18 protein-coding genes and 1 pseudogene (1 of these 19 running past the window's edge) are annotated in these 57,671 nt (G+C 75.2%); 13 read left to right on the top strand and 6 right to left on the bottom strand.

What is annotated here, in order from left to right; all coding sequences use genetic code 11:
- The 9 genes and pseudogenes from ACWC9T_RS23110 to ACWC9T_RS23070 all read left to right on the top strand — a co-directional run.
- On the top strand, positions 1–2,346 hold the 3' portion of the coding sequence (locus tag ACWC9T_RS23110; protein ID WP_449822936.1) for a non-ribosomal peptide synthetase. It extends 732 nt beyond the left edge of the window; only the last 2,346 of its 3,078 coding nucleotides appear in the window; the start codon falls outside the window, past its left edge; the stop codon is at positions 2,344–2,346.
- Between the two features lie 22 nt (positions 2,347–2,368).
- Positions 2,369–2,581: pseudogene (locus ACWC9T_RS23105) on the top strand (methyltransferase family protein); the annotation flags it as partial.
- A 102-nt stretch (positions 2,582–2,683) separates the two neighbouring features.
- Positions 2,684–3,373 carry a methyltransferase gene (locus tag ACWC9T_RS23100; protein ID WP_449822941.1) on the top strand — a complete coding sequence of 230 codons (690 nt, stop codon included), beginning with the start codon at positions 2,684–2,686 and terminating at the stop codon, positions 3,371–3,373.
- Between the two features lie 2 nt (positions 3,374–3,375).
- Positions 3,376–6,675: an ACP S-malonyltransferase gene (gene fabD / locus ACWC9T_RS23095; RefSeq protein ID WP_449822935.1), complete on the top strand. Its 3,300-nt coding sequence runs from the start codon at positions 3,376–3,378 to the stop codon at positions 6,673–6,675.
- Between the two features lie 55 nt (positions 6,676–6,730).
- Entirely contained in the window at positions 6,731–8,017 is a 1,287-nt protein-coding gene (locus tag ACWC9T_RS23090) for a cytochrome P450 family protein (RefSeq protein WP_449822934.1), read from the top strand.
- Positions 8,017–9,222 (top strand): cytochrome P450, encoded by a 1,206-nt coding sequence (locus tag ACWC9T_RS23085; protein ID WP_449822933.1) that lies wholly within the window; start codon positions 8,017–8,019, stop codon positions 9,220–9,222. Before ACWC9T_RS23090 ends, ACWC9T_RS23085 begins: the two co-directional genes overlap by 1 nt.
- 14 nt (positions 9,223–9,236) lie before the next feature.
- Positions 9,237–9,653: an aspartate 1-decarboxylase gene (gene panD, locus ACWC9T_RS23080; RefSeq protein WP_449822940.1), complete on the top strand. Its 417-nt coding sequence runs from the start codon at positions 9,237–9,239 to the stop codon at positions 9,651–9,653.
- Positions 9,654–9,684: 31 nt separating this feature from the next.
- Entirely contained in the window at positions 9,685–10,644 is a 960-nt protein-coding gene (locus tag ACWC9T_RS23075; protein WP_449822932.1) for a class I SAM-dependent methyltransferase, read from the top strand.
- A gap of 59 nt (positions 10,645–10,703) precedes the next feature.
- Positions 10,704–12,038, top strand: a complete 1,335-nt coding sequence (locus ACWC9T_RS23070) for an acyltransferase domain-containing protein (protein ID WP_449822931.1) — start codon at positions 10,704–10,706, stop codon at positions 12,036–12,038.
- An 83-nt stretch (positions 12,039–12,121) separates the two neighbouring features.
- Here ACWC9T_RS23070 and ACWC9T_RS23065 read toward each other — a convergent pair whose 3' ends face one another.
- The 6 genes from ACWC9T_RS23065 to ACWC9T_RS23040 all read right to left on the bottom strand — a co-directional run bounded on the left by ACWC9T_RS23065 (position 12,122) and on the right by ACWC9T_RS23040 (position 16,914).
- On the bottom strand, positions 12,122–12,667 hold the full coding sequence (locus tag ACWC9T_RS23065; RefSeq protein WP_449822930.1) for a DUF2087 domain-containing protein: 546 nt from the start codon (positions 12,665–12,667) through the stop codon (positions 12,122–12,124).
- Between the two features lie 70 nt (positions 12,668–12,737).
- On the bottom strand, positions 12,738–13,070 hold the full coding sequence (locus ACWC9T_RS23060; protein ID WP_449822929.1) for a DUF6204 family protein: 333 nt from the start codon (positions 13,068–13,070) through the stop codon (positions 12,738–12,740).
- Between the two features lie 142 nt (positions 13,071–13,212).
- Positions 13,213–14,904 (bottom strand): MFS transporter, encoded by a 1,692-nt coding sequence (locus ACWC9T_RS23055; protein WP_449822928.1) that lies wholly within the window; start codon positions 14,902–14,904, stop codon positions 13,213–13,215.
- A complete protein-coding gene (locus ACWC9T_RS23050) occupies positions 14,901–15,644 on the bottom strand; it encodes a TetR/AcrR family transcriptional regulator (RefSeq protein WP_449822927.1) in 744 nt (247 codons plus the stop codon). Before ACWC9T_RS23050 ends, ACWC9T_RS23055 begins: the two co-directional genes overlap by 4 nt.
- A 119-nt stretch (positions 15,645–15,763) precedes the next feature.
- Positions 15,764–16,159, bottom strand: a complete 396-nt coding sequence (locus ACWC9T_RS23045; protein ID WP_449822926.1) for a DUF3037 domain-containing protein — start codon at positions 16,157–16,159, stop codon at positions 15,764–15,766.
- Positions 16,156–16,914, bottom strand: a complete 759-nt coding sequence (locus ACWC9T_RS23040) for a HipA family kinase (RefSeq protein ID WP_449822925.1) — start codon at positions 16,912–16,914, stop codon at positions 16,156–16,158. The genes ACWC9T_RS23045 and ACWC9T_RS23040 overlap by 4 nt, the downstream gene beginning before the upstream one ends.
- 766 nt (positions 16,915–17,680) lie before the next feature.
- On the opposite strand from ACWC9T_RS23040, the gene ACWC9T_RS23035 reads away from it, so the two are divergent.
- The 4 genes from ACWC9T_RS23035 to ACWC9T_RS23020 form a co-directional block, all read left to right on the top strand.
- Positions 17,681–23,605, top strand: a complete 5,925-nt coding sequence (locus ACWC9T_RS23035) for a beta-ketoacyl synthase N-terminal-like domain-containing protein (RefSeq protein ID WP_449822924.1) — start codon at positions 17,681–17,683, stop codon at positions 23,603–23,605.
- Positions 23,606–23,663: 58 nt separating this feature from the next.
- Positions 23,664–35,879 (top strand): SDR family NAD(P)-dependent oxidoreductase, encoded by a 12,216-nt coding sequence (locus ACWC9T_RS23030; protein WP_449822923.1) that lies wholly within the window; start codon positions 23,664–23,666, stop codon positions 35,877–35,879.
- Entirely contained in the window at positions 35,876–40,537 is a 4,662-nt protein-coding gene (locus ACWC9T_RS23025; RefSeq protein WP_449822922.1) for an amino acid adenylation domain-containing protein, read from the top strand. The genes ACWC9T_RS23030 and ACWC9T_RS23025 overlap by 4 nt, the downstream gene beginning before the upstream one ends.
- Positions 40,537–57,671, top strand: a 17,135-nt coding sequence (locus ACWC9T_RS23020; RefSeq protein WP_449822921.1) for an SDR family NAD(P)-dependent oxidoreductase, incomplete at its 3' end; no start/stop codon positions are given. The genes ACWC9T_RS23025 and ACWC9T_RS23020, both read left to right, overlap by 1 nt.

Below are 57,671 nucleotides of genomic sequence, written 5' to 3'. Positions count from 1 at the left end.
GCCTACGCCGTGCTCCTCGCCGCGCACGGCGCCGGCCCGGACCTGACCATCGGTTCGCCGGTGAACTCCCGCACCCGGGAGGCGATGGACGCGATCGGCTACCACAGCAACCTCGTCGCGCTGCGCCTGCTGCTCGACCGGGAGGCGAGCTTCCGGGACCTCGCCGCACGGGCCCGTCGAACCTTCCTGGAGGCGATGGCCCATCAGGACGTGTCCGCCGACGAACTGCTCGACGTCGTCGAACGGGACGGTTCCGGTTGGCGCAACGTGCTGTTCAAACACGTTTTCAACTACGTTCCCTACGTGGAGGATCAGCGGGCCTTCACGATTGCCGGAACCGAGGCCGAGCTCGTCGTCGTGGAGAACGGTTTCAGCCAGTTCGACCTCGAATTCTTCGTCTCCTCCGACAAGGACAAGGCCACCGTGCGCGCGGTGTTCTACACCGGCGTGTTGGATCGATCCGACGTCGAACTGATGGTCAGCCGCTACGACGCGCTTCTGGTCGCGGTGGGTGCCGAACCGGACGCGCCGATCGCCTCGCTGCCGACCTGGTCGGCGCAGGACCGCGCGGTCATCGACGCCGCCAACGCGACCGGACGCGCCGTCGAACCGCCGTCGGTGCTCGCTGGCTTCGCCCGGCGCGCCGCCGCCGAGCCGAAGGCCCTGGCCGTCCGCGACGGCGACAGCGCGGTGACGTACGGCGCACTGTGGTCGGCCGCCGTCGACACGGCCGCCCGGCTGACGGAGGCCGGGGTGCGGCGCGGGGACGTCGTCGCCCTGCTGCTGCCGCGCGGCGCGGCCCTCGCGGCCGCGGTGTTCGGCACCTGGCTCGCGGGCGCGGCCTACCTGCCGCTCGACCCGAACCACCCCGAGGAGCGGCTGGCCCACCAGCTCGACGACGCGGGTGCCCGTACCGTGATCGTCGGCACGGGGATCACCGCGCCGGACGGTCCCCGTCCGGTGGCCGCGCCCGACTGCGCCACGGCCCCCGAGGTGCCGGTCGACGTGGCCGCCGTGGTCGTCGAGCCCGACGACCTGGCCTACCTGATCTACACCTCCGGCTCGACCGGCCGGCCCAAGGGCATCCCCATCCGGCACCGCAGCCTGGTCAACCACATCGTCGACTACGCCGAACGGTTCGGCGTGGCCGGCTCCCCCCGGCCGACCGGCTGGCTGAGCACGTACAGCTTCGACACGTCCTCGCTCGAACTGATGATGCCGCTGCTGCACGGCGGCCACACCGTGGTGCTCCCCGACGAGGCGCGCACCGACGGCGCCCTGCTGGCGGCGGCCGTCACCGCCCACGACATCGGCTTCCTGCAGGCCACCCCGACCACCTGGCGGCTGGTCGTCCGGGAGGCCGCCGACCTGACGGCCGGCCGGACCATCCTGACCGGCGGCGAGCCGCTGCCCGCCGAGCTGGCCGACACGCTGCTCGCGGCCGGCGCCGACCTCTGGAACGTCTACGGGCCGACCGAGAGCACGATCTGGGCGACGGCCGGCCGGATGACCGCCGACCGCACCGGCCGGGTGGACGTCGGCTCGCCCGTCACCAACACCCGGATCTTCATCGCCGACCCGCACGGCCGACCGCTGCCGATCGGCCTGCGCGGCGAGCTCTGCGTGGCCGGGGTCGGCGTCGCCGAAGGCTACCACCGGCGGCCCGCGCTGACCGGCGAGCGCTTCGGCGAGAACGCCGAGTACGGCCGCTTCCACCGCTCCGGGGACGTCGCCTGCTGGCGGCCGGACGGCCGGATCGACCTGTACGGGCGGACCGACCGCCAGGTCAAGCTGCGCGGCAACCGCGTGGAGCTGGCCGAGGTGGAGGCCGTGCTGGTCGCCCACCCCGACGTCGAGGCTGCGGCCGTGGTCGTCGTCGGCGACCCCGGGGCGGACGGCTCGCTGGCGGCGTTCGTCCGGGTGCCGCACCGGCCCGAGGCCGTCGACGAACTCTGGGACCACGCGCACAAGCTGCTCCCGCGCTCGGTGATCCCGCACCGGTTCGTCGCCGTGGACGCGTTCCCGCGCACCGGCAGTGACAAGGTCGACTACCTGGCCCTCGCCGCCCTCGCGGCGCAGGACCAGGGCCCGGCCGCCGCCACCGACCGCACCGCGGCGGCGGACGACGAGCTGACCGAGACGATCACCGGCCTCTTCGCCGAGCTGCTGGAACGCCAGGACCTCCACGCCGGAGCGAACTTCTTCGCCAACGGCGGGCACTCGCTGCTGGCCGTCGTGCTCGCCCAGCGGATCCGGGACCTCACCGGCGTCCGGCTCGCACTGACCGACATGTTCGAAAACCCGACCCCCTCCGCGCTGGTCGACCGGCTGCGCCGGAGCGCCTGACCGGACCTCGAAGGAGCCACACCCCATGGAGATCCTCAAGCTGGCCGTCAGCGGCTGGTTCGCCCGCGCGCTGGCCGTCGCCGCCCGGCTGGAGATAGCGGACATCCTCGACGGCGGGTCGATGACCGCCGCCGAGCTGGCCAAGCGCACCGAGACCGACCCCGACGTGCTGTACCGCCTGCTGCAGATGCTCACCGTGCCGGGCGTCCTGGAGCGGGACGGCGAGAAGTTCAAGCTCGCCGAGACCTACGAGCCGCTCCGGGCCGACCACCCGTTCACCCAGCGCCACTTCGCGATCCTCTCCGCCGAGCTGTACGACGACGCCTTCGGCGGCCTGATGCACACCGTCAAGACCGGCCGCTCCGGGTTCCAGGAGGTGTTCGGGGAGTCGCTGTACGCGTACCTGGAGACCCACCCCGACACCGCCGAGCTGTTCGACCAGGGCATGGTGGACCTGGCCGCGCCGGTCGCCCACTTCCTGGTCCAGCAGCACGACTTCGCCGGCGCCTCGACCGTCGTCGACGTCGGCGGCGGCAGCGGCGGCCTGCTCCCGGGCATCCTCGCGGCCAACCCCGGGCTCCAGGGCGTCGTCGCCGACCGGGCCAGCGTCTGCAGCCGGGGCAAGGACGCCCTCGGCCGGGTCGGCGACCAGGAGGTGCTCGACCGGATCAGCTACGTGCCCAGCGACTTCTTCGCGTCCGTCCCCGCCGGGGCCGACCGCTACCTGCTGAAGAACGTGCTGCACGACTGGACCTACGACAACTGCGTGCGCATCCTGCGGACCATCGCCACCGCGATGGCCGAGAGCCCGGCCGGCGCCCGGCTGCTCGTGCTGGAGCCGCTGGTGGAGAACGACATCGACGGCTGGCGCGCGATGTTCCAGGCGGTGGCGTGCGACGAGGGCACCCTCGGCCTGGACGAGCCGGCGCTGCGCCGGGCCCTGGAGGAGGGCGGCTTCACCGTCGAGTCGGTGACCCAGCTGCCCACCGGCCACAAGGTCCTCGAAGCAGCCCTGCGCGCCTCCTGACCATGCTCACACCGGTCTTCCTGTTCGCGGGTCAGGGCTCCCAGTACCACGGCATGGGCAAGTGGCTCTACGGGGCCGACGCCGTGTTCCGGGACACCCTCGACTCCCTGGACGCCGTCGTCCGCGACACCCGGGGCGACTCCGTGGTCGCCGCCATCCACGGCGGCGACCACGGGCCCGAGCGGCCGATGACGCGGCTGGCGCTGACCCAGCCGGCCATCTTCATGGTCGAGTACGCCCTGGCGCGGATGCTGCGCTCGTACGGCTTCGAGCCCGGGGCGGTGCTCGGCGCCAGCCTGGGCGAGGTCGCGGCGGCCGCGGTGGCCGGCGTCCTCGCCCCCGAGGAGTGCCTGGCCTCCCTGCTGCGGCAGGTGGAACTCTTCGAGGCGGAGTGCCCCCGCGGGGGCATGCTCGCGGTGCTCGCCGACGTCGGCCTCGCCCGGCGGGACCCGGCCCTCGCCCGGGCGCACGTGGCCGCGGTGAACTCACCGGAGAACTTCGTCCTCGCCTCGACGGCCGGGGAACTGGACCGGATCGAGCGCCACCTGCAGGCCTCGGGCACGCTCTGCCAGCGGCTGCCCGTCCTCTACCCCTTCCACTCGCCGCTGATCGACCCGATGGAGGGCGCCTTCAAGGACCTGGTCGGCTCGCTGACCACCAGGCCCGCGACGACGCCGCTGATCTCCGGCACCACCGGGACGGCCGTGCAGATGATCGACCCGACCCACCTGTGGCGGGTCCTGCGCGAACCGTTCGACCTGACGACGGCGCTCGGCCCGCTGCTGGCCCGGGACGACCTGCTCTTCCTGGACCTCGGGCCGTCCGGGTCGATGGCCAACCTGGTGCGCGCGGCCCTGCCGAAGGGCAGCGCGTCCCGGGTCATGCCGCTGCTGTCCCCGTACGCCCGCGAGGAGGCGCTCCACCGGGCCGTGCTCGACGCACGCCCCGCGCTCGCCACCCCCACACGAAGAACCGAGGTGACACCCGTGACCGCTCCGGCGGCAGTGCCCGCCAGACCCTCCGTCGACCCGAAGACGCTCGACGTCTGGGTCTTCCCCGGGCAGGGAGCGCAGGCCAAGGGCATGGGCCGGGAGGTGTTCGACCGGTTCCCCGACCTGGTGGCCCGGGCCGACGCCGTGCTCGGCTACTCCGTCCGCGAACTGTGCCTGGAGGACCCGGGCCGCAACCTGCGCGACACCCGCTACACCCAGCCCGCGCTGTACGTCGTCAACGCGCTCACCTGGCTGGCGGCCGTGCAGGAGGGCGGCCGGCTGCCCGACTACGTCCTCGGCCACAGCCTCGGCGAGTTCGTCGCCCTGTTCGCCGCGGGGGTGTACGACTTCGAGACCGGGCTGCGGCTGGTCGCCGAGCGCGGCCGACTGATGGGCGAGGTGACCGGCGGCACGATGGCCGCGGTCTCCGGCGTCGATGCCGGGCTCGTCCGGCAGGTGCTCCGGGACCACGCCCTCGACGAGCTCGACCTCGCCAACGACAACGCGCCCACCCAGACGGTGATCGCCGGCCCGGTGGAGGCCGTCAACCGGGCGCTGCCGCTGCTGAAGGAGGCGGGCGCCCGCTGCGCACCGCTCAACGTCAGCGCGCCGTTCCACAGCCGCTACATGGCGCAGGCCGCTGAGGAGTTCGGACGGCTGCTCGATGCCACCACCTTCGCCGCGCCCAAGATCCCGGTGATCGGCAACGTCGAGGCCAGGCCCTACCGGGCGGGCGAGGTGGCCGCCACGCTCCGCCGGCAGATCGTCTCGCCGGTCCGCTGGACGGACAGCATCCGGCTGCTCATGGGGCTGGGGGAATTCCGGGTGCGGGAGCTCGGCCCCGGGCAGGTGCTGACGAAGCTCGTCGACCGCATCCGGACCGAGGCCGCCCCGCTCCCGGCCTCCGCGCTCCCGGCCGCGGACGACCGGGCCGCCGAGGCGGCGCGGCCCCTTGCCGCGGCCCGCCCGGAGCCCGCACCGGCCCCGACGGCGCAGGCCGTCCGAAGCCCCGGGGGGCTGGGGTCGGCAGCCTTCCGCCGTGCCTACGGGGTCCGCCTCGCCTACGCGGCGGGCGGGATGCGCCTCGGCATCGGCTCGGTGGACCTGGTCGCCCGGATGGCGAAGGCCGGCCTGCTCTCCTTCTTCGGCGCCGCCGGACTCCCCGCGGCCGAGGTGGGCACGGCGGTGGCCCGGATCCGGGACCTCACCCCGGCCGGCGCGCCGTTCGGCGTCAACGTCACGCACGACCCGTTCGACCCGGGAGCGGAGGACGAGCTGGTCGACGTGCTGATCCGGCACGACGTCCGGTTCGTGGAGGCCGCGACGCACGTCGAGGTGACGCCCGCCCTGGTGCGGCACCGCCTCACCGGCGCCCGGGTACTGCCGGACGGCACCGTCCACGTGCCCCGCAAGCTGCTGGCCAAGGTGACCCGCCCGGACGCGGCGCGCCTGTTCCTCTCGCCGCCGCCCGCCGCGCTCGCGCGGCAGCTGGTGGCCGAGGGGCTGCTCACCGCCGAGGAGGCGGCGGCCGGCGAGCGCGTCGCGCTGGCGGACGACGTCTGCGCGGTCGGCGACGCCGGTGACCACTCGGACTTGGCGGCCCTGTGGGCGCTGCTGCCCTCGCTGCGCCGACTGCGCTCGGAGCTCGGGGGGGTCGCGCAGGCCGTGCGGATCGGGGCCGGCGGCGGCATCGGCGCACCGGAGTCGGCGGCGGCGGCCTTCGTCCTCGGCGCCGACTTCGTCCTCACCGGCTCGGTCAACCTGTGCACGGCCGAGAGCGGGATCAGCCCGGCGGCCAAGGACCTGCTGCAGCAGGCCGACGTGCACGACACGGCGTTCGCGCCGTACGGCGGGCTGTTCGAACTCGGGGGCCGTGCCCGGGTGTTCCGCCGCGGCGTGCTGTTCCACGCCAGGGCGACCAAGCTCTACGACCTGTGGCGCAACCACGACTCCTGGGACGCCGTTCCCGCCGCGGTGCGGGCCAAGGTGGAGCGCGACTACCTCGGCGCCCCGTTCGACGAGGTGTACGCACGGCTCGGCCGCACCGCCGAACCCGGGACCGACCCCAAGCGGCGGATGGCGCTGGTCTTCCGCTGGTACTGCGCGCAGGCGAGCGCCTGGGCCATCGAGGGCGCACCGGACCGGGTCGCCGACTACCAGATCCCCTGCGGCCCGGCACTGGGCGCGTGCAACCGCTGGCTGGCGCACACTCCGCTGCGCGACTGGCGGGACCGCCACGCCGACGAACTGGCCGACCGCCTGATGGCCGAGGCCGCCGCCGTCGGCACCGACGCCGACCCGGCCGCATGACCCACCGCGCCGCCCCGGCCCGACCGAAACGTTGAAGGAAGAGCGAGGCTGACCCATGACCGACACCGCCGTGCCCGAGCACCCGCACGACGCCGACGAACCCGCCGGGACCCGCGGACCCGACCCGCTCGCCAGCGAGTTCGACCTGTCCGACCCGGCGTTCATCACCGACCCCGAGGCGGGCGAGCGCTGGCTCTCGGCCCCCCGCCCGGTCTGCCGCGGCAAGTTCGCCGACGGCACCGACATCTGGGTGGCCACCGGCTACCAGGACGTCAGGACCGTACTGGGCGAGCCGACCCTGCGCAGCCGCCCGCCGGGTGACTCGCACCGGGCGAGCATGCTCAGCCGGGGCATCCCCGAGGACATCGTCGACATGTTCGACTCGACCCTGCTGACCATGGACGGCGCCGACCACATGCGGGTGCGCCGGCTCGTCACCCGGGCACTGTCCGCGCGCCGGATGCAGGCGCTGTCCCCGGCGATCGCCCGCGTGGCCCAGCGCCTGCTGGACGACCTGGCGGCCGAGCCCGAGCCCGACCTGATCGCGCACTACGCCCATCCGCTGGCCATCATCGTCATCTGCGAGCTGCTCGGCGTGGACGAGGAGTACCGCGAGCAGTGGCGGGAGTGGAGCGAGACGCTGGCCCAGGCCCTGCGGCCCAACCCCGAGCAGTTCGCCCCGGCCGTGCGCGGCATGGCCGAGGTGACGCGGAAGCTGATCGACGCCCGCCGGGCCGAGCCCAGGGACGACCTGATCTCCGAGCTCGTCGAGGCGCAGGAGGACGACAGCGAGCGGCTGAACGACGACGAGCTGGTGGCGCTGGCCATGGTCCTCGTGCAGGCCGGCCACGAGACCGTCCGCAACCTCGTCGCGCTCGGCGCCCTCACCCTCCTCCAGCACCCCGACCAGCTGCGGCTGCTGAAGGAGAACCCCGAGATCGGCGACCGCGCGGTGGCCGAACTGGTGCGCCACACCGCGCCGGTGAAGCACACCTTCCGCCGCTTCGCCACCGAGCCGGTCGAGATCGGCGGGGTGACGGTGCAGCCGGGCGAGGCCATCCAGGTGGTGCTGGCGGCCGCCAACCGCGACCCGGAGGAGTTCGAGCACCCGGAACGCCTGGACCTCACCCGCGAGCACAACCCGCACCTGGGCTTCGGCCGCGGCGCCCACTACTGCCTGGGGGGCAGCCTCGCCCTGATCGAGGGTGAGATCGCCCTGACCAGCCTGTTCGACCGGTTCCCCGACCTGCGGCCGGCCGTCGACCCGGCGGAGATCGCGCCGCGCTACCTGCTGGCCATGCAACGGTTCCCGGTGCTGCTGTCACCGGAGGAAGAGAAGTGATGAGCGACGCCACCCGCATCCCCACCGTCGACGGCCTGCCGATGAGCCGAGGCCGCTGTCCCTTCGACCCGGCCGTGGGGCTCGCGGAGCTGCGCGCCGAGCACCCGGTCGCCCGGATGGTGTTCCCGGACGGGCACACCGGCTGGCTGGTCACCGGCTACGACGAGGTCCGCCGGCTGCTGACGGAGCGTCGGATGAGCTCGCGCGGGGACCTCCTGCGCACGCCCATCCCGCTGCCGATGGCCGCGGCCCGCACCGAGATCCCGCCGGGCATGTTCACCGCGATGGACCCGCCGGAGCACACCCGCTACCGGCGCCAGGTCGCCTCGTGGTTCTCGGCCCGCCGCACCCGGACGATGGAACCGTGGATGACCGAGCTGGTGGAACACCACCTCGACGAGATGGTGGCCCGCGGCGGGCCGGTCGACCTGGTCCAGGCGTTCGCCGAGCCGGTGGCCGCCGCCGCGATCTGCGAACTGCTCGGCGTGCCGACCGAGCAGCGCGAGGAGTTCGGCAAGGCCGTCCAGTCGCTGTTCACCGTGCACTCCAGCGCCGAGGAGGCGATCGCGGGCTGGCAGAACATCGGGGCCCAGCTGGTGCGGCTGGTCCAGACGAAGCGCGCCGAGCCCGCCGACGACCTGCTCGGCACGCTCGTCGCCGGGGGCGACCTCACCGACGAGGAGCTCGCCACGGTCGGCAGCGTGCTGCTCGTCGCCGGCTACGACACCAGCCTCAACATGATCGGCCTGGGGACCTTCGCGCTGCTCGAACACCCGGAGCAGTACGCCGCGCTGGCCGCCGACCCGTCGCTGGCCCCGAAGGCCGTCGAGGAACTGCTGCGCTACCTGACGGTCGTCCACGGGGGCGCGATCCGCGCGGCCGGCGAGGACCTGGAGTTCGACGGTCACCGGATGGCCGCCGGCGACGCGGTCTCGATGTCGCTCGCCGCGGCCAACCGCGACCCCGCGCTCTGCGCAGACCCGGACCGGCTCGACATCACCCGGGAGCCGGTGCCGCACCTGGCCTTCGGGTACGGCATCCACCAGTGCGTCGGGCAGCAGCTCGCCCGGCTGGAGCTGCGGATCGCCTTCGAGCGCCTGGCCGCGCGACTGCCGGAGCTGCGCCTCGCCGTCCCGGCCGAGGAGATCCGCACCCGGGCGGAGATGATCATCTACGGCGTCCACGAGCTGCCGGTGACCTGGTGAACGGGGAGACCATGCTGTACCGCGAAATGCTCAAGTCCAAGATCCACCGCGCGACGGTGCGACAGGCGGACCTGCACTACGTCGGCTCGATCACCATCGACGCCACCCTGATGAAGGCCGCGAACCTCTGGCCCGGCGAGAAGGTCGACGTCGTCGACGTCGACAACGGCGCCCGCCTGAGCACCTACGTCATCGAGGGCGAGGCCGACAGCGGGATCATCGGCATCAACGGCGCCGCCGCCCGGCTCATCAGCCCCGGCGACACGGTCATCATCATCGCCTACGCCTCCATGAGCGAGGAACACGCGCGCTCGTACGAACCCAGCATCGTGTTCGTCGACGCGGACAACCGGCCGGTCGCGACCGGCAGCGACCCGGCCGACGTGCCCGAAGGCTTCGCCCTGGTCCGCGGCGACACCGTCAGCGCGTGACCGCCCCCAACCCGCCCTCCGGAGAGCGCACATGACTGCCACCCCCGAGATCATGACCGCCTTCACCAGCGGCCTCGCGGACATCAATCTCGACGAGTCCAGCACACCCCGCCAGGGCCAGAAGGCCGCCGGGATGAAGTCGGCCAGCTCCACCATCTACGACATGGCCGCCGCCCTCTCCGCCGGGGGCGACCTCTGGAACTGGGGCATGTACGACGCCAAGCTCGTCGAGGAGATCCGGGCCCGGGTGCCCGGGTTCGGCGAGCCGTGGACCGACGGCTTCAGCGAGCAGCTGTACTTCCTCGCCCTGCGCGACCTCCCGGTCGAGCTCGACGGCCTCGCGGGCCGGGACGTCCTGGAGGTCGGCTGCGGCATCGGGGAAGGCCTGAACTTCCTCTCCAGGATCGTCCCCGAGGCCCGGATGACCGGTCTCGACCTGTCGCCCAGGGCGATCACCCGGGCCACCGCGACCCTCGCCCGGGGGAGCGGCCTGCGGTTCGTCCACGGCGACGCCGAGGACCTGCCGTTCGAAGACGCGTCGGTGGACGTGCTCGTCAACATCGAGAGCTCGCACACCTACCCCGACCTCGGCAGGTTCCTGCGCGAGGCCGCGCGGGTGCTGCGCCCGGGCGGCCACCTCAGCCACATCGACGTGTTCACCCGCCAGCGCTACACGGCCATGCGCAAGAGCGCCGCGGAGATCGACGAGCTGGAGTGGACCACCGACCACGACATCTCCGCCGAGGTCCGCGCGGCGGTGCGGCGGCGGATGGCGCAGGGCAGCCACTTCCGCAAGAAGCTGGAGCGCCAGCGGCTCAACCCGCTGATGCGCCAGATCGTGGCGCACAGCCAGATCCTCATGTTCGGCGGCATGTTCGCCGGCTACCAGCCGAACTCCACGATCAGGGCGCTCAGCCGGATCGGTGTGGTGCCGTGGATGAGCGGGCTGCCGATGGAGAGTTACCGCCACCAGATCGCCGTCCGCCGATGACACCGCCCGGCGGGGCGCCGGCCCCCGGCGCCCCGCCACCCGGACCGAGAGAGGGAGACGTGAACGCACGGCTGTTCGCCGTCGCGGCCGACACCGAGGACCGGCTCCGGGCGGCGCTGCTCGCCCACCGGGAGCGGATCCGGGCCGGGCGCGACCTGCCCCCGCTGGCCCACTACTGCCGGGACGCCGCGACCGGCTCCGAAGGCCCGCACCGGGTCGCCTTCGCCGTCGAGTCGTACGGGGAACTCGCCGAGCGGCTCGACGAGTCGAGCGCGGCGGAGGGCAGGGGAAGCCTCCCGGAGGCCCCCGCCCGGCCTCCCGGGCTGGTGTTCGTCTTCGCCGGCCAGGGCGCCCAGTGGTACGGGATGGGGCGCGAACTGCTCGCCACCGAGCCGGTGTTCCGCGACGCCCTGCACCGCTGCGACCGGGAGGTCCGGGAGTTCGCCGGCTTCTCCGTCGTGGAGCAGCTCGGCCTGGACGCCACGGCGTCCAGGCTGGGGGAGATCGACGTCCTGCAGCCGACCATGGTGTCCCTGCAGATCGCCCTGGTGGCGCTGTGGCGCAGCTGGGGCGTGACGCCGGACGCGGTGGTCGGCCACAGCATGGGGGAGATCGCCGCCGCGTACACCGCCGGCGCACTGCCCCTGCGGGACGCCCTGATGATCGCGTGCCGGCGCAGCGCGCTGCTGCGCCGGATCGTGGGCAAGGGGGCGCTGGCCACCACGGAGCTCCCGCCCGCCGAGGCCCACGTGGTGGCCGCGGCCAGCGGCGGCCGGATCAGCGTCGCCGGGGAGAACAGCCCCCGTTCGACGGTACTGGCCGGTGATGCGGACTCACTCGCCGCGCTGGTGGAGGAGTTGGAGCGGCGGGACGTCTACTGCCGGGTGATCAAGGGCACGGTCGCCTCGCACAGCCACTACGTCGACGAGCTGCAGGATGACCTGAGGGCCGCTCTGCGCTCGCTGCGGCCGGCCTCGACGCGGGTGCCGATGTACTCGACGGTGACGGCCGAGCCGGTGCCGGGGACGGAACTCGGCGCCGGCTACTGGATGCGCAACCTCCGGGAGCCCGTCCGGCTCGCCGCCGCGGTGGAGGGGCTCCACGAGGCCGGCCACGAGGTGTTCGTCGAGGTCAGCACCCACCCGGTGCTGCTCAGCCCGATCCGGCAGACGCTGGAGCACGGCGAGCGGACCGGTCGGCTGCTGCCCTCGGGCCGTCGGCGCGCCGAGCGCCGCTCGGTGCTCGACTCGCTGGGCACACTCCACCTCTGCGGGTTCCGGCCGAACTGGGCGGCGCTGTTCCCGCCCGCCGGGACCGCGTCGGCGCTGACGCCGTACCAGGAGGCCGTGCTGGACGCGGTGCGCCGACCGAGGCCGGTGCCGGCCGGGATCTGAGGGGCCGGGGCCCGTCTCGACGGGCCCCGGCAAGGAGGAGGCGGAAGGCCCCGCGTTCCGGGTGCGGGGCCTTCCGCCGGTCTTCATCCGGCGCTGCCCACCGGGGCGGCGAGCCGGTAGCGGTTGGACTCCCGGGCCAGGAGCCCGTCGTCGACGAGGGTGCGCCGCAGCGAGACGGCGTCCAGCGCGCCGCCCTCGCACCACGGCTGCAGGCGGTCGGTCACCGTCCGCTCGTCATACTCGTCGCCAGCGGTGAAGGTGCTCTCGGCGACGTGTCCGAGCACCGCGAGCCGGGCGTCGTCCTGCTCCGGCACGTTGACCAGGACGCCGCCGCGGATGTGGCCGCGCAGCTGCGGGTCGGGCTGGTCGGCTGCCGTCTCCTCCGCCACCCGCCGGGCGGCAGTCTCCGCGGCCGCGGCGAGGGCGTCGTCGTCCAGCGCCAGCGAGCCGCGCCCCTGGACGAGCAGCCCGCTGCGGACGAGCCGTCCGATGGCCTTGGCGGCCTGCGGTGCGGCGAGCCCCGAGGTGGAGAGGATCTCCGAGGAGGTCGACGCGCCGAGGGCGACCGCCGAGAACACCCGGCGCAGTACCGGATCGGCCAGTTCGATGGCGAGTTGTTCGGGTGTCATGAGAGAGAACGCATCCTTTCCGAAGCCTGCCGGCCCGTGCGCCCGGCAGGGGCCGGTTCCCAGCCGGGGTTCAGCGGCCCTTGCGCTTGACCTTGATCTTGGACAGGTCGGTGGAGACCGACCGGAGGTCGCGGTACTCGCCCCCGAGCTTGCGGATGGCGGCCGCGGCCAGTTCCTCGGCCTGGCCCAGCACGAGGTCCTCGGTGTCCTCCTCGGTCGCCGGGATGAGGACCCGGAAGGTGAAGGTGAGCAGGGCCGGCTCGTAGGTGATGGTGCCCTCCTCGGTGAACCTGGCCTTGAACAGGTCGTGGTCGCCCGCCTGGGCGACCAGGGACGCACGCTGTTCATCCGTGAGCTCGGCGAACTTGCCGTGGGTGATGACCTGGTAGGTTGTACCGCTCATAACTGTGGTTCTCCAGGTGTGGATTCGGTCGTCGGCCCGCGATCCGCGGGCGCGCGCAGCGGAGTTGACCGCACGTCAGTAGATGACAAGGCAGCAGGTCAGCCTAGCAGCCGGGGGCGAACACCCCTTCGGCTGCCGAGGCTCACTTCTGCTCCGGCCGGTGCGTCCGGTGCGGCAGGAGGAACAGCAGGCCGGTGACGAGCACCAGTCCGCCGGCCGCCCAGTACAGCGCCTCGCTGTAGGTGGCGATGAAGGTCTTGGAGCGGATCTGTCCGAGGGCGGTGCCGATCGCCTTGACGTCGGCGCCGGAGTCCTGGCTGGTGCCGGGGGCGCTCGCGAGCAGCGTGGTGCAGCTCTCGGGCACCTTGGTCAGGTCGGGCTGGCCGAGCGAGTCGGTCGCGCAGGTCCGGATCGCTCCGGCCTGGGCCGGTGCCACCGCCTGGACGGCCGGGATGACCTTGTCGGCCTGCGGGCCCGCGTTGCTCGCCAGGGCGGAGAAGAAGACACCGCCGATGATCGCCACGCCGAGGGCCGCGCCGAGCTGACCGGTCGCGTTGATGATGCCGGACGCTGCGCCCGCCTCCTGCGGCTTGACCTCGCGCAGGATCAGACCGGTCAGCGGGGCCATCAGCAGACCCATGCCGGAGCCGAGCAGGAGCATGGACGGGACGGCGTGCCAGGAGGTGATGTCGCCCCCGGCGTGGTTCGCGACCCAGGCGTAGGAGGCGATGCCGAGCACCATCATCAGGGCGCCCGCCACCAGGGTGTACCGCCCGTACCGGGGGAAGAGCGTGCGCACCGCGATCGTGCCGACGATCGGGACCCCGAGCGAGAACGGGATCGCGGTCAGACCGGTGTGCAGCGCCGACCAGCCCAGGCCGCCCTGGAGGTAGAGCGTCCAGCTGAGGAAGAAGCCCGCCGGGACGGCGCTGAAGAGCATCTGCGCCGCGACGCCGGCGCCGAACGCGCGGACCTGGAACAGCGAGAGGATCACCAGCGGGGATCCGTCCTTGCGGGTCTTGTACCGCTCGTAGAAGACGAAGCCCACGATGACGGGTGCGGCGCCGAACAGGCAGGTGATGCTCCAGGCGGGCCAGTCGAGTTCACGGCCGAGCATGAGCGGCAGCATCAGCAGGAGCAGACCGACGATCGCGAGCAGCATGCCGATCAGGTCCAGCCGCATCGCGTGCGGGGACTTCGACTCCTTCATCCACTTCGCGGCCCCGATCAGGGCGGCCGCGCCGACCGGCAGGTTGACCACGAAGATGCTCCGCCAGCCGAGGTCGAGCGGGCTCCAGTCGACCAGGGCGCCGCCGAGGATGGGGGCGGCGACGATGGCCAGGCCGATCATGCCCGCGTACAGACTGACGACGCGGCCGATCTCCTGCGGGGCGAACGTGACGTGGATGATCGCCAGGACCTGCGGGACCATGATCGCGGCGGCCACACCCTGGAGGATGCGGGAGGCAACCAGCATCTCGGAGTTCTGCGCGGCCGCGCACAGGGCGGAGGCCACGACGAACCCGGCGACACCGGTCATGAACATCCGCTTGCGGCCGAAGATGTCGCCGAGCCTGCCACCGGTGATCAGGATGGCCGCGAAGGACAGCGTGTAGCCGGCGGTCACCGCCTGGATGACGACGGCCGACGCACCGAGGTCGCCCTGGATGGTCGGGATCGCCACGGTGACGATGTTGACGTCCAGCAGGTCCATGAAGGTGGCGACCAGCAGAACGGCCAGCGCGAGCCACCGCTTCGGGTCCGGCGCGGGGGCGTCGGAGGCGACAGGCGGTTCGGCGGTCGGCTGCTCCGCCTGCCCTGCCTTGCTGCTCATGGGTTCTTCTCCGGCTTCTCGATCGATGGCGTCCGCCCCTTGGTGGTCGGACGCCCGGGGGACGGGCGGGAGGCTTCCTTGGCGGGCGCGGGGTTCCGGGCGAGCGCGCTCCACGAGCGCATCAGTAGCTCGATGGCGTTCGCGACGGTGTCGATGTCGCTGTCCTCGGGGGAGAGCACGCGCTGGATGGACAGGCCGTCGCCCAGCGCGTGCACGACGAGGGCCAGGAACTCGACCGGGGCCGGGGGAGCGACCGAGCGGGCGGCGAAGCCCTGTTCCAGCGCGTGGGCGAGCGCGGCGCGCGAACGCCGCTCGCGGTCGGCGAGCAGCGGCAGCAGCTCCGGGTCGCGCAGGCCGTAGAGCCAGAGCTCGGTGCGCAGGGCGAGCCAGCTGCCGAGGGTCTCGTCGCGCCGGCGGTACCAGGACCGCATGTGCTCCATCAGGCTGTCGAACGACCCGGCGTCGCGGCTGAGCTCCTGCATCTCCTCGAGCTCGCGCTGGGTGCGCTGCTCCAGCAGGGCCAGGACGAGCTCGTGCTTGCCCTCGAAGTTGCCGTAGAACGCGCCGCGGGTGTAGCCGGCGCGCTCGACGATCTGCTCGACCGAGGTGCCGTTGACGCCGTGCTCGGCGAAGAGTTCGGCCGCGGCCTGCAGCAGCTGCTCGCGGGTGAGTTCCCGGCTCTGCTGCCGGGTGAGCCGCCTGGTGATGGTGATCGCCTCCTGATGCGCCGTCGGATACAAGACTGTATCCCAATACGGTTCTGTATCTGAAATGGGTTTCCGTACGACGACGGGCTGCCGCCGCCTCCCGAGGGGAGGCGGCGGCAGCCCGAGGATGACCGGCGGGGCGAATCCCGAGGTCAGTGCACGTAGCGTCGCATCAGCCGGTCCAGTTCCGCGGCCGGGTCGGCGGTGATGCCGCCGTGGACCGGACTGGGCTGGACGATCGCGCTGCGCGGCGCGGTGAGCCAGCCGAAGCGGGTCCGGGCGGTGCCGCCGGCGGCGGGGCCGGCGGCCCGGTCGCCGGCGCAGATCGCGCGGATCGCGTCGAGGGCGGCCGCGACGGCCAGGACGTCGACCCCGGGGTCGAGGGCGCGCAGCCGCGCCTCGTCGAGGTGGATCGCGGCGCCGAGGTAGTCGGCCTCCCTGCAGTACAGCAGCGCGCCGACGTTGATCCGCTCGCCGCGGTCGACGCGGGGAACGGCGTACAGCAGTGCGTAGTCGAATCCGATGGACGGGGTCGTCGTAGTGCTCATGCCGGCCACCAGTCGCGCTCGCCGGCGCAACGGGCCAGGAGGTAGTCGCAGTAGCGCTCCCGCAGCACGGCGGGTTCGAGGCCGTTCGCGGAGTTCATGCCCAGGAGGAAGTGGTCGGGCACAAGCGCGACGACCTCCTCCACGGTCTCGCGGGTCACCAGGGCCGCCAGTTCGGCGTCCAGGTCCCGGAGCTTCGCGTCGGGCAGGTCGGCTACCGGCTCGCTCAGGACGTGCGAGTCCATCGGGTACTTGCGGTTGGCCCAGGCGTCCACGGCCGGCCACGAGTGCTGGAAGATCAGGGCGGCGCCGTGGTCGATCGCCCACAGCTCCCGGTGCCAGATCAGCAGGTTGGGGTTGGACCAGGTGCGGTCCACGTTGGCCGTGAGCGCGTCCAGCCAGTAGATCCGGGCGGCCTCCTCGGCCGGCGGTTGCCACTTGATGCCGTCGTAGTTCACCGAACCGGGCAGGAAGTCCATGCCCAGGTTCTGGCCGGTGCTTGCGAGCAACAGGTCCTGCACCTCCTGGTCCGGCTCGCGGCGGGCCAGTTCGGGGTCGATGTCGAGGAGCACCAGCTCGGGCACCCGGATGCCCAGGCGCCGGCCGAGCTCGCCGCACACGACCTCCGCGACCAGGGCCGCGCTGCCCTGCCCGGCGCCCTTGAACTTGACCACATAGGTGCCGTCGTTGTCGGCCTCGACGATGCCGGGGAGTGAGCCGCCCTCGCGCAGGGCGGTCACGTACTGCGTGCCTTTCACGTTCCGTAACATGCTGGGCACCCTACTCGGGGCGGTGGTGTGCTCCAAAGCGCTGGCCGAATCCGTGCCGTCGGCACGGGAGTTCACGGAATCGGCGACGGACCGGCCGAACCGGTCTCCCGGTGAATTCCGGATGTGGCGGTCGTGGCCGGATTGTCGCCCCCTGTCGACGGTTTCCGGCCGATATCCAGGCGGGCCGGGGCGGGCCACTCCGGCGGCGGCGTCCGGGTGTCCCGTTCCGACCGCCGCCGCGAGCGGTCGAAACGGGTCGCCGAGTGACTGGACGTCAGCTGTTGGACCATCAGAATCCCCTGGTGGGGGCGGTCGTGGAGAAAGTTTGCAGTGATGGGAATGAAATCCGCCGCCGCGGGGAAGGCCTTGCCCGGCCCGCGTGTCGAACGGGTGTCCGCTCGACGTGGCGTACGGGCGCATGTCCGGCGGTTCCCCGTCGTGAACGAACTGACACCCCTTGCGGGTCGTGGACATGATCGTTCATGATGATCGGCGTCGGGGGGGCGTGACCACGGGGACGTGGGAGGCGGAATCGGCCTCTTCAGCCGCCGACTGTTCTTCTTCGACGGGTTTCACGAATCGTGCGCGGGTGGCTTGCCGCGCACCTGCGGAGCCCGCGCGACGACACGTCAGGGACGGGGGATGTGGTGATCCGGCGCCGCCGAGAGATGTCATGTACATGTCCAAAAGCGGGACTCGGCCGTACGGCGCCGACCCCCTTCCTGCTGCCCGCCCCGTCCACCGGGAGGCCGGCATGCTGAGCCGGTCGGTCGTCCTGGGGCTCCCCTCGCTGTCCGTCGGCGGACTGTCGGAGAACTGGCTGCTGCGCGAGGCCGGCGATCTCCACTGGGAGCTGATCGGCAACCACTTCGGCAGCAAGGTCGCCGACCTGACGGACAGCGACGGCACCAGGCTGTTGCCCGCCTTCGTCCGCGTCCGGCTCACCGCCGCCGACTCCCTGCGGTTCTTCGCCGAGCACGACCAGGGGCTGCTCGACGGCACGCTCACCAGGCTGGACGACCAGGCCTTCGTCAGCGACGTCCGGTTCGCCACCGCGACCTCGCACGTCGAGGCCCGGCTGCTCACCGCCTTCGTCCGCAGGGGCACGGGCAACTGGCTCTCGCCCGGCACCCCGCGCAACCCGGGCTGGGCGCCGGTGGCCCGGCCGACCGCCGAACACCTGGAGTTCCAGGCCGAGTTCCGCGCCATGAGCGGGCTCGGCCCCGGTGACGGCCCCGGCCTGTTCCAGGACACCTACGAGCTCAACCCGTTCGCCGACGTCAACGCGGCCGGCCTGCTCTACTTCGCCTCGTACCCGCACATCAACGACCGGGGCGAGCGCAAGTACCTGCAGTCGCTCGCACCGGGAGGGGAGTGGGCCGTCGAGGCCTGCACCCTCAGTCGGGACATCCTCTATCTGGGCAACTGCGGCCTCGAGGACTCGGTGCGCTACCGGCTGGACGACTGCCGCTTCGAGTCGGACCACCGCGCCGTGCTCACCTCGACCCTGCTGCGGGAACGCGACGGCCGGCCGCTGGCCCGGATCGAGACCGTCAAGCGCCTCGTCCACCCCGGCGTCTTCGCCGTCCTCTGGGGCGGCGGGGCGGCCCGGGCCCAGGCCTCCGCGCCGTCCTCTGGGGCCGCGGCTCCGGCCCAGGCCCAGGCACCCGCCGCCCTCGTCCTTGACGACCTGGAGGCCGACCTCCTGCCGCTGCTGGAGGACCTGCTCGCCCGGCCCGCCGGCTCGCTGACCGCCGAGGACGACCTGCGCCCGTTCGGGCTGGACAGCCTGGCGCTGTCGGAGCTCGCCGCCCGGGTCGAGGACGAACTCGGGCTCGAACTCGACCCCAGCACCATGTTCCAGGCGTTCACGGCCGCTGCCATGGCCCGCGTGCTGCGCGGCGAGCGACCGGCGGCCGCGACCGGCCCGGTGGTCGGTGCGCCCCGCGACCCGGCGGCGCCGATCGCCGTGGTCGGGATGGCCGGCCGGTTCCCCGGTGCGGAGAGCGTCACCGAGCTGTGGGACCTGCTCGGCCGGGACGCGGACGCCGTCCGCGACATCCCGGTCGACCGGTGGGACACCGCCGCCCACCCCGACCTGGTGGGCAAGGCGGCCCTGCTCGACGACATCCGCCGCTTCGACCACGAGTTCTTCGCCGTCAGCCCGCGCGAGGCGGCGCTGATGGACCCCCAGCAGCGGCTGCTCCTGGAGGTCGCCTGGGCCACGGCCGAGGACGCCGGCTGGGACCCGACCGCGCTGGCCGGCACCCGCACCGGCGTCTACGCGGGCGTCTGCCACTCGGACTACGCCGCCGTCCTCGCCGCGCACGCCAGCCGCGACGAACCGCACCTGAGCGTCGCCGTGTCGCCGTCCCTGGTGGCCAACCGCATCTCGTACGCCCTCGGGCTGCGCGGCCCCAGCGTCGCCGTGGACACCCTCTGTTCCTCCTCCCTGGTCGCCGTCGCCCAGGCCGTCGCCGCGCTGCGCGCCGGCGAGTGCGACCAGGCCTTCGCCGGCGGCGTCAACGTGCTGTGCGACCCGGGTCGGCAGAACGCCTACCAGCGCACCGGCGTGCTGAGCCCGCGCGGCCGCTGCCACACCTTCGACGACGACGCGGACGGCTACGTCCGGGGCGAGGGCGTGTGCGCCCTGCTACTCAAGCCGCTGGACCGGGCCCTGGCCGACGGGGACCGCGTGCACGCGGTGATCCGCGGCGTGGCCGTCAACCACGGCGGGCAGGCCCAGTCCTTCACCGCGCCCAACCCGGAGGCCCAGGCCGACCTGCTGGTCGCCGCCTACACCGAGGCTGGCGTCGACCCGGCGACGGTCGGCTACCTGGAGGCGCACGGCACCGGTACGCGCCTCGGCGACCCGATCGAGGTCTCCGGGATGGTCGCCGCGTTCGAGCGCCTCTACGACCGCTGGGGGCACCCGCGCCCGGAGCGGCCGCACTGCGGCGTCGGCTCGCTCAAGACCAACATCGGCCACCTGGAGGCCGCCGCCGGGATCGCGGGCATGATCAAGGTGATCCTGGCCATGCGCCACCGTACGATCCCGGCCACCCGCAACATCACCCGGCCGAACCGGATGATCAAGGTCGAGGGCTCCCCGCTGCGGCTCCAACGGGAGCGCGGCCCCTGGGAGGTGCCGACCGGCGGCGGCCCCCGCCGGGCCGGTGTCAGCTCCTTCGGCATGGGCGGCACCAACGCGCACGTCGTGCTGGAGGAGGCACCCGCGGCGGCGGCCGATCGGCCGCTCGACCGCCCGGTGGTCGTCCCCGTCTCGGCCCGCACCCCGCAGGCGCTGCGCGCCGCGGTGGCCGCGCTGCTCGCCGTGGTGCGCTCGCCGGATGCCCCGCCGCTCGCCTCCATCGCCCGGACGATGCGCACCGGACGGGCGGCCCTGGCACACCGCGTCGCCGTGGAGGCCACCGACCTCGCCGGGCTCGCCGAGGGGCTCGCCACCGTCTTCGACCGCGAGCCCGCCGTGGAGCGGGAGTCGACGACCCCGGACGCCCCGCCGGTCTCGCTGCCGACCTACCCGTTCAGCCGCGACCGGCACTGGGCGGCGCCCACGGCCGGTGCCGAGTTCCTCACCACCACCTGGGAGGACGCGCCCGCCCCGCCGACCGCCCCCGGCGGCCGGTTCCTGGCGGTGACCGCCGACCGGGAACTCGCCCGCCTGGTGCTCGGCGAGCAGGCCGTCGTGCACGTCCCGGGAGACCCGCTGACCGACCCGGCAGGCCTGACCGGGATCGTCGACCTGGTCGACTGGACCGAGCCCGGCACCCGGGTGACCGAACGGATCGCGCTGCTCCAACAGGTGCTCGCCGCCAACACCCGGGCCGGACTGCGCTGCGTCCACGTGAGCGGCGCAGAGCGGTCCGTCCTCGCCGGGTTCTACCGAGCCCTCTCCGGTGAGTTCCCGGCCGTCCACGCGCGGACCGTCCGGGTGGACGGCGGTGCCGACGACCTCGCCGCCGCCGTCGCCACCGAGGCGGCGGCGGTCGACCGGGAGACCGAACTGCGCCACACCGGCGGTCGCCGCCGCCGCCCGGTGGCCGGGTTCGCCCCGGCCGCCGCCGGGGCCGACCCGCTCACCGGCCTGGACCGCGGCGCGACGGTGATCACCGGCGGCCTCGGCGGCATCGGCCTGCGCCTGGCGGCCCACCTGGCCGACCGGGGCGCCCGGCACCTCGTCCTGGTCGGCCGCTCCCGGATGCCCGCCCGCAACCAGTGGGCGTCCCTCCTCGCGGACCCGTCCACCGACCCGGTGCTGCGTGCCCGGCTCACCGCGCTGACCGCGTTGGTCGAGCGCGGGGTGACCCTGACCGTGCGCACCGACGCGCTGGACGACACGGCCCGGCTGCGGCGACTGTTCGGCCAGGTCAGGAAGCAGTCCGGGGAGATCGTCGCCGCCTTCCACTGCGCCGGTGTGATGGACCGCCCGACGTCCTTCCTGGCCCGCGGCGCCGAGGAGATCGCCCGGGTGCTGCAGCCCAAGACCGAGGGGCTGCGGGTGCTCCGGTCGGCCTTCGGCGGGCAGCCGCCGAAGCTCCTGGTGCTGTTCTCCTCGGTAGCGGCGGCCTCGCCCCGGCTGGCTGCGGGCTACCTGGACTACGCGGCGGCGAACACCGCGCTCGACGACTTCGCCGAGGCCCGGGCCGACGAGCCCGGCTGCGTGGTGCGCTCGCTGCGCTGGCCGCTGTGGCGCGAGGTGGGGATGGGGGCCGACCGCACCAGTGCCAGTGCCGCGCTCGGCGTCCCCGACGTGGACGGGACGGACGCGCTGCGGCTGTTCGACCTCGCCCTGCGGGTGCCCGACCGGCCGGTGTTGCTGCCGTGCCTCGTGGAGCGCTCGTCGGTCGCCGCGGAGGAGCTGTACCTGGCGCCGCAGCCGGCCGCTCCGGCGCAGCCGGCGCCCGCGTCGGCCACCCCCGCGGACCCGGCGGCCGCGCCGGACCTCGGCTGGCTGGTCGCCGTCGTGGCCCGCACGACCAGGGTCGACCCCGCGTTGCTGGGACCCGACACGGCGCTCGGCGACGTCGGCGTGGACTCGCTACTGATGGCCGAACTGGTGCGGGCGCTCGAAGCCGAGCTCGGCGACGTGGTCGACCCGAGCCTGCTGCAGGAGCACCCGACCCTCGGCGGGCTCGCCGCCGCCCTCGACGCCCCTGCCGCACCGTCCGCACCCACGGCTGTGCCACCGGTCCCCGCCACCCCGGTCGCCCCGGCCGCCCCGGCGGTGCTCCCGGCCCCGGCCGTGGCCCCCGCCGCCGCGCCCGTCGGCCGGCCGACGCCCGTCGCCGTGATCGGCATGGCCTGCCGCCTGCCCGGTGCGAGCGACCCGGACCGGCTCTGGCAGGCCCTGCTGGCCGGCCGCGACCTCGTCACCGACGTTCCGGCCGATCGCTGGGACACCGCCGCGCTCTACCACCCCGACGGCGGCCACGGGCGCAGCCAGAGCAAGTGGGGCGGGTTCCTCGACGACGCCGCCCTGTTCGACCCCGGCTACTTCGGCTTCGACGACGAGACCGCACGGCACCTGGACCCGCTGGTGCGCAAGACCCTGGAGGTCTCGGTGGAGGCCGTCCGGGACGCCGGGTACACCGACGCCGAGCTACGCGGGCGTCCGGTGGGGGTGTTCGTGGGCGCCCGCACCGGCAACCACCGCGTCCACCTCCAGCCGCCGAAGCGCGAGTACGTCGTCGGCGTGAACCAGAACTTCGTGGCTGCGCACGTCTCGCACTTCCTCGACCTCACCGGCCCCAACCTCGTGGTCGACAGCGCCTGTTCGTCCTCGCTGGTGAGCATCCACCTGGCGGCCCAGAGCCTCGCCTCGGGCGAGTCGTCGATGGCCCTGGCCGGCGGGGTGGACCTCCTCTTCGACGAGGAGCCGTACCTCATGCTCAGCGCCGGCAAGGCGCTGTCCCCCAGCGGCCGCTGCCGCACCTTCGACGAGTCCGCCGACGGGCTGGTGCCCGGCGAGGGCGCCGGGATGGTGCTGCTGAAGCGGCTGGACGACGCGGTGCGCGACGGCGACCGGGTGCTCGCGGTGCTCGAATCGTCGGGCGTCAACAACGACGGCCGGACGATGGGGCACACCACGCCCAACGGCCGCGCCCAGCGCGCCCTGGTCTCCGAGGTGCTCACCCGCGGCGGGATCGACGCCCGGACGATCGGGTACGTCGAGGCCCACGGCACCGGCACGATGATCGGTGACCCGATCGAGCTCCAGGCGCTCACCGCCGTCCACCGCGCCCACACGCAGGACCGCGGCTACTGCGGGATCGGCAGCATCAAGAGCTCGATGGGCCACCTGCTCAGCGCCGCCGGCGTCGCCGGATTCATCAAGGCCGTGCAGATCCTGCGGCACGGCACGCTCGTTCCCACCCTGCACTGCCGCCGCCCGAACCCGCGCTTCGCCTTCGCCGAGTCGCCGTTCTTCCCGGTGACGGAGGTCGTGGACCTGCCCGCCGGCAGCCGGGTCGCGGTGAGCGCCTTCGGCTTCGGTGGGACCAACGCCCACGCCGTCCTCGGCGCCGGCACGCCCGGCGAGCCCGGACGCCCCCCGCTGCCGCCCCCCACCTACCGGCGTCGCCGGTTCTGGCACCGGCCCGCCGCCGTGCCCGCCCCGGCCCCGCGCCGGTCGGCCCGGCTCGACCTGACCCTCACGTAAACCGGCGCACCCGCCCGCCGCCCGCCGAGCCGAACCGCCCATCACCAGGAGAGAACACGTGGACCGACGGTCCGTACGCTGTGCCTTACACCTGAACAGGGACAACCCGATCGTCGACGACCACCGTGTGCACGGGGTGCGCACCCTGCCGGGCGTGACGTTCCTCGACATCGTCCAACGGCTGCTCGCGGCACACGACTTCCCGCTGGAGCAGACCGGCCTGAGCGACGTGCTGTTCGTCGAGCCCGTGGTGACCACCGAGGCCTTCGACCGGGAGCTGACCGTCGAGGCCGAACCCGACGGCGACGTCCACCGGGTGACGGCGACCAGCCGGCGCACCCACGACGGCAGCCCGGTCGACGACACGGTGACCACCCACCTGCGGGCGACCCTGCACACCGACCTGCCGCCGCTCACCGGCGCGCCCGACCCGGCGCCGGCCAGCGCCGCGCGCGACGTCGCCGAGGTGTACGCGACCGGGCGTTCGGCGGGCATCGAGCACCGGGCGTTCATGCGGGTCACCGGCACCCTGCGGGCCTCGGCCGACCGGGTCTGGTCCGAGCTCGCCCTCGGCGAGGAAGCACGCGCCACGGCCGAGGACTTCCTGCTCCACCCCGCCCTGCTCGACGGCTCCACCATGCAGGCGTACGCCCTCGCCTTCGCGGGCGAGGACGCCGACGGGCGCCCGCTGATCCCGTTGCACATCGGTGCGTTCCGGGCGGTCCGACCGCTCGGCGAGGCCTGCACGGTGGACCTGCGGTTCACCCGGGTGGCGGCCGGTGCCGACGTGGTGAAGGCCGACATCGACCTGTACGACGGCTCGGGCGCGCCCGCCGCCCGGTTCACCGGCCTCACCTTCAAGCGGATCCGCTCCACGGCGTCGATCACCCGGCTCACCACGGCGGCCGCGGAGCCGGACCCCGCCGTGCCGGAAGCCCTGTCGGTCCCGTCCGCCCCGGCGGCCGCCGGTGACGGGCTGGACGACCTCCGGGCGGAGGTCGCCGGGCTGGTCCGCCACGCCGTCGGGGATCCCGGCCTGGTGGTCGACGGCGACCTCGGCTTCTACGACCTCGGGCTGGACTCGACCCACCTGCTCTCGCTGGTCCGCGCCTTCGAGGAGCGGTGGGACATCTCCCTCTACCCGACCCTGCTGTTCGAGTACCCCACGGTCGACGCGGTCGCCGCCCACCTGCTCGACCTGCTGCCCGCCGACCGGCGCGCCCCGGCGGCCCCCGCGGTGGACGAGCCGCAGCCCGACACCCCGGCCCGCACGCACTGCCTGACCGGAGTCTGGCAGTCGGCGCCCCGCCCGGCCGCACCGGAGCCGGGCCCGCTGCTGGTGATCGGCGACCTCCCGGTGCGCCCCGGGCAGATCACCGTCCGGCGCGGCGAGGCCTTCCGCCGACTGGGGCCCGACGCGTACGAGCTCCGCGCCGACGACGCCGGCGACCTCCGGCTGCTCCTGGCCGAGCTCGGCACCGAACCCGAGCGGGTGCTGCACCTGGCCGCACCCGCCGGCGACCTCCCCGAGGCCGTCGAGTCGGCCTGTCGTGAGCTGCTCGCCCTCGTGCAGGCCCTCGCACCGTGTCCGGTGCCCGTCGTGCACGCCGGGCCGGGGCCGGTCGCGGCCGCGGTGGCGGGGCTGGCCCGGACGGTCCGCCTGGAGCAGCCCAAGCTCACCGTGACCGCCGTCGAGTGCGACGGCGACGCCGACCCGCAGGCGTTGCTCGCGGAGTTCGGCGACGGAGCCGAGACGTGGGTGAGGCACACGCGGGGGCGCCGCGAGGTGCGCCGCTACCGCGACGCGCGGCTCGACGCCGGGCAGCGGATCCGCCCCGGCGGCGTCTACCTGGTCACCGGCGGTGCGGGCGGCATCGGCCGGGAGCTCGCCGCGCTGATGGCCGAGCGGGGTGCCACGGCCGTGCTGGCCGGGCGGACGCCCCCGTCGGAGCCGATCGCCGGCCGGTTCGTCCGCGCCGACGTGACGGTGCCCGCCGACGTGGCGGCCCTGGTCGCCGACGTCCTCGACCGGCACGGCCGGCTGGACGGCGTCGTGCACGCGGCCGGATCGCTGCGGGACGGCATGCTGCCCGGAAAGTCCGCCGCGGACCTCTCCGCGGTGCTGGCGCCCAAGGTGCGCGGCACGGTGCTGCTCCACCGGGCGACCCGTCACCTGAGCCTCGACTTCTTCGCGCTGTTCTCCTCGGTGACGGGCGTCGCCGGAAACGTCGGGCAGGCTGACTACGCCGCGGCCAGCGCCTTCCAGGACGCCTACGCACGCGAGCACGGCCTCACCTCCTTCGGCTGGCCGCTGTGGGCCGAGGGAGGGATGCGCACCGACGACGCGGCGCGGGCGCTGTTCCGCCGTCAGGGGCAGGTCCCGCTGCCGACCGCGGAGGGCCTGGCGGTGTTCGAGCGGGCGCTGTCGCTCACCGGTGCGGAGGTCGTGGTGCTGCACGGCGACCCTGAGCGCGCCCGCGAGGCGCTGGCCCTGGTCCCCGCCGCCGCGGTGACCGAGCCGGCCTGGGTCGAGGAGGGTGCGCCCGACCCGACCGGGGACATCGCGGTGATCGGCGTCGCCGGCCGCTACCCCATGGCCGAGGACCTCGACCAGTTCTGGACCAACCTGCGGACCGGACGCGACTGCGTCACCGAGATCCCCGAGGACCGCTGGGAGCCGGGCGGCTTCTACGAGCCGCAGCGCACCCCCGGGCGCTCGACCAGCAAGTGGGGCGGCTTCCTCGACGGCATCGACGAGTTCGACCCCGGCTTCTTCCGGATCACGCCGCGTGAGGCCGAGGGCATGGACCCGCAGGAGCGGTTGTTCCTGCAGACCTCCTGGCACGCCCTGGAGGACGCCGGCCTCACCCGCGCCGACGTCGCCGGGCGCCAGGTGGGCGTCTTCGCCGGGGTGATGTTCACCCAGTACCAGATGCTCGGCCTGGGGGCGGAGGACCGGCTGCCGGTACTGCCGACATCCTTCGCCTCAGCCGTCGCCAACCGGGTCTCCTACTTCCTCGACCTGCGCGGTCCCAGCCTCGCGCTCGACACCATGTGCTCGTCATCCCTGACGGCGCTGCACCTGGCGTGCGAGAGCCTGCGCTCCGGCGACTGCGAACTGGCGCTCGCCGGCGGCGTGAACACGATCGTCCACCCGTACAAGTACCTGCACCTGAGCCAGGTCGGCTTCGTCTCCTCCGACGGCCGCTGCAGGGCCTTCGGCGAGGGCGGGGACGGCTACGTGCCCGGCGAGGGCGTCGGCGTCGTCGTGCTCAAGCCGCTGGCCCGCGCGCTGGAGGACGGCGACCGCGTCCTCGGCGTGATCAAGGGCAGCGCCGTCAACCACGGCGGGCGGGCGGGCGGCTTCTTCGTGCCCAACCCGGCCGCCCAGGCCGACGTGGTGCGCCGGGCGCTCGGGCGGGCGAACGTCGACCCGGCCTCGATCGGCTACGTCGAGGCGCACGGCACCGGGACCGCGCTCGGCGACCCGATCGAGATCTCCGCCCTGACCCAGGTCTTCGGGGGGACGACGGCGCGGATCGGGTCCGTGAAGTCGTCGATCGGCCACCTGGAGTCCGCGGCCGGGATCGCCGGCCTGACCAAGATCCTTCTGCAACTGCGCCACCGCACCCTCGCGCCGTCCCTGCACGCCGACCCGGCGAACCCCGCCATCGACTGGGACGCCGTCGGGCTGCACGTGCAGCGCCGGGCCGAACCGTGGCCGGCCGGGGTCGGCACCCCGCGCCGGGCCGGCCTGAGCGCGTTCGGTGCGGGCGGGGCCAACGCCCACGTCGTCGTCGAGGAGTTCCCGGAGCCGCCCGGACCGGACACCGACCTCTGCGGGCCGCAGGCCGTCCTGCTCTCCGCCCGCACGGAGGAGGCGCTGCGCGAACTGGCGCTCCGCTACACCGACCTGCCAGCCGCCGACCGGACCGCCGAGGTGGCGGAACTGGCCGGGCTGGCGGGCGCGGACCCGGACACCGCCCTCGACGAGCTCGGCCTGGACGCGGAGGACCTGCGCCGCCTGGCGCTGACGTTCGGCGAGCGCTTCCCCGGCCTGGCCCCGCACGTCGACGCCCGTTCGACGCTGGCCGACCTCGCCGCGGCGGTGCCGGCTGGCACCGGATCCGGCGTCTCGCTGGCGGACTTCGCCTACACCACGCAGATCGGGCGGGAAGCCATGGCCGAGCGGCTCGCCGCGGTCGTCTCCGGGCCGGACGAACTCCGCTCCGCCCTGCAGGCCTACCTGAACGGCTCGGCGCCGGCCGGCTGCTACCGGGGCACCGCCACCGGGCCGGGCGGCGTCACCGCCCCGGACTCCCTAGACCCGCACGAGCTGGCCCGGGCCTGGGTGGCCGGCGCCGCCCCCGACTGGCGGGCGCTGCACCGGGACCGCAAGCCGCGCAAGGTGCAGCTGCCCGGCTACCCGTTCGCGCGGATCCGCTGCTGGGTCGACAACGCGTCGGCCGCCCCGGTACCCGTCCCGGCGGCGGCCACGGCGGACGTCCTCGCGGACGTCCTCGCGGACGTCCTCGCGGACGTCCCGATGGACCTCCCGGTCTGGGAGCCGTGCCCGGCCCCCGCCGGGCGCCCGGCCCCCGACGGCCCGGTCGTGGTGCTGCACGCCCCCTCACGGGCCCGCCTGGCCTGTGACCTGGCGGCCCGCCACGAGGGCGCCCTCGTAGTCGAGTTGGGCGAATCGGTGGCGGTGAAGCCGCGCCTGGTCTACGTCCTGACCGGCGCGACGGACCCCGGCCCGGAGGAGGCGGACCGGGTCGCACGGGCCGAGGCGTCCGGCGTCCGGGCCCTGGCCCGGTACGCGCGGCAGTGGGCCCGGATCCCGGAGCTCGACTGGGTGGTCGTCACCGCCGGTGCCGCCGCCGCCCCCGGGCGCGGCGTCACCGACCCGTACGTCGCCGGGGTCATCGGTTTCGCCCGGGTGCTGGAGAACGAGCACCGCGGCTGGTCGGTCGCGACCGTCGACCTCGACCCGGCCCACCAATCCGCCGCCCTGGTGGCACCGGCCCCCAGGGGCACCCGTCTCGCCTTCACCGGCACGGTCTGTCATACCCAGGTGCTGCGCCCAGCCCCGGCGGGCGACGGCCCGGTCCCGCTGCGGCGCGGCGGCCGGTACCTGGTCGTCGGCGGCGCGCAGGGGATCGGCCTGGCGCTCGCCCGCCGGCTCGTCGCGGAGTGGGACGCGGAGGTCGTGCTCGTCGGCCGCAGCGAACGGCCGGCCGCCGAGCTCGGGGACGGGATCCGCTACATCCGGGCCGATGCGACCGACGGCCGCCGGGTGACGGCCCTCCTTGACGAGGCGGGGCCGGTGCACGGCGTCCTGCACGCAGCCCTGGTCCGCCGCGACCGGCTGACCCACCACCTCTCGGACACCGACCTCGCCGAGAGCCTGGCCGCCAAGTCCGGCGTCGCGGCCGTCCTGGTCGACGCCCTGCGCGGACGGCACCTTGACTTCCTGGTGTTCTTCTCGTCCGCGCAGTCCTTCCTGGGCGATCCCGGCCTGGCCAACTACGCGGCCGGCTCGACCTTCCTGGACGCCTACGCCCACGCCCTCGACGCCCGCCTGCCCTACCCGGTGCGGGCCGTCGACTGGGGCTACTGGGGCAGCGTCGGAGCGGTGGCCGACGACACCCACCGCGGCCGCCTGACCGCCGCCGGCTTCGCGTCCATCGAGCCCGGGCCCGGCTTCGCCGCGCTCGCCCGGGCCCTCGGGCAGCCGGCGCCCCAGATCGTCGTGGTACCCGGCAGCGCGGCCCTGCGCGATCGGATGGGAGCAGCGAGAACGGAGACGACGCACATGGTGCCCACCGGCCGGCCACTGACCGCCGGCGACCGCCGGGTGGTGGACGACTTCCACGCCCTCGACCGCCGCATGACGACGATCGCCTGCGGGGCCCTGCTCGCCCTGCTCGGCGATCTCGGCGCGTGGCACGGTCCCGACCCGGACGCCGACGAGGTGGCCCGCCGGGTGGGGGTCGTCCCCCGGTACGACCGGCTGCTGCGCACCCTGCTGGTCATGCTCACCGAGGAGGGCCTGGTCGAGGTCCGCGACGGGCGTCACCGGCCGACCCCGGACGCCCTGGCCGGGGCCCGGGCAGGCGGACACCTGCGGCGGCTGGAGGACCTCGCCGCCGCGCACCCCGAGCACGCGGTCTTCGTCCGGCTGCTCGCGCACTGCCTGGACCACTACGGCGACCTGCTGCGCGGCGGTCTCCTCGCCACCGAGCTGCTGTTCCCCGCGTCCGGCACCTCGCTGATGGAGGGCGTCTACCGGGGCAACCCGATCAGCGACCTCTACAACGACCTGCTGACGGACCGCCTGATGGCGCACGTCGAGCGGCGGGCGGCCGAGCTGCCGGCCGGGGGGACGGTCCGCATCCTGGAGGTCGGCTCCGGCACCGGCGGCACCTCCGCGAGCCTGCTCCGGGCGCTCGACCGGTACGGCGACCGGGTGGAGTACTGGTACACCGACCTGTCGGTCACCTTCCTCGCGCACGGCCGGCGGGAGTTCGGCGAACGCCATCCGTTCACCCGGTTCAAGCGCCTCGACCTGGACACCGACCCCGGTTCCCAGGGGTTCCCCGCGGGCGGCTTCGACCTCGTGGTCGGCGCGAACGTCCTGCACGCCACCTCGGACCTGGGCCGCGCCGTCCGCCACCTGCGCGCCGTGCTGCGCGCCGGGGGCGAGCTGCTGCTCAACGAACTGACGACGGTCACCCTGTGCGGGACCGTCACCTACGGCTTGTTCGACGGCTGGTGGACGCACCAGGACACCGCGCTGCGCCTGCCCGGCTCGCCGCTGCTGGACGTGCCGGGCTGGACGGCGCTGCTCACCGGGGCCGGATTCGGCCCGGTGACCGCGTTGCCGGGCTCCGCGGAGACCGGCCGCAACTTCCAGCACGTCGTCGTCGCCACGGCGGCCCCCGTCGCCACCGATGGCGTGGCCGCCACTGCCACGGCGGCGACCGCCACCGCCACCGTTGCCGATGCCGTGGCCGCCACTGCCACCGCCACCCCCTCGACCGACCGCGACCCCGCGGCCGCGTTCACCGAGGAGCTGCTGGCGCTCACCTCGGACGCCTCGGGCATCGTGCGTGAGGACCTCGACCTCGACCGGGCGCTCGGGGACTACGGCTTCGACTCCGTCAGCTACAGCCTGCTCGCCACCCGGCTGAACGACGAGTTCGGCTTCGACGTGAGCCCCGCGCTGTTCTACGAGACGGCCACCCTGCGCGCACTGGCCGACCGCCTCGTCCGCGACCACGCGGAGCCGCTGCGCGGCCGGTACGCCGCGCCGGCGCCCGCGCAGCCCCGGTTCGCCGCGGTCGAGCGGCGACCGGAGCCGGCCCCCGCACCGGCTCCGCAGGACGCCGCCGCCCGGCCCGCCGCCGCGGACCCGATCGCGATCATCGGACTGTCCGGCCGGATGCCCGGAAGCCGGGACCTGGACGACTTCTGGCGCCACCTCGCGGCCGGTGACGACCTCACCGGCGACGTGCCCGCCGACCGCTGGGACTGGCGCACCCTCCCGGAGGGCGTCCACGCCCGGCGCGGCGGCTTCGTCCACGACGTCGACATGTTCGACCCGCTGTTCTTCGGCATCTCACCGCACGAGGCCGCCGGAATGGACCCGCAGCAGCGCCTGGTGCTGCAGGGGGTGTGGACGGCGCTGGAGGACGCCGGTCTGGCGCCCGGTGCACTCGCCGGTTCCGACGTCGGCCTGTTCATCGGCGCCGGGTCGAACGACTACGACGAGATCCGGCGGGCCTCCGGCGTGCCGGTCGACGCCCACGCCGCCACCGCCACCACCCACTCCGTCCTGGTCAACCGCGTCTCCTACCTGCTCGACCTGCACGGGCCGAGCGAGCCGGTCAACACCGGCTGCTCCAGCTCCCTGGTCGCGATCCACCGGGCCGCCGAGGCGATCCGGTCGGGGGAGTGCGACATCGCGGTGGCCGGCGGCATCAACCTCATCCTGTCGCCGCACAACCATGTCCTGCTGAGCAGCACGGGCATGCTCAGCCCCACTGGGCGGTGCCGCTCCTTCGACGCGGACGCGGACGGCTTCGTCCGCAGCGAGGGCTTCGGCCTGGTCGTGCTGACCCACGCCGACCGGGCGCGCCGGCACAAGGTCCGGGCCTGGCTGCGGGGTACCGCCGTCAACCACGGCGGGCGGGCCCGCTCGCTGACCGCGCCCAACCCGGCCGCTCAGGCGGCGATGATCGTCCGGGCGCACGAGCGCGCGGACGTCGACCCGACCACGATCGGCTACCTGGAGACCCACGGCACCGGCACCAAACTCGGCGACCCGGTCGAGATCAACGGGCTGCGGATGGCCTTCGACGAACTGCGGCGCCGCCGGGGCGTTCCCCAGCCGGCCGAGCCCCACTGCGGGGTGGGCGCGGTGAAGGCCAACGCCGGCCACCTGGAGTCCGCCGCCGGTGCCGCCGGGGTGATCAAGGTGCTGCTGGCGATGGAGCACGGCGTGCTGCCGCCGGTGGCCGGCCTCACCGAGCCCAATCCGCACCTGCGGCTCGACGGGAGCCCGTTCCACCTGGTGCGGTCGGCGACCGCGTGGCCGCGCCCGGCCGGCCATCCGCGCCGCGCGGGTGTCAGCTCCTTCGGCTACGGCGGGGTCAACGCCCACGTCGTGCTGGAGGAGGCGCAACCGGGCCCGGCACCGGAGCGTCCGGCCGGCCCCTGGGTCTTCCCGCTGTCGGCGCGCACGCCGCAGGCACTGCGCCGGTACGCCGCCGCCCTGCGCGACGGCCTGGACCGGATACCCGACCTGGCGGACGCGGCCCACACGCTGCAGCACGGCCGCGACGCGATGGCCGAACGGCTGGCCGTCACCGCCGCCGACCGCCCGACCCTCGCGGCCGCGCTCGCCGCCGCGGCCGAGGGAGCGGACCACCCCGCGCTGGCCCGGCCCGGCGGCACCGACCGGGCCGACCGCTGGGTCGCCGGCGAGCCGGTGGAGTGGCCGGACGGCGGCGTGCTGGTGGCGCTGCCCACCTACCCGTTCGAGCGTCGGCGGTGCTGGGTCGGCGACCACGAGCCGCCCGCCGGGGCGGTTGTGCCCGGCACCACCACCTCGCTCGTGCCCCGCGAGGCCACCCCGGCCGGGCCCGACACCACCGCGGCAGGAGTCCACCCGCTCGCGCCGCAGGCGGGATTCGAAGCGCTGGGCCGGGTGCTCGGCCGACAGGAGGTTCAGGTGGCAGTGGTCGCGGGCACGGAAGACTTCCTCGCGGGCACCGGTGCCCCGGCGGCCGGAGCGGACCGGGAGCAGGGCACCGGCGGGGCCGACGACGCGCGGCGGGCCGGCGTGGCGGGCGAACTGCTGGCACTCGTCCAGGAGGTGGCCGGGGTCCTCCCGGGCGAGCTTGCCGCGGACGAGCAGCTCAGCCGCTACGGCTTCGACTCGATCATGTACACCAGGCTCAGCCACCGGGTGAACGCCCGCTGGGACCTCGACGTGACCCCGGCCGCGTTTTTCGGGGTCGCCACCGTCGACGACCTGGTGGCCAAGATCCTCCGCGACCACGGCCCCGCCCTCCTCGCACGGCATCCAGCCGCAGCCGCAGCCGTGGCAGTGCCGGTGCCGGTGGCGGCGCCCGTGGCTGCGTTCGTGGCCGCGCCGGTCGCCGTGCCCGCCGCCGCCGTGCCCACCGTCGTCGGCGCGCCCACCGTCGTGGGTGCGCCGGTTGCCGTGCCCACCGTCGTCGGCGCGCCCGCGAGCGCCCCGGCGCCGTCCGCGGCCGGGTTCGACGGCGTCGCGATCGTCGGCATGGCCGGGGTGCTGCCGGAGTCCGACGACCTGGACGAGTTCTGGGAGCACCTGGTGGCGGGCGACGACCTGGTCCGCGAGATCCCGGCGGACCGCTGGGACTGGCGCCGCATCCACGGCGAGCCCGAGCCGGGCGAGTTCCGCACCAACGTCCGGTGGGGCGGGTTCCTGCGCCGGGTCGACCTGTTCGACCCGCAGTTCTTCGGCATCTCGCCGACCGAGGCCGTCGCGATGGACCCGCAGCACCGGCTCGTCCTGGAGGCCGCCTGGACCGCGATCGAGAACGCGGGCATCCGGCCGTCCTCCCTGTCCGGCACGGACACCGGCGTCTTCATCGGAAGCAGCACCTACGACTACTTCGAGTTGCAGCACGCCCTCGGCGTCCCGCTCGACGGTTACAACTCGGCCGGCCGGGCCCGCGCGATCCTGTCCAACCGGGTGTCCTACCTGCTGAACCTCCGAGGCCCCAGCGAGCCCGTCGACACCGCCTGCTCGTCCTCGCTGCTCGCCGTCCACAAGGCGGCCGAGGCGATCCGGCAGGGCGACTGCGAGGTCGCGCTGGCCGGCGGCGTGAACGTCATCGCCTCGCCGACGCTGTTCGTCGACATGAGTCTGGCCGAGATGCTGAGCCCGGACGGCCGCTGCCGCACCTTCGACGCGCGGGCCAACGGCATCGCCCGGGCCGAGGGCGTCGGCATGGTGGTGCTCAAGCGCCTCGACGCGGCGGTGCGCGACGGCGACGTCATCCACGGCGTCCTGCGCGGCAGCGCGGTCAACCACGGCGGCCGCACCAACTCGCTGACCGCGCCCAACCCGGACGCGCAGGCCGCCTGCGTGGTCGCGGCCCACCGCCGTGCCGGACTGGACCCCCGGACGGTCACCTACGTCGAGACGCACGGCACCGGAACCGAACTCGGCGACCCGATCGAGGTCGAGGGCCTGAAGACGGCCTTCGCCCAGCTGTACGCCGACCACGGCGCCGAGTGGACCGAGCCGCACATCGCGCTGGGGTCGGTGAAGCCCAACACCGGCCACCTGGAGGCGGCTGCGGGCGTCACCGGCCTGATCAAGGCGCTGCTCTCGATGCGCCACCGGGAGATCCCGGGCAACGTGCACCTCGACACCCTCAACCCGCACCTGCGGCTGGAGAACAGCCCGCTGCGGGTGGTGCGCGGGCGAGAGCCCTGGCGGCCGGTGCGCACCCCCGCCGGGGCCGAGGCCCCGCTGCGCGCCGGGGTGAGCGCCTTCGGGCTGGGCGGGGTCAACGTCCACGCGGTGGTCGAGGAGTATCGCGAGGCGCCCGTCGCCGGGCCTGTCGGCGACCAGCTGTTCGTCCTGTCGGCGCGGGACGCCGAGCGGCTGCGCGACTACGCCGGGAGCCTCGCCCGCTGGGCCCGGCGCCACGAGGACGTGGACCCGGCCGCGCTCGCCCACACCCTGCAGAGCGGGCGGGAGGAGTACGCCGAGCGCCTCGCCGTCGTCGCCGACTCGCCGTCGTCGCTCGCGGCGGGTCTGGAGGCCTGGCTGGCCGACGGGGCCGCACACCAGGTGTTCGCCGGAAGCGGCCGGGACGCCACCACGGCGCTCCTGCTGGAGGGGGCGGAGGGGCTCCACTACCTGCGGGCCGTCGTGGACGCCGGCCGGCTGGACAAGGTGGCCCGGCTCTGGGTCGGCGGCGCCCCGATCGACTGGGCGCAGCTGTGGCGGGGGGCGGCACCCCGGCGGGTACCCGCGCCGACCTACCCGTTCGCCCGGGAGAGCTACTGGCTCACCCCCGGCGACCGTTTCGACCGGGTGCAGGCCGCGGACTCGGGGCTGATCCCGGCCGAGGGCGCCGCCGTGGCGCCGGCCGAGCCCGCACCGGCCGAATCCGTACCGGCTCCGGTTCCGGCGGCACCCGCTCCGGCGCCCGCTCCGGCGCCCGCACCCGCTCCCGCACCCGCTCCGGCACCCGCTCCGGCACCCGCTCCGGCACCGGTGGTGCCCGCGCCCGCCGCGGCCCCGCCGGCCCGGGCCGACGGGGACCCGGAGGCCGCCGTCCGTGAGCACGTGCGCGCCCTGCTGGCCGCGCACCTCGGGATGCGGATCGAGCGGCTCACCGTGGACTTGGCGCTGTCCGAAGCGGGGGTGGACTCGCTGGGCCTGCGCCGACTGAGCCGACGCCTGGGCGCCGACTACGGCGTGAACGTCCCGACCCGCATGTTCTCCGTGCGGCAGACCGTCAGGTCGGCGGCGCACGCGGTGTTCGAGGCCTACGGGCCGTTGCCGGCGCCGGAGCCGGAGCACCCCGCACCGGTGCCCGTACCCGCACCGGCGTCCGTACCCGCACCGGCGTCCGTACCCGCACCGGCGTCCGTACCCGCACCGCCGGCGGACGGCATCGCCGCGCTGCTGGCCGGCCTGCGCGACGGCAGCGTCGGCGTCGACGACGCGCTGGCCGTGCTGAAGGAAGGGGCGGACCGATGAGCACCGCACTGCGCGAACTGCTGGCGGCGATCGCCGCCGGCGAGGTGTCCGAGGACGTGGCCGGGCCGCTGCTGCGGAGCCTGATCGAGCCCGCCCCGGCCGCCGCCCCGGCGCCCGCACCGGCCCCGGCCCCCGCGCCGACGGCGCCCGACCCCGGCCCTTACCCGCTCAGTCGGGGTCAGGCCGCGCTGTGGGCCATCCACGAGGGCCGGCCGGACGCCACCTCCTACAACCTCCCGCTCGGCCTCTGGCTTGGCGAGCAGGTCGACCCGGACCGGCTCGCCGAGGCGCTGACCGCCGCGGTGGAACGCCACCCGGAGCTGCGCATCGCCGTCCGGCTGGACGCCACCGGCCCGGTGCAGGAGATCACCGACCGCCCGGTCGAGGTGCCCCGGCTGGACCTCGGCCACGTGACCGACGGCGAGTTCACCGCCCGCGTGCACGCCCTGGTCCGGCAGCCGTTCGACCTGGAGGACGACCCGCTCCACCGGGCGTGGCTGATCACCGCGCCCGGCGGCGGGACCCTGCTGCTGCTCGTGTTCCACCACCTGATCACCGACGGCGTCTCCAGCCACCTCCTGCTGCGCGACATCGTCGCCTGCTACGACGCGCTGACCGCCGGCCGCGGGCTGCCGCCCGTCGAGCCGTCCACGCCGTACGCCGAGTTCGTGCGGTGGCAGCGGGAGATGCTGGCCGGCCCGCAGGCCGAGGAGCACCGGCGGTGGTGGCTCGACCGGCTGGGCGGCGCCTCGACCGCGCCCGTGCTCCGGGCGGTCGCCGACCGCCGCCGGGTCGGCCCCGCGTCGCACACCAGTGGGGCGATGGTGCAGCTCCGGCTGCCGGAGGCCACCTGGAGCGCCGTCCGGGACACCGCCCGCGCGGCCGGGGTGACCACGTTCGGCGTGGTCTTCGGTGCCTTCGCCGCGTTGCTGCACCGGCACTCGGGTCAGCGCGACATCAACGTGATGGTGCCGACCGACGGCCGGCCCGAGTACCGCTTCGACCGCACCGTCGGCTACCTGATCAACCCGGTCGTCCTGCGGGTGGACTGCGACCCGCAGCTGAGCTTCACCGAGCTGGCGAACGCCGTCCAGGACGAGATGAGCCGGGCCGAGGACTACGGCGGCTACCCGTTCGCCTCGGTCGTCGACGACCTGCGCCGCGGCCCGGACGGCGGAGCGGAGTTCGGCATCGGCTTCTACCTGCAGCAGGGCGTCGGCGGGGACCAGGACATGGCTGCCGGCCAGACCGTCTTCCGGGACGCCCTCGACCTCACCCAGGAGAGCGAGAACGACCTGGTCGTGGAGGTGGTCGTCCGCGACGCCGAGGCCCTGGTGTACGTCAAGTACGACACCGAGCTGTTCGACCGCCCCACCGTCGAGCGGCTGGCCGAGCACTACCGGCTGCTGCTCGAAGCCGTGACGGCCGAGCCGGGCCGGCGCGTCGCCGACCTCGACCTGGGCACCGCCGCCGAGCGGCGGACCCTGGAGCGGGTCAACGCCACCCGCACCGAGCGGCCGCGCGACGTCAGCGCGGCCCAGCTGGTGCTCGCCCGCGCCGAACGGCACCCGGAGCGCACCGCCGTGGTGGACGCCGACGGCACGCTGACGTACGCCGAGCTCGCGGGCCGGGTGCGCGCCCTCACCGGGGTCCTGCGCGCTCGCGGGGTGCAGCCGGGCGACCTGGTCGGCGTGTTGACGGACCGCCGCGCCGTGCTGATCGTCGCGCTGCTCGCCGTCCAGGCCGCCGGGGCGGCGTACGTCCCGCTCGACCCGGACTTCCCGGCCGCCAGGCTCGCCCACATCGCCGCCGACGCCGGGCTGGCCGCGGTCCTCCTCGAACCGGGCCTGGCCGACCGGCTGCCCGAGGCCACCCCGGGCGTCCGGATCGCCGTCGACGCTCCGGGCACCGCGGAGCCGGCCGAACCGGTCGCCCGCCGCGACGGCGACCTCGCCTACGTGCTCTACACCTCCGGTTCGACCGGGCAGCCCAAGGGCGTCGAGGTCACCCACGGCAACCTGGTCAACCTGCTGACCGCGGTGGCCGACCGGCCGGGCTGCGCCGAGGACGACGTGCTGCTCGCCGTCACCACGGCCGGTTTCGACATCGCCGGCCTGGAGCTGCTGCTGCCGCTCACCCGGGGCGCCGCCGTGCGCCTCGCCCCCGCGGCCGCCGTCCGGGACGGGCTGGCGCTGGCCGAGCTGCTCGACGGCTCGGGAGCGACGCTCGTCCAGGCCACCCCGGCCACCTGGCAGATGCTGCTGCACGCCGGCTGGACGGGGCGGGTGCGTCGGCTGCTGTGTGGCGGGGAGCCGCTGACCGTCGAACTCGCCACCCAACTGCTGGACCGCTGCGACGAGTTGTGGAACATGTACGGCCCGACCGAGACGACCATCTGGTCTTCCGCGCTGCGGGTGCGCCGCAACCGGCCGGTCACCGTCGGCACCCCGATCGCCAACACCACCTTCCGGGTGGCCGGGCCGGACGGCGCCCCGGTGCCGTTCGGCGCCGTCGGCGAGCTGCTGATCGGCGGGGAGGGCGTCGCCCGGGGCTACCGCAACCGGCCCGAGCTGACCGCCGAGCGGTTCCCGTACGACCCGGTGAGCGGCGAGCGGCTCTACCGGACCGGGGATCTGGCGCGCTGGTCGGCCACCGGGGAGCTGGTGCTGCTCGGCCGGGCCGACCGGCAGGTGAAGCTGCGCGGCCACCGCATCGAACTCGGCGAGGTCGAGGCCGCCGTCCGGCGGCACGGCGAGGTTGGGGACGTCCGGGTGGTCGTGCGCGAGGACCTGCCGGGCACCCCGCAGCTGGTCGCGTTCGTGACCGCCGCCCCCGACGTCGCGGCCGCGGCCGTCCGACGCGCCGGCGAGCTGCTGCCCGAGTACATGGTCCCGGCCCGGACGGTCGCGCTGGCCCGGTTCCCGCTGACCCCCAACGCGAAGGTCGACGCCGGCCCGCTGGCGGACCTCCCGATGGCCGAACTGCTGCACCGGTTCGGGCACCCGCAGGAGCGGCCCGCACCGGCCGCACCGGCCGCACCGGCCGCACCGGCCGCGGCGCAGCCGGCCCCGCCCGCCGGCGACCTCCTGGCCCGGCTGCGCGAAGCGACCGCGGGCGTCGCGGGGCTGCCCGCCGAGGAGATCCCGGTCGACCGGCCACTGGGCGAGGCGGGCTTCGACTCCGTCGGCTTCACCCAGCTGGCCGTGGTCCTGCGGGAGCGGCTCGGCGTCACCGTGCGGCCCACCGTGTTCTACGCCCACCCGGACCTCGCCTCGCTGGCGGCCCACCTGACCGCGGCCCACCCCGAGGCGCTCGCCCCGGCCGGTCGGGCGTCCGCGACCCCGGTCGCCGGGCCGCCCGCGGCCGCCGTCGGCTACCCGCCGGTCGCGATCATCGGGGTCGGCGGCCGGCTGCCGTCCTCGGCGAGCCTGGAGGAGTTCTGGGGCCACCTCACGGCCGGCCGCGACCTGACCCGGCCGTACCCGCTGGAGCGCGGCTTCTCCGCCCGGTTGTTCCCGGAGAGCTACCGCGGCTCCTTCGTCGACGACGTGGACGCGTTCGACCCGTCGCTGTTCCGCATCTCGCCCCGCGAGGCGGCCCAGATGGACCCGCAGCACCGGCTGCTGCTGCACGCCGCGCACGAGGCGCTGCTGGACTCCGGACTCCTGCCCGCCGAGCTGGCCGGCAGCCGCACCGGCGTCTTCGTCGGGCTCAGCGGCGCGGACTACCTCAGCCTGCTCGGTCCCGGCTCCCCGGAGATGGGCGACCACTTCCTGATCGGCAACGTCGCCTCCATCGCGGCCAACCGCATCTCGTACGTCTACGACCTGAGCGGCCCGAGCGCGGTGTTCGACACCGCCTGCTCCAGCTCGCTGGTCGCGATCCACCGGGCGGCCCGCGCGCTGCAGTACGGCGACTGCGAACTGGCCCTGGCCGGCGGGGCGAACCTGCTGCTGTCGCCGCACGGCTTCGCCGGGCTGCGCCGCGCCGGGATGCTCAGCCCCGACGGCCGCTGCAAGACCTTCGACGCGCGGGCGGACGGCTACGGGCGCGGCGAGGGCGTCGTCCTGCTGGCGCTGAAGCTGCTCGACCGCGCGCTCGAGGACGGAGACCCGGTGCACGCCGTCCTGATCGGCTCGGCGGAGAACCACGGCGGGCACACCCACTCGCTGACGGTGCCCAATCCGCAGGCGCAGCGTGAGGTCGTGCTGGCCGCGCACCGCGCCGCCGGGGTTGCGCCGGACACCGTCGGCTACATCGAGGCGCACGGCACCGGGACACCGCTCGGTGACCCGATCGAGGTCGACGCGCTCAAGGAGGCGTTCACGCGCCTCTACGAGGACTGGGGGATCCCGGTCGTCCCGGGCCGGACCGGCGTCGGATCGGTCAAGACCAACATCGGTCACCTGGAGGCCGCGGCGGGCGTCGCGGGCGTGGTGAAGGTCATGCTGGCGATGCGTCACCGCACGCTCCCCGGCCTGGCGGACCTCCGGACGCCCAACCCGATGCTCGACTTCGCGGACAGCCCGCTGCGGATCCAGTCCGCGGCGCAGGCGTGGGAAACAACCGACGGCGCGCCGGCCCGAGCCGGCGTCAGTTCGTTCGGCATGGGAGGCAGCAACGTGCACGTGGTACTGGAAGAAGCGGGGGAACGCTGATGGGTGGCACCACCGAGGACCGAGCGGCTCGGCTGATCGTGCTGTCGGCCGACGGCCGTGAGCAGCTCGACCGCTACCGGGCCGAGCTGGCGGCCTGGTTGGACGCCCACCCGGCCGCCTCCCTGGACCGGATCGCGTACACCCTGGGGACCGGCCGCGAGCAGTTGCGGGAGCGGCTCGCCGTGGTCGTCACCGGGGTCACCGAGCTGGCGGCCCGGCTGCGGGACGGCGAGGGCGTCCACACCGGGACGGCCGCGCCCGGCGCCGCCGACAGCCCGGTGACCGCCGACGACCCGGCCGGGGCGGCCCGGCGCTGGACCACGGGCGGGACGCTGGAGTGGCCCCGCCCGGCGGGCCGCCGGCCGGCCCGGCTCTCGCTGCCGCAGCCGCCCCGGGTGACCCGCGGCTACTGGATCGACGCGCCCGCGGCGCTGGCCGAGGCCGCCGGCCCCGAACGGCTGCTGACCGGCGGCGAGTTCTACCTGCGCGACCACGCTCTGGGCCCGGTCCGGATCCTGCCCGCCGTCGCGGCGTTGGAGTTCGCGGTGGACGCCGCCGCGAAGCGCGGGCACGGCCGGGCCACTGGCATCGTGAACGTGCTCTGGGCCCGCCCCGTCCTGGTCGAGGACGAGCCGGTGCGGGTGCGCCTGCACCTTGAGCCGGCCGCCGACGGCGGCGTCTCCTACGAGCTGCGGCGGGTCGACGGCACGGCCGACGGCGTGCTCTGCTCGACCGGCACCCTGCGCTTCGACGAGGCCGCGCCAGCGCCCCGCATCGACCTGGACGCCGTCCGCGCCCGCCTCCCCAGGACGGCCACGGCCGAGGACTGCTACGCGGTGTTCACCGCGCTCGGCGGCGGCTACGGGCCGAGCCTCCAGGGCCTGGAGTCGGTGCGGCACACGCCGGGCGAGGCGCTGGCGCGGGTGGCCGTCCCGGCGGCCGCCGACGAGCCGTTCGACCGCTTCACCCTGCACCCGTCCCTGCTCGACGCCATGCTCCAGGCCTGCCTGTGGACCGACCCGGACCCGTCGGCACCCCGGGCGCGCGAGCTGCCCTTCGCCCTGGACGGCGTCGACATCTTCGGACCGCTGCCCGCGCGGGGCCACGTGCACGCCGTCGCGACCCCGGCCGGCCACGACGTGGCACTCGCCGACGACGACGGCCGGGTGTGCGTGCGGCTGCGCGCCGTGGTCACCCGGGCGTTGGACGGCGCCGCCGCGCCGGACGGCTCGGTCGCCACCCACCTGCTCGTCCAGCAGTGGCGGGACGCCCCCGCCGGGGCGGCCGGCGCCCGGCCGGCCAGGGTGCTGCTGCTCGGCGAGGGCGAGCTGCCCGGCGCCGAGCGGACCACCGAGGACGCCGTCTTGGCGGGCGACGAGGACCTGCTCGTCGTCCGCACCACGGACGGCGACCCGCTGCCCGGACTGCTGCGGCTGTTCCGCTCCTGGGCGGCGCAGCCGACCGGGCGCCCACTCCGGGTGCTCCAGGTCCTGCGGTCGACCGGCGGCGCCGACGACGCGCGGGTGCACGCCCTGGACGGTTTCGCCCGCGCGCTCGCCAACGAGCACCCGGAGTTCCGCGTCGCGGCCGTCGAGGCGGACGACCTCGCCGCCGCGGTCGCGGCCGAGGCCGGTGCCGCGCACGAGTTCCGCGTCCGGTACACCGCCGGGCGCCGGCAGGTGCTCCGCTGGGAGCCGGTCGCCCCGACCGCCGCCCCGATCTCCCCGCGCGGCACCGTGCTGGTGACCGGTGGCGCGGGCGCCCTGGGCCGCCACCTCGTCGCCCACCTGGGCGGGGGTGCCCGCTACGTGCTGACCGGCCGTTCGGCGGAGGCCGACCTCTCCGGCCTGCGCGCCGCCGGGCTCGACGTCCACTACCTGTCGGCCGACCTGGGCACTCCCGGTGCGGCGGCGGAGCTCGTCGGGCGGGTGCATGCGGCTTTCGGCCCGATCCACGGCGTGCTGCACCTCGCCGGGACCACCCGGGACGCGCTGCTCGTGCGCAAGTCCGACGAGCAGGTCGCGGACGTGCTCGGGCCCAAGGTCGCCGGCACCCTCGAACTCGACCGGGCCACGGCGGGCGACCCGCTGGAGTTCTTCGTCTGCTTCTCCTCGATGTCCGGCGCCGCGGGCAGCCCCGGGCAGACCGCCTACGCCTACGCCAACCGCTTCCTGGACGCCTTCGCGGCCTGGCGCCGGGCGAGCGACCGGCCCGGGCGCAGCCTCTCCGTGCTCTGGTCGCTCTGGGCCGACGGCGGGATCCGCGTCGACGCCGACGAGGCCACCGCGGCCCGGATGGCCCGTCAGGCGGGGCTGGTGGCGATGCCGACCGCCGTGGCGCTGGCGGCGTTCGACCGCGCGCTGGGCCACGACGGGGACCACGTCCTGGTCGCGCACGGCCATCTGGCACGCCTGCGGGAGATCCTCGACGCACCGGCCCCGGCCCTGCCGTCCGTGGCGGCGTCCGCGGCGGACGGGGAGTCGCCGGAGGTGACCGGCGCCGTCGAGGAGTTCCTGCGCGGGGTGCTCGCCGAGGTGTTCGACTTCCCGCCGGAGGAGATCGACACCGACACCGCGTTCGAGCACTTCGGCATCGACTCGCTGCTGATCATGGACCTGACCCGGCGACTGGAGGAGCACTTCGGGTCGCTGCCGAAGACCCTGTTCTTCGAGTACCAGAACCTGCGCGCGCTCGCGGGCTGGTTCACCGAGCAGTACGGCGACCGGTTCGCCCCGCAGGTGGAGGAGCCCGAGGTCGCCCCCGTGGCCGCGCCCATCCGCGAGGCAGTAGCAGTGGCAGCGGCCGCGCCCGCGCCCGCCGCCGTGCAGCCTGCCGCCCCCGCCGGCCCGATGCCCATCGCCATCGTGGGTGTGGCCGCGCGGTTCGCCGAGTCGGACACCCCGGAGGAGTTCTGGGCCAACCTGCGGGCGGGCCGGGACCTGATCACCGAGATCCCCGCGGACCGCTGGGACTGGCGCGACTACGACCAGGCCACCCCCGCCGACCAGGCCGCCCGCTACAGCCGATGGGGCAGCTTCCTGCGCGGCATCGACCGCTTCGACCCGCTGTTCTTCGGCATCTCGCCCCGCGAGGCGGAGATCATCGACCCGCAGGACCGGCTGTTCCTGCAGACCGCCTGGCACGCCATGGAGAACGCCGGCCACACCCGCGAGGACCTGCGCTCCCGCCGCGTCGGCGTCTACGTCGGCGCGATGTACGGGCTGTACCAGCTGCACGAGGCCGGGGACGGCCGGATCGGCGCCTCCTCGCACGCGTCGATCGCCAACCGCGTCTCGTACACCCTGGGCCTGACCGGCCCGAGCCTCGGCGTGGACACCATGTGCTCGTCCTCGCTGACGGCCATTCACCTGGCCGTGCGGGACCTGCGCGCCGGTGACACCGAGTTGGCCGTCGCGGGTGGCGTCAACCTGCACGTGCACCCGTACAAGTACCGCTTCCTCGGCCAGGGCGGCTTCACGTCCAGCGACGGCCGGTGCCGCAGCTTCGGCGCGGACGGCGACGGCTACGTGCCCGGTGAGGGCGTGGGCGCCGTGCTGCTGCGGCCGCTCGCGGACGCCGTCCGGGACGGCGACCACATCCACGGCGTCATCCTGGGCTCCAGCGTCAACCACGGCGGCCGGACCAACGGCTTCACCGTGCCCAACCCCGTCCTCCAGGGCGGGCTGGTCAGCCAGGCACTGGCCGAGGCGGGCGTCGACCCCGCGTCGCTCGGCTACCTGGAGGCCCACGGCACCGGTACCGCCCTCGGCGACCCGGTGGAGATCCGCGGCCTGGCCCTGGCCCTGGGCGGCTCGGGCCGGGCGCCGGGCAGCCTGCCGATCGGCTCGGTCAAGTCCAACATCGGGCACCTGGAGTCCGCCTCCGGCATGGCCGGGCTCTGCAAGGTGCTGCTGCAGATGGAGCACGGCGAACTCGTGCCCTCGCTCCACGCGGACCCGCCGAACCCGAACATCGACTTCGACTCGACCCCGCTGCGGGTGCAGCGCGAGCTCACCCCCTGGCCCCGGCAGGGCGGCCGGCCCCGCCGGGCGGGCATCAGCTCCTTCGGCGCGGGCGGTGCCAACGCCCACCTGGTCGTCGAGGAGTACGTCGCCGACCGGTCGGCCGCGCAGCCGTCGGACGGCCAGGCGGGCCCCTGGCTGTTCCCGCTGTCGGCCCGGGCGCCGGAGCGCCTGCCCGTGCTGGCCGCGCAGCTGGCCGACGCCGTGGAGCGGGGGCGGTACGGCCTCGCGGACGTGGCGTTCACCCTGCAGGCCGGGCGCGAGGAGTGGGCGGACCGGATGGTCGTGCTCGCCGCCACCGCCGAGGAGCTGGTGGCCCGGCTGCGCGGGAGCGAGCAGTCCGGCGTCTGGACGGGCAGTGCGCGCGGCCGGGCGGCCGCGCGGGCCGCGGCGCCCACCGGTGACGACCCCGCCGGCCTCGCCGCGGCCTGGGTCGCCGGGGCCAGGATCACCTGGCCCCGGGGCGGGGGGCGGCGGGTGCCGCTGCCCGGCTACCCGTTCGAGGAAATGCGCTGCTGGCTGACCGACACCATCTGGTCGCCGCCCGCGCGGGCGGCGGTGCCGGGCCCCGCCCACCCGCTGCTGGACGGGGTCGACCCGGCCGACAGCCTCGACGGTCTGACCCACCGGGCCGTCTTCGGCCCCGAGCACCCGCTCATCGACGGGCACCGCGTCGGCGAGACCCGGCTGCTGCCCGCCGCGGCCGTCCTGGAGATGGCCCGCGCGGCCGCCGAGGCGGCCGGGCTCGCGCAGCCCGTCCGGCTCGACGGCGTCCGGTGGCTGCGGCCGTTCACGGTGGCCGGCGCCGAGCGCACGGCCCGGCTGCGGCTGCGCCGCGGCCGCGCCGGTCTGGAGTTCGAACTCCTCGGCGAAACGGATGAGTTGCTCGCCGAAGGGCGGCTCGCCCCGCTGTCCGACCCGCAGCCCGGGGCCGTCCCGGTCGCGGCGCTGAAGGCCCGTCTGACCCGGCGCCACGAGGGTGCGGACCTCTACGCCGACCTCGCGGCCGCAGGGCTGGTCTACGGCCCCGCCCTGCGGGCCGTCCAGTGGATCGCGTCGGACGAGGGCGAGGCCCTGGTACGCCTGCGCGTTCCCGCGGAGGCCGCCCGGTTCGCCGGCTGCGCCCTGCACCCCTCGGTGGTGGACGGCGCGTTGCACGCGTTCGCCGTCCTGCGCGACCGCACGGCCGGCCCCGCGATGGTGCCGTTCGCCCTCACGGCCGCCGAGGTGTTCGCCCCGGCGACGGAGCTCGGGTACGCCCACGTGCGGGCCGTCGGCGCGGACCGCTACGACCTGACCCTGACCGACGACGCCGGCGACGTCCGGGTCCGGCTGCGCGACCTGGCGCTGCGGCCCGCCGCGGGCGCCGCGCCGTCGGCCGTCGCCCCGCGGGAGTCCGCGCCGGAGACCACCCTGGAGTCGGCACCGGTGCCCGCGCGGGAGTCCGCACCGGTGTCGGCCGACCAGCTGATGTTCGTCCCGCGCTGGGCGCCCGTGCCCGAGCCGGGCCCGGCCCCCGCCGAGGGCACCACCTGGCTGGTCCGCGGCCCGGAGCACACCGCGCTCGCCGCGGCCCTGCGGGCGCGCCTGGGCGGCACGGTCACCGAGCTCGACCCCCGGCAGGTCCAGGACGCGACCGGCCGGCCCGACCACGTCGTCCTGCTCGCCCCCGCCGGCGGGCCCACCGACGACGTCGACGCGCTCGAAACCGCCCAGGACCGGGGTGTCCTGACGCTCTTCCGGCTCGCCAAGGTGCTGCAGCGGCTCGGCTCCCCGATCCGGATCACCGTCGTCACCGAGGACGCGCTCACCACCGGCGACGAGCCGGTCCGCGACCCGTACGCGGCGAGCCTGCACGGGCTCGCCCTGTCGCTGGCCCAGGAGCACCCGCGGTGGCAGGTGGCCGTCGTCGACCGGTCGTCCGCCGACGCGCCCACCGCCGACCTGCTCCGGGTGCCGGCCGGCGGCCCGTACGCGCTGCGCGACGGTGAGTTCCACCGCCGCCGGCTCGTCGCCGCCACGCCCACGCCCCCGCAGGAGCGGATCCGCCGCGACGGCGTCTACCTGGTCCTCGGCGGCGCCGGGGGCATCGGACTCGAACTGGCCGAGTGGCTCGTCCGGCGGCACCGGGCGAAGGTCGTGCTGCTCGGGCGCAGCGAGCTGGACGCCGGGCGCCGCGCGCGGCTGCGCGCCATCGACCCCGGCGGCGAACTGGTCTCCTACGAGCGGGCCGACGCGACGGACCCCCGGGCCCTGCGCGAGGCGGTCGCCCGCACCCGTGCCCGGCACGGCGCCCTGCACGGTGTCTTCCACGCGACGATCGTGCTGCGCGACCAGACCGTCGCCACCATGACGGAGGACACCTTCCGGGCCGTCCTCGCCGCCAAGACCCGCACCTCGGTCGCCCTGCACGCGGCGCTCGGTGACGCGCCCGACCTGGACTTCGTCCTCTTCTTCTCCTCCGCGGTGGCGCTCTCCGGCAGCGCCGGGCAGGGCAACTACGCGGCCGGCTCGACCTTCGAGGACGCCTTCGCCCACCACCTCGACGGGGTGCTGCGGGCGCGGGTCGCCGTCATCAACTGGGGATACTGGGGGACGGTCGGCATCGTCGCGGACGAGCGCCACCGGGCCCGGCTGGCGGCCACCGGCATTCACTCGATCACTCCGGCGGAGGGGATGGCGGCCGTGCACAGCGTGCTGGGACGCCCGGACCGACAGGTCGTCGTCGTCAAGGCCGACGCCTCCGCGCTGGCCGCGGCCGGCGTCGAGCAGGAGCCCGCCGCGCCCGGCGCACCGGCCGACGACGCGTCGCTGGTGCCGTCCCTCGCGGCGCTCCCGCCGGTCGCGCGGCTGCTCACCGAGGACGACGACGCCCGCCTGGGCGACGTCATGCTCGGCTGGCTGTGGACCCTGTTCCGCCAGGAGGGCGTGTTCCTGACCGAGGGCGAGCGCTGGAACCCCGAGGCGCTCGCCGAGCGGCTGGGCGTCGTGCCCGCGCACGGCCGGCTCTTCGCCGAGCTCCTGCGCCAGCTCACCGAGGCCGGTTTCCTGCGCGACAGCGGCGGGCGGCTCGCCCCCACCGGGCGCCCGGTGGGCGACGACCCGGAGGGCGACCTGGTCGAGCTGTGCGAGCAGAAGACGGCACTGAACCGCTTCGACCGGCTGCTCAGGCCCTGCATGCGCAACCTCTTCGGCGTCATGCGCGGCACCGTCCGCGCGACCGACGTGATGTTCCCGGGCGGTTCCACCGCGCTCGTCGAGGGCGCCTACCGGGGCAGCCCGGTCGTCGACCGGGCCAACGAGCTCGTGGTCGGGGCCGTCCGCGACCACCTGGACGGGCACCGCGGACCACTGACGGTCGTCGAGATCGGGGCGGGCACCGGAGGCACCACCGCCAGTGTCCTGCCCGCGCTGGCCGCCTCCGGCGCCGACGTGAGCTACATCTACACCGACATCTCCCGGGCCTTCCTGCAGCACGGCAGGCAGCTGTTCGCCGCCGAGCACCCGTACGTCCGCTTCGAGCAGCTCGACATCTCGCGCGACCCGGTCGCGCAGGGCTTCGAGCCCGGCAGCGCCGACCTGGTCGTGGCCGCCAACGTCCTGCACGCCACGGCCGACCTGCTCGCCACCCTGCGCGCCGTCAACCGGCTGCTCAAGCCCGGCGGGCGGCTGGTGCTCAACGAGGCCAGCAGCAATGTCGTGACCGCGACGCTCACCTTCGGGCTGCTCGACGGCTGGTGGCTCCACGAGGACGCCGAGCTGCGGCTGCCCGGCTCGCCGCTGCTCTCCGCCCCCGGCTGGCGCCGGGCCCTCGCGCTCGCCGGCTTCGCCCGCAGCCGCGCCCTGCCCGCCGACGAGGGGCTGAGCCAGCACGTGGTGGTCGCCGAGACGGCGGCGGACGCCGTGCCGCAGGCCACCCCGCCGGCGGTCACCGCCACCCCGGTCCCCGCGACCGCGACCGACCGTCCGGACACCCCGGCCGGTGGGGACACCGACGCGCTGACCGAGGCGGCCCGGGAGTACGTCAAGGACGCCTTCGTCGAGATCCTCCAGGTCCCGCGCGAGCGGCTCTGGCTCGACGAGACCTACGAGAACTTCGGCGTCGACTCGCTGACCGTGCCCCGCATCGCGGACCTGCTGGCCGAGCGGATCGGCGAACTGCCCGCGACCCTGCTGTTCGAGTACCCGACGATCCGCGAGGTCGCCGACTACCTGGTGGAGCGGCACCCCGACGCCGTCCGCGGGCTGCTCCCCGAGCAGCCCGCCCCCGCCGCGCCCGCCGTGGTGGCGGCGCCCCGGCCGCAGGCCGCGCCGCGCCCGGAGGCGGACCACCGCATCGCGATCATCGGGGTCGCCGGCCGCTACCCGCTCGCCGACGACACCGAGGCGTACTGGGCGAACCTGCGGGCCGGCCGCGACTGCGTGCGCGAGGTGCCGCCGGAGCGCTGGGACCACCGCACGCCGACCGGGGCCGACGGCCGGCCGGTCAGCCGCTGGGGCGGCTTCCTCGACGGCATCGACGAGTTCGACCCGCGCTTCTTCCAGATGTCCCTGCGCGAGGCCGAGCTGACCGACCCGCAGGAGCGGCTGTTCCTGCAGACCTCCTGGCACGCCCTGGAGGACGCCGGCTACCCGCGCACCCGCCTGCGCGGCAGCCGGGTGGGCGTCTACGTGGGCGTCATGTACGGCCACTACCAGCTGTTCGAGGACGAGCGGGGCCTCGCGGGAGGCATGGGGTACTCCTCCATCGCCAACCGGGTCTCGTACGTCCTCGACCTCCACGGCCCCAGCCTGGCGGTCGACACCATGTGCTCGTCCTCGCTGACCGCCGTCCACCTCGCCTGTGAGGCCCTGGCGGCCGGCCGGGCGGACTACGCGCTCGCCGGTGGCGTCAACCTCGCCCCGCACCCGCGCAAGTACCGCCAGCTCGCGGCCGGCGGCTTCACCGGCGACAGCGGGCGGTGCCGCAGCTTCGCGGCCGACGGCGACGGGATGGTGCCCGGCGAGGGCGTCGGCGCCGTCCTGCTCAAGCCGCTGGCCGCGGCGGAGCGCGACGGCGACCGGATCCTCGGCGTCATCCTGGCCAGTGCCGTCAACCACGGCGGCAAGACCGGCGGGTTCGCCGTGCCCAGCCCGGGCGCCCAGGCCGAGGTCGTCGCCGAGGCGCTGCGCGAGGCCGGCGTCGAACCGGGCAGCGTCTCCTACGTGGAGGCGCACGGCACCGGGACGGCGCTCGGCGACCCGGCCGAAGTGGCCGGGCTGGTCCGCGCCTTCGGTGACCTGCCGGCCGGCTCGATCGCCCTCGGCTCGGTGAAGTCCTCCATCGGGCACCTGGAGTCGGCGGCGGGCATCGCCGCGCTCACCAAGGTCCTGCTGCAGCTACGGGCCCGTGAACTGGCGCCCTCCCTGCACGCGGACGAGCTCAACCCGGCCGTCGACTGGAGCCGGGTGCCGTTCCGGGTCCAGCGGGACCTCGCGCCGTGGACCGGCCCCGGGCCGCTGCGCGCGGGCATCAGCGCCTTCGGCGCGGGCGGCTCCAACGCCCACCTCGTGGTGGAGGAGTACGGGCAGAGCGCACCGGCCGCCGCCCCGGCGGGGCCGGCCGTCTTCCCGCTCTCGGCCCGGGACGAGGAGGGCCTGCGCCGGGTCGCCGAGCGGACGCTGGCCTGGCTGCGTGCCGCGCGTCCGGCCGTCGACGTGGCAGACCTCGCGGCCGCGGCGGGCGTGCCCGTCACGGCGGTGGACGAGCCGCTCGACGAGCTCGGCCTGGACCCGGCCACCATCGTGCGGCTGATCGGGCGCAGCGACGCGGTGCGCCCGGGGGCCGTGCACGGCGGGACGACACTGCGCGAGCTGGCCGCCTCGCCGGCCGGCGCCGGAGCCGGGATCGACCTCGGCCGGCTGGCGTACACCCTGCAGGTCGGGCGGGAGGCCCAGGCGCACCGCTTCGCCGTCGTCGCCCGCTCGGCGGAGGCGCTCGCGGACGCGCTGGCGGGCTTCCTCGCCGGGCGTCCGGGTGGGTACACCGGCGTCGCGACCGCGGAGCCCGGCCCCGCCACCGTGCCGTCCCCGGCCGACGCGGAGGACACCGCGCGCCGCTGGGCCGCCGGCGAGGCGTTCGACTGGGCGGGCGCCCACCCGGGCCCGGTCCAGCCGCTGTCCCTGCCGGGGTACCCGTTCGCGCGGACCCGCTGCTGGATCGACGCGGCCGCCTCCGCCGCCCCCGCCGCCCCGGCTTCCGCCGCTCCGGCAGCCCCCGCGGGTGCCGCCCCGGCCGCCCGGACAGCCGAAGCGGACGGTACCCGCGTGCTGGCCGCAGTGCTGCGCCTGCTGGGCACCGTCAGCGGCTACCCGGTGGCCGACCTCGACCCGGCCGGCTCCTTCCACGACCACGGCCTGGACTCGCTCAGCCTGGTCCGGCTGGCCGGCGAGGTCTCGGATGCCTTCGCGGTGCCGGTCGGCCCGGACCAGCTGCTGGCCACCCCCACCCCGAAGGAGTTCGCCGCCTGGCTGGTGCGCGAGTACCCGGACGCCCACCCCGGCGCGGACCAGCCCGCCACGGCCGAGGTCCCGGCCACGGCTGCCACGGCGGAGGTCCCGGCCACGCCCGCCAGGGCCGAGGACGACCCGGTCGTGATCGTGGGCATGGCCGGGATCCTGCCCGGGTCCGCCGACCTGGACGAGTTCTGGGCCAACCTGCAGCGCGGCGGCAACCTCTTCGAGGAGGTGCCCGAGGACCGCTGGGACGCCCGCGCCCACCACGGCGACCCGGCGCTGCACCCCGACCGGACCCGGATCACCCGGGCCGGGTTCATGCCGGACATCGACCGGTTCGACCCGCTGTTCTTCGGCATCTCCCCGCGCGAGGCCCGCTGGATGGACCCCCGCCAGCGCCTGCTGCTGCGCACCGTGTGGACGGCCCTGGAGGACGCCGGCATCGACCCGACGGACCTCGCCGGCACCGACACCGGCCTGTTCGTCGGCGTCGGCTCCTCCGAGTACGCCGAGCTGGTCCAGCGCTCGGGCACCGCCACCGACGCCTACTCGTCGACCGGCCTGGCCCCGTCCATGCTGGCCAACCGGGTCTCCTACCACCTCGACCTGCGCGGCCCCAGCGAGCCCGTCGACACCGCCTGCTCCAGCTCGCTGGTCGCCCTGCACCGCGCGGCCGAGGCCCTGCGCCTCGGGCACTGCGACACCGTCGTCGCGGGCGGCGTCAGTCTGATGCTGTCGCCGGTGACCTTCGCCTCCCTCGAACGGGCCGGGATGCTCAGCCCGGACGGCGTCGGCCGGGCCTTCGACGAGGACGCCGCCGGCTACGTGCGCGGCGAGGGCGTGGGCGCCGTCGTGCTCAAGCGGCTCAGCCGGGCCCGCGCCGACGGCAACCCCGTCCTCGCGGTGCTGCGCGGCACCGCCGTCAACCACGGCGGGCGGTCCAACTCACTGACGGCGCCCAACCCGCGCGCCCAGGCCGAGGTCATCGTCAAGGCGCACCGCGAGGCGGGCGTCGACCCGGCGACGATCGGCTACATCGAGACGCACGGTACCGGGACGGTCATCGGCGACCCCGCCGAGACCAACGGACTACGCCAGGCCTTCGCGGAGCTCTACCGCGACTGGGGCCACCCGGCGCCCGCGGCGCCGCACTGCGCCCTCGGCGCGCTCAAGAACACCATCGGGCACCTCGAACCGGCGGCCGGCATCGCCGCCGTGCTGCGCGTGCTGCTGTCGATGCGGCACGGCCGGATCACCGGCGACCCGCACGGGCCGCGGCCCAATCCCCACCTGGCGCTCGCCGGGACCCCGTTCGAGGTCGCCTCGGCCAGCCGCGACTGGCTGCCGTCGGCCCCCGACGTGCCGCGCCGCGCGGGCGTGAGTTCGTTCGGCTACGGCGGGGTCAACGCCCACGTCGTCCTGGAGGAGTACCGCGCCGACGACGAGCCGACCACGACCGCCACCCCGGTCGTCTTCGCCCTCTCCGCGCGCGACCAGGAACAGCTGCGCGCCCACGCGCAGGCGTTCCTGGACAAGCCGGACAGCTGGACGCCCGACCTCGCCGCGACCGCGCACACCCTCCAGAGCGGCCGCACCGCCCACGCCGAACGCCTGGCGTTCGTCACCGGCTCGGCCGACCACGCGCTCGCCGCCCTGCGGCGGTTCCTCGCCGGGGACACCGCGGGCCTGCACCTCGGCCGCGTCGAGCGGGGCGCCGACCCCGAGCCCTTCGACGGGCACGGCGACGAGGAGGCGGCCGCCGCCTGGGTGCGCGGTGCGACCGTCGACTGGTCCGCCCGGCGGACCGGGGCACCGGCGCTGCGCTCCCTGCCCGGCTACCCCTTCGCCGCCGAACGGCACTGGTTCACCGACGGCGCCCCGGCGCCCGCGGCCGAACCGGCGCCGCCGGTCAGCCTCTTCGCGGCGCAGTGGGCGGCCGAGCCCGTGCCACCGACCGTGCCGCGCACCGACCGGGTGCTGGTCTTCGGCGACCTGCCGGTCCCCGGCGCCGTCCACGTCCTGGCCGGCACCGTGTACGCCGAGGACGGCGACACCGTCACGATCCGCCCCGCCGAGCCCGAGGACTACACCCGGCTGCTCGCCGTTCCGGCCGACCGCGTCGTGCACCAGTGGCCGCTGCTCGCACCGGACCGCGCGGACCTCGGCACCGAGTCGGTGTTCCTGCTCGCCGGCGCGCTGATGGCCTCCCGGGCCCCGGCGCGGCTTCAGGTCCTGGTGCCCGAGGGCGCCATGGCGGAGGCGTGGGGCGGCTTCGAGGCCTCGCTGCGGGCCGCCCTGCCCGGTACGGCCGTCGGCGTGGTGCGCGTGGCCGGCCCGGTCGACGAGGCCGCGCTGCTCGCCGAGGTCGCGGCCGAGCGGCTCTCCGGAGCCGCCGTCCGTCTCTCGGAAACCGGTCGGGCGGTCCGCCTGCTGACGGAGATCGCCCCGCGGCCCGCGCAGCCGTCCCCGCTGCGCCCGGGCGGCGTCCACCTGGTGACCGGCGGCGCCGGCGGGCTCGGGCTGCTGCTCGCCCGTACCCTGCTGGCCCGCGGGGCCAAGGTGGCCCTCACCGGCCGGTCGCCGGAAGCGGACCGGGCCGAGGAGCTCGCCGAGCTGCGCACGCTCGGCGAGGTGCGGTACTTCCGGGCCGCGGTGGAGGACCGGGCCGCCATGGCGGCGGTCGTCGCCGCCGTCAAGGAGCAGTGGGGCGTGCTGAACGGCGTCTTCCACCTGGCCGCCACGGCCTCCCGCACGCCGCTGCCCGGCAAGGACGTCGCGGAGTTCCGCACGCACCTGCGGGCGCGCTTCGACGGCACCAGGGTGCTCGACGAGGTGACCGCGGGCGAGCCGCTGGACCTCTTCGTGCTGTACTCCTCGCTCGCGGGCCAGCTCGGTGACTACGGCCTGGTCGACTACGCGGTGGGCGCCCGCTTCCTGGACGGGTTCGCGGAGGAGCGCGAGGCACTGCGCACGGCCGGCAGCCGCAGCGGGCGCACCGTCTCCATCGACTGGCCGATGTGGCGCGCCGGGGGCATGCACGTGGACCCGGAGGACGAGAGCCGCTACCTCGCCGCCACGGGGTTCCGCTACCTGGAGGCCGAGGAGGGCGAGCGGCTGCTCGACCTGGTGCTTCGCCTGGGCCGCCCCCAGGTGGCCGTGCTGCCGGGGGAGCCGGAGCGGATGCGCGAGCAGGTCGCGGCGATGAGGATGCGCGAGGTCGTGCGCCCGGCCGCGCCGGTCGGCGCGCCGGTGGTCCGGCCGGCCGGCCTCGACGCCGGGGGTGAACTGGCGGACCAGCTCAGGGAGATGATCGCGGAGAACCTGGGCCTGGCACCGGCGGCGCTCGACCCGCAGGCCGGCTTCGGGGAGTACGGGCTGGATTCCTTCGGCCTCCAGTCGCTGTCCGCCGCGATCGAGGAGCGCTACGGCGTGACGGTGCCGACGACGACGCTGTTCGGTGCGAACACGATCGGCAAGCTCGCCCGCCACCTCGCCGAGGAGTACCCGGCGCTGCTGCGCGGCCGGCCCGCCACGCCCGCGGCGCCCGCGACACCGCTCCCGGCCCCTGCGGCCCCGCGCCCGGAGGCCGCCGCCCCCGCGGCGCGGGAGGCGGCAGGGCCCGAGGACGACGCGATCGCCGTCATCGGCATGGCCGGGCGGTTCCCGGGCTCGGCCGACCTGGACGCGTTCTGGCAGCACCTCTCGGACGGACGGGACCTCGTGACCGAGACCCCCGCCGACCGCTGGGACTGGCGGGAGGTGTCCCGGCGGTTCGGCGGTACCGCCCGGTGGGGCGGCTTCCTCGACGACGTCGACCGCTTCGACGCGCTGTTCTTCAAGATCTCGCCGGCCGAGGCCGAGGTGATCGACCCCCAGCACCGGCTGTTCCTCGAACACACCTGGGCGGCGCTGGAGGACGCCGGCTGCCGGGCGGACCGCCTCGCCGGTCGCCGGGTGTGCGTCTTCGCGGGCGTGCAGTTCAACGACTACGAGGCGATGGTGCTGCGCGGCGAGCAGGTCAACGCCCATGCCGGCACCGGGCTGGCGCGCACGATGCTGGCCAACCGCATCTCGTACCTGCTGGACCTGCGCGGCCCGAGCGAGAGCATCGACACCGCCTGCTCCAGCTCGCTGGTGGCGCTGCACCGCGCCGTCCGCGCCCTGCGGTCCGGGGAGAGCGACCTGGCCATCGCCGGCGGGGTGAGCCTGGTGCTCTCGCCGCAGACCGTCGTCGCGGGCAACCAGCTCGGCGTGCTCTCGCCGGACGGCCGGTGCAAGGCGCTGGACGCGGCGGCCGACGGCTATGTCAAGGGAGAGGGCGTGGGCGTGCTGGTGCTCAAGCCGCTCTCCCGCGCGCTCGCCGACGGCGACCGGGTGCACGCGGTGATCCGGGGCAGCGCCGTCAACCACGGCGGACACGCGTCCTCGCTGACCGCGCCGAACCCGCTGGCCCAGGCCGACCTGCTGGTGGACGCCTACCGCGATGCCGGGGTGCCGATCGAGTCGGTGTCCTACGTCGAACTGCACGGCACCGGCACCTCGCTCGGCGACCCGGTGGAGATCGACGGTCTGACCCGCGCCCACCGCGCACTCGCCACCGGCCCGGCCACCGCGTGCGGCATCGGGACGGTGAAGAGCAACATCGGCCACTTGGAGCCCGCCGCCGGCATCGCCGGGGTGATCAAGGTCATCCTGGCGATGCGGCACCGGACCCTGCCGCAGACCCTCCACCTGCACACGCTCAACCCGCTGATCGACCTCGCCGGCACGCCGTTCGAACCGGTCCTCGCCGCGACCCCGTGGGCGCCCGTGGACGCCACCGGAGCGGCCCTGCCACTGCGCGCCGGGGTGAGCTCCTTCGGCTTCGGCGGCGTCAACGCGCACGTCGTCCTGGAGGAACCGCCGACCGCGGCGCCCGTCACCGCGACCGGGCCCGCGGCGGAGCACGAGGTGTTCCTGCTCTCCGCCCGGACCGAGGACGCGCTGCGCCGGTACGCGGCCGCGACCGTGGCGCACCTCGACGGCATGCGCGGGGGTTCGGAGCCGTCGCTGTCCTCGCTCGCCTTCACCTCCCAGGTCGGGCGGGTGCCGATGGCCGTGCGGCTGGCCGTGGTCGCCGGTTCGACGGCGCAGCTGCGAGCGCGGCTGGCCGCCTTCCTCGACGGCGGCTCCGCCGGCGGCGGCACCGGCGGCGACCACGCCTGGCTCTCCGAGCCGGAGGGCGCGAGCTACCTGGCGCGGCTGGTCCGCGAGGGCCGGCTCGACCGGATCGCCCGGCTCTGGCAGGACGGTGCCGACATCGACTGGAGCACGCTGCGCGCCGACCGTCCGCCGCTGATGTCCATGCCGACCTATCCGTTCGCCCGCGAGCGGCACTGGCCGGCGGGCGGCACCGCCCGCGAGCCGCAGCGGCAGCCGGACGCGTCGTCGTCGCTGCTGCTGGTGAAGGACTGGGAAGCCGCGCCGCTGCCCGACGCCGAACTGCCGGGCGGAATCGTGGCGCTGGTGAGCGCCGAGACCGAGCCGCTGGCCCGGGCCGCGTTCGGTCCGGCGGCGGAGCTGGTCCGGCTGGACGGCGACGACGAGGCCGCCGGCGCGAAGCTCGCGGCGGCACTCGGCCGGGTCGGGGCCGTCGTCGACCTGGTCGACGTGTCGGCCGTGTCCACCGCCGTGGTGGAGGCCGACTGGGCCCGGATCGCGCTCGTGCGCGAGCTGGTCGCGGCCCACCGGGCCGGAGGTTTCGCCTACCTTCACCTGACGCACGGCCTGACGACCTTCCGCGCCGAGCGGCCCACCCTGCGGGGCGCGGCGCTCGCGGGCCTCGTCCGGATGCTCACCGCCGAGTACCGCGGGATCCTCGCCCGCACCCTCGACATCGACTCCCTGGAGCCGGCCGCGCTGCGGGCGGCGGTCGCGGCCGAACTCGGCGCGACCGATCCGGTGACCGAGGTCTGCGTGCGCGGCGGCGTGCGGCACACGCCGGTGCTGCGCGAGGCCGCCGAGGCCGGGCCGGGAGCGGACTGGTCCGCGGACCTGGCCGGACGGACGGTGGTGATCACCGGCGGGACGGGAGCCCTCGGCCGGCTGGTGGCGGCCCGCCTGCTCGACCGGGGCGCCGACCGGCTCGTCCTGCTCGGCCGCACCGCGCTGCCCGACCGGGCCGCGTGGCCGGCCCTGCTGGCCGACCCGGCCACCGATCCCGCCCTGGCGGCCCGCCTGCGGGACCTCGCGGCGCTCGACCGCCCGGGGGTCCGGGTGGTGGTCGAGAGCGCCCCGCCGGAGCGGATCGGCGAGGTGATCGACCGCGCTCGGCGCGAGCTGGGCCCGATCGCCGGGATCGTGCACTGCGCCGGCCTCGGGGTGATGACCGACCCGGCCTTCATCGGCAAGCGGATGGCCGACGTCAGCCGGGTGCTCGAACCCAAGACGACGGGGCTCCAGGGCCTCCTGGACGCGTGCGCGCAGGACCCGTTGCGGTTCGTGGTGCTGTACTCGTCCGTCGCCGGACAGGTGCCCGCGCTGGCGGTTGCCGAGGTGGGGGCCGGACGGCTCCTGTGCCGTGCCGTCCACTCTGCCGTCCGTTCCGCTGTCGGTGCTGCCGTCCGTCTCGTCGCGGG

The organism is Kitasatospora sp. NPDC001159 (assembly GCF_053598235.1).
Note: the sequence above shows the minus strand (reverse complement) of the source record. Positions and strands in the feature narration are given on the sequence as shown.

Excerpts from the sequence above, each read along its gene's own strand:
- ACWC9T_RS23100 (WP_449822941.1), top strand. The coding sequence starts at position 2,684 with ATGCACACCGTCAAGACCGGCCGCTCCGGGTTCCAGGAGGTGTTCGGG.
- fabD (WP_449822935.1), top strand. The coding sequence starts at position 3,376 with ATGCTCACACCGGTCTTCCTGTTCGCGGGTCAGGGCTCCCAGTACCAC.
- ACWC9T_RS23085 (WP_449822933.1), top strand. The coding sequence starts at position 8,017 with ATGAGCGACGCCACCCGCATCCCCACCGTCGACGGCCTGCCGATGAGC.
- ACWC9T_RS23055 (WP_449822928.1), bottom strand. The coding sequence starts at position 14,904 with ATGAGCAGCAAGGCAGGGCAGGCGGAGCAGCCGACCGCCGAACCGCCT.
- ACWC9T_RS23075 (WP_449822932.1), top strand. The coding sequence starts at position 9,685 with ATGACTGCCACCCCCGAGATCATGACCGCCTTCACCAGCGGCCTCGCG.
- ACWC9T_RS23060 (WP_449822929.1), bottom strand. The coding sequence starts at position 13,070 with ATGAGCGGTACAACCTACCAGGTCATCACCCACGGCAAGTTCGCCGAG.
- ACWC9T_RS23045 (WP_449822926.1), bottom strand. The coding sequence starts at position 16,159 with ATGAGCACTACGACGACCCCGTCCATCGGATTCGACTACGCACTGCTG.
- ACWC9T_RS23025 (WP_449822922.1), top strand. The coding sequence starts at position 35,876 with ATGAGCACCGCACTGCGCGAACTGCTGGCGGCGATCGCCGCCGGCGAG.
- ACWC9T_RS23065 (WP_449822930.1), bottom strand. The coding sequence starts at position 12,667 with ATGACACCCGAACAACTCGCCATCGAACTGGCCGATCCGGTACTGCGC.
- ACWC9T_RS23090 (WP_449822934.1), top strand. The coding sequence starts at position 6,731 with ATGACCGACACCGCCGTGCCCGAGCACCCGCACGACGCCGACGAACCC.
- ACWC9T_RS23035 (WP_449822924.1), top strand. The coding sequence starts at position 17,681 with ATGCTGAGCCGGTCGGTCGTCCTGGGGCTCCCCTCGCTGTCCGTCGGC.